The sequence below is a fragment of the Paenibacillus sp. DCT19 genome (assembly GCF_003268635.1).
Lineage (GTDB): Bacteria > Bacillota > Bacilli > Paenibacillales > Paenibacillaceae > Paenibacillus.
In genome coordinates, this window is the sequence record NZ_CP029639.1 from 2,720,192 (window position 1) to 2,777,862 (window position 57,671).

Here is a 57,671-nt window from a genome sequence, read left to right on the forward strand (position 1 = left end):
AATGGCAATATTAATGAGACCATTGCGAAGATCAATCAATTAGTAAGTCAATATCCATATCAAGATAAAACAAGTCAGGGCTCTGCAGTTAAAGCGAAGTATTTTGGTCAAGCTAAAGGCAGTAATCTGATTGTGCTGCAACTGGAATCTTTTCAAAATTTTCCGATTCACGCTTCACTGGATAGTCAAGTGTTAACGCCAGTGCTCAATGAATTAGCAAGTGAAAGCTATTATTTCCCTCATTTCTTCCAACAAATTGGTCAAGGTAATACATCGGACGCTGAGTTTATGTCGAACACATCGATCTATCCTACTGGCGTGGTTCCCATGTCTGCCGGATATAGTGATCGTGATCTACCTAGCTTACCTAAATTGCTTCGCGAGCGTGGGTATCAGTCGGAGACGTTTCATGGTAATGATGTGACGTTCTGGAACCGGAACAAGATGTATCCTGCGATTGGATTCGATCGGTATTTCGACAAGCCAAGCTTCAAGAATGATCGATTTAATGATTTTGGTCCATCGGATGAGGAGTTGTATCGTGTTGGTGTTGAGAAAATGACTGCTCACCAAGCTGCGAACGAACCGTTCTACGCGCAGTTTATTACAGCATCCAGCCACTCACCTTTTAAAGTCCCAGCTGATCGGGCACGAATTACTGTCCCTGAGACAATTACGAACACATTGCTGCATGATTATTTGCAAGCTATCAATTATACCGATTATGCGGTTGGGCAACTCATTAATGAATTAAAGGCAAGTGGACTGTGGGACAACACAACGTTAGTCATTTATGGTGATCACTTCGGTCTGCCAGCAAATGATGAGATCACGAAACAGATTCAAGACAATCTTCATGTGCCGTATGATGGGAATGTGAGTCGTTTCAACATCCCACTAATCATCCACACACCTCAGCAGTCTAAAGGGCAAGTGGTTGAACAGCCTGGAGGTCAGTTGGACATCATGCCAACGGTGCTGAATTTGATGGGCGTATCGTTGCAGGAAGAGCAGTTTACAGCTTTTGGTCACGATCTGCTGAATATGGACCATAATGCATTTGGCATTCGCTATTATTTGCCGACTGGCTCATTTGTTAATAATGGAATCATGTTTATACCTGGTGCTGGCTTCGATGATGGGAAGGCATTTTCAATTAAAACGTATGAACCCGTCACCGATCTGGAGCCATATCGCGCCGACTATGAGCATGTGCTGAGCTTGATGAAGCTGTCAGATGAGTATGTGAAGCTATTGCCTAAACGGGCACCCTAATATGTAGTGTTCTGTATTATGTAGAAACGTCACCAGCATTCAGGCTGGTGACGTTTTTATTATTTTCATTCATCCGAATAAAGGATAAGGAAGAGCTTTATTTTGAAACTGTAATTATTAATGTTACAATGGTAAGAGCATTAATTTGGTGATACTTGGTTTAGATCTAATTAGAGACTTATATAGACACAATGAGAGGAATGAATAGATATGAAATTAAGTGTGCTTGAACATGGACATATCAACGAAGGACGTACGGTGCAGGATACGCTTCAAGAGACAGTTACGCTTGCGAAGCATGCGGATGAACTTGGCTTTTCGCGTTTCTGGATGTCAGAACACCATGGTGGCGGTGCGCTCTCCTTTTCAAGTCCTGAAGTCATGATTGCACATATCGCTGCTCATACCGAGCGGATTCGGGTAGGATCAGGTGGTGTAATGCTCCCACATTATAGTGCATACAAGGTTGCAGAGAACTTCCGTTTGTTAGAGGCATTGCATCCTGGTCGTATTGATCTCGGGATTGGTAGAGCACCTGGAGGCATGCCGATTGCAAGTCGAGCTCTCAATGAGGGGAAGTCCTCCAACGTGCAATTTTTCCCGCAACAGATCGCAGATCTGGGAGGTTACTTTCATGAGCAATTATCAGAGGATCATCGCTTCGCTTCCCTAGTGGCTGCTCCATCTGTGCCGACAGTGCCAGAGGTATGGTTACTTGGTTCTAGCTCTGAAGGGGCAAGAATTGCAGCCGCGCAAGGAACGGCGTATGCGTTTGCTCAATTCTTTGGCACACCAGGTGGGGAAGAAGCAATGAAGCATTATCGTCGACATTTCAAACCGTCGATCCTTAATGATCGACCTCATTCTATGATTGCTGTCTCTGCGTTCTGTGCGGAGACTGAAGAGGAAGCGGCTGAGCTTGCTCGAAGCAATGAGCTTTTCTTCTTGCGCTTAGGTCGTGGGCTGGAACAGAGCTCATTCCCATCATTAGAGACGGTTCACAACTATCCTTATACTGCAATGGAAATGGAGCAGATTCGCCAGCGTCGTTCATTCTCAATCGTAGGTACACCGGATCAGGTGAAAGAGAAAATTACAGCAATGGCTGAGGTGCATGAAGCCGATGAAGTGATCATCGCCTCAGCCATTCATTCATTTGACGCACGTCTTCGCTCATTCGGCTTGATTGCAGAAGCCTTCGGCTTAAAGAAGGATTAAGCGAATTCGTCGGGAATGTAATAGTAGTTGAGAATAGATAGGTAAGTATGTGTTCTAAAAGTTCGTTCATTAGAATTAAGGAGATGGGGTAAGGCTAGATAATTTCGGTTGAATCCCATCTCTGATCATGAGATATCGTCAGGTGTTCAGCTTAATCCTAATGGGCTTTGGTAGTGACCTCGATAAGAGAGGAAGGATTCACATTCGTAGATGCGTTATAAGTGATATTCATGGCTGTTACGACGAATTCAATGCTCTGCTCCACCATGTGAGCTATGATTCGGTTCAGGATGAATTAATTTTGCTTGGAGACTATGTGGATCGAGGGCTCAAGAGCAGACAGGTCGTTGATCAGATCATAGAGCTACAGCAACGTCATTCTATCATTGCGCTGAAGGGAAATCATGATGCGATGATGGTTAAAGCGTTGACCAATGATAACAAGGAATACGATAGCCACTGGATTCGCAATGGTGGTTTACAGACACTTGGTAGTTATGTAAACTATGCAACAGCATGGGACGAAAATGAATTTGACTGGAATGCCTTTGATGAAGCCAAAGTGTGGGTACGCAACCACTATAGCCATCATCTTCAGTTTCTGGATCAACTTCCGTTGGTATATGAAATTCCGGGTTATGTGTTTGTACATGCAGGGATTAATCCAGACGTACCGGATTGGCGTAAGCAGCCAGAGAGTGACTTTATGTGGATTCGGGAACCGTTCTATTCCAGACCTACGGCAATTGAGGAAACGGTGGTCTTCGGGCATACGCCTGTGAAATATTTGCATGATGAGATGGGCATTTGGTTCACCTCAACGGGTGATAAGATTGGCATCGACGGTGGATGCGCCTATGGTGCTCAACTGAACATGCTCACAATTAGTGAGGATGGCAGTCTACAGACGTTCTTTGTGAAAAATAGAGAGAATGCAGAGGACGTGGAACTTTAACGTATGAGCATTGCTTATCTAGGTTTCATATGCTAATTTATAAGTTTATGTTATGTCACTATACATACGATAACAAAGCTGAGGGGAATGAACTACATTTTGGCTATTTATAATCTGGATCAATTGCAGCATCATATTTTACTCTGTAACGGTGGTACCTGTATGCGTAACGAGGGGAGGAAGTTACCCAGGCTGTGCGAGATGAGATCAAGAACCAAGGGGCAAGTGAATTTATTCATACGACACGAACACGTTGCAATGGACGCTGTGATGATGCATGTGTGACGATTGTGTACCCACAAGGGGATTGGTATGGCAAAATGACACCGGATTCAGGAAGAGCTCTCGTTCAGGCACTCTGTGAAGGTGAGCGTTTGGAAAGCCATCTCATTGCTAATGTTGCGACAACAACGGCAAAATAAAATACAGGCCTATGGTCTATAGTGCTAGGACTAGAAAGATTGTCCTGAGAATCATTTGCAATGAATTCGCTGTAAGGGGATTGGAATTAAGCCCTTTTAACGCTATAATCAGTAAGGGTATGAATTATAAACGACATTTATTTTTCTAAATCAGAATTGACGGAGGGCTATCAATATGGAAAAAGCGTTAATCTTCGGACACAAAAATCCTGACACAGACACGATCTGTTCAGCAATTGCTTATGCAGATCTCAAAGCAAAATTAGGTCATGAGGTTGAAGCGGTTCGTCTTGGAGACGTGAACGGTGAAACTCAGTTTGCACTGGATCATTTCAAGGTGGAAGCACCACGTTTGATCAAAACGGCAGCAAATGAAGTAAACAAAGTCATCCTGGTTGACCACAACGAGCGTCAGCAAAGTGTTAGTGATATCGAAGAAGTAACAGTGGTAGAAGTTATTGACCATCACCGTATTGCGAACTTTGAGACAAGCCAGCCACTGTATTTCCGCGCAGAGCCTGTGGGCTGTACTGCAACGATTTTAAATAAAATGTACAAAGAGAACGGTGTAGAGATCAGCGCACCGATTGCTGGACTTATGCTGTCTGCTATTATCTCTGACTCCCTGTTGTTCAAATCGCCAACTTGCACGGAGCAAGATGTAGCGGCTGCACGTGAACTGGCTGCTATTGCGGGTGTAGATGCAGACAGCTACGGATTGGACATGCTCAAAGCAGGTGCTGATCTGAGTCAAAAAACGATTGCTGAATTGATTTCTTTGGATGCCAAAGAATTCGTAATGGGTCAAGCAAAAGTTGAAATCGCACAAGTCAATGCTGTTGACGTTAACGATGTACTTGTGAAAAAAGCTGAATTGCAAGCTGCAATTGACGCAATCATCTCCAGTAAAGGTCTCGACCTCTTCGTATTTGTTGTAACAGATATCCTCAACAACGATTCTGTTGCTCTGGCATACGGGGCTTCTACTAATGCAGTGGAAAAAGCGTACAATGTAACGTTGGCTGATAGCCAAGCTCTTCTGAAGGGTGTAGTATCTCGTAAATCACAGATTGTTCCGGTTCTGACAGAAGCATTCAACAGTCTGTAATAACCGTCTGGTATAGGGTACATGATGATCATGTACATCAATCAAGCCTGTTCTGATCTGTCATAGGTCAGAACAGGCTTTTAGAGGTTGTTCAAAAAGTCCGCTTTTGATTACGAAGGAGGCAGTTCGTTTGATTAAAAATGAAAAGATCAAAGCATCGGAAGTCCATGTAACCGGGATAAACGGTGAGGATCTCGGAATCATGTCTACGCGTGAGGCGCTTGCCTTGGCGAAACAGTATAAGGTGGATCTGGTCTGCACCTCTCTCATGACCAGTCCACCACCGTGCAAACTAATTGGGGCTGGAGCAGCCAAAGCAGAGGCGCAGCAAGAGAAGAAGAAATCAAGCAAATCTCCGGATAAACGTAAGGTGAAGGAGATCCGTTTAACTCTGCAAATGGAAGATCATGATCGGGATACCAAGCAAGCACAGGCAGAGCGTATCTTGAAAAAAGGGGATTCCGTGAAGCTGGTCATTCAGGTTCACGGAAGCAAAGAGGGTGCGGCCGGCAAGGAATGGGCGGAGCAGCTAAGCCAAGCCTTGGCCGAATTCGGCAGCAAAACAACAGGGGTACAGGTGAGTGGTAAACAAGTTGTAGTTCAGTTAGATCCAAAGTAATAACTCCCCAATAAGTGTATGCCGACTAGTCGATGATTCACGTTCAGGATGACGAAAGGGTAGCACGACTTGGCATATCGTTAACTCAGTGAAACTACAATACTATTTTGTGGATTCACTGAGTTTTTGGTTTTGTTTTATTATATAGACGCAGGAGTCAACCACATGAAAAGTATCAGGTTCTCAAATAACGACTACCACCTACACGTACGTATAACTGTCCCGGTAACACAGGCGTCGATGCAGAACCTGAATTCACATTATTGCTATTTGCAAACCGTGACAGATAATAAAAATCAGGATAAATGACCGTATCCATCAGATACGCAGAGGTGCGGCTACCTGGAACGCGGAATTGATTCAAGGTGCGTATAATTTGTTCCCCATGAGCAATACCAATACCGTGACCATAATACCAATCCTCCCGAAGTTTAATCGTATTCTCCCCTTGCCACTCCGGCGTTTCGGGAGACACATCCGGATTTTTGAAATAGAGTACATCCCCAGGGAGGGCGTCGTCACTGCCGTTTTTCTCTGTTAAGCGGAGATCGCTATCGTAATGCCAGTCGAAGAGGAGCAGGTTGCGGAATAGTGAATTGAAGGCATCTTCACGGATGCTTCCAAGCACACCACCATATAATACGATGACGGTTGCAGTTGCACATTCGAAGGCGTACAAGGATCCGTTTCTCCAAATGTCGCGAATTCCCTCTGCGGGTGTAACGTTAGGTCTTAATTCAAATCCACCTTGGGCATTCAGATTCCAGTAAACGGGATTACATCTGGATTGTTCGAACGAGGCGAAGCTAACACCACTGGCATTAAGCCCCTCAGCCGCTTCGACAAGCGAAGAACGCAGTTTCCATTCAAATTGAAGATGCTCCATGGACTGGTACGTATACACTTTCGAACTGTTTTGAAGTTGTTGTAGCCAGTGCCATTCAAAGGGAGTCCAGTCTGCGCGATTTAATTGAACAGGTTGATTTGCAACAATAATCATAATCGATACCTCCATATCGTTCGGATGTAAAGGCTTTATTTAGATGAAAACTCGTAAAAATACATGAGAATGTGATATAGCCTATAGGCGTGTAGTTAGCGGTTCACTTGCTTGATGGGGCTAGAACATTAAAGATGTCGATACATGCCAAAATTTCGTACGTAAAATCGTTAACAATGATAGAATTTGGGGTAACACTCTATAGATGAAGTTATGTATCGAAATAAGCTTTCATTACGAATTGGTTGGATAATTGAAAAGGAGGATAAGCGGTGTCGAATCCAATTACACAGAACCGTTTGCTGTTCGAACAACTATATACTCATGCGCCGATCGGCATTGCTGTTGCTTCACATGTGAATGGTCGTTGGCTCCAGCTCAATCCCGCCTTTTGTGAGATGTTGGGATACCCTGAAGACGAGTTAATTGATACACCAATCATACATATGATTTATGAGCCTGATCTGGATATGGATAGCTTCCGGTCTGAATTCTACGATATGACCAATGGCGTCACCATGATGTATGAAACGGAGTTCCGCCTCAAACGCAAAAATAATACACTTCTATGGGCATGCGTAAGGGCATGTATCGTCAAGGATGAGATAACGGAAGAACCATTATATTTGCTCGTACAAGCAGCTGATATTTCGAAGCAAAAGGAAGCGGAGGAGCGCTTGATCATCCAGCGCCAAAAGTTGGAGGAAAGCAGCCAAATCTCTCGTATGCTCACAGAATCAACCTTGGATATGATCGCCATTCATCATGCCGATGTTGAGCGTACTTTCAAATATATATCGCCCGCCTGCGAAAGCATGCTTGGTTATACACCGGAGGAATTAATAGGTCAATCCGGCTTATCTGTGATCTATCCAGAGGATATTCCTCTGGTCAAGGCATATGTGTCAGGACAAGTGCAAGGTCTTGCTCCGGATCGAATCAGTTATCGTCTCCGGCATAAGGATGGATCGCCAGTGTGGGCGGATACGTTAACTCAGTATGTATATGATAAGCAGGGTAATCTTCAGGAGATGATTGCCGTAACGAGAGATATGACCGCCAGCAAGCAAGAGGAGCTTCGTCAGCAGGAATATCAGTCACTATTCGACTTTAATCCATTGGGGGTAACGTCACTTGCTCCAGATGGGAAGCTGCTTAAAGCGAATTCGGGACAGGAGCAGCTTACTGGACATACCAAAGAGGAGCTGCTAGGTGGCTCGTTTGAACATCTCATTGATCCGGTAGATCTGGAGAAGACCCGTTACTATTTTGAAGAGAGTGTGAAGGGGAAAGCTCAGAGCTATGAGATTGGACTAATTCACAAAGACGGTCAGCGCATTGAAACGAGTGTAATTAATGTTCCGATTATTCTTGAAGGACAAGTCGTAGGTGTATTTGGAATCACGAGTGATATTACGGAATCTAAACGATATGTAGAAGAAATTGAAAATTTAAGTTATGAACGTGCACTCATATTAAATGCAATGTCCGAAGGGGTGATTGGGCTTGATCAGGAGGGACATATCATCTTCGCAAATCCGGCTGCAACAGAGATGATGGACTTCTGCCCGAGTGCTACCAATGGCATGCCGTTTGAGGAGATTATATTGCAAATGCAAAGCGAAGGTATCCCTTATCCAACAAACGAAACGCCAATAGTGAAAGCTGTTCGTGAAGGACGGAGCCTGCCAAGGTCAGAGTCCGTTTTCTGGAGACAGGATGGTTCAAGCTTCCTTGCAGAATTTCAACTTAAGCCCATTATGGATCAGGGGAAAACGCGAGGAGCAGTATTGGTCTTTCGTGATATGACAAGTGTGAATGAGATTATTCGGGCGAAGGAAGTGGCTGAGCATGCGGATAAAGCCAAGTCTGAATTTCTTGCGATTATGAGTCATGAGCTGCGCACACCACTGAATGGCATTATGGGAATGGCACATTTATTAAAGGAAACAGAACTTGATGAGGAACAACATGGATTTGCCGAGATCATCATTGATAGCGGGGAATCTTTGTTGCATATCCTCAATGAGATTCTGGATTTCAGCAAAATTGAAGCTGGCAAAATGGATCTTGCGCATGAGGCGGTCGATCTGAGAGAGATGACGGCGGGTGTAATGGAACTGTTTGCACTGCGTGCATCCGAGAAAAATATTGAATTATATTGTGACATATCGGATCAGATCCCTGAGCGAATAAGAGGGGACGAGACACGTATTCGCCAAGTGCTCATCAACCTCGTTGGTAATGCGGTCAAATTCACGGATAAGGGCAACATTCAAATCCACATGAATGTGAATCCAGCAGAATGTGAGAATGAGGATCGGCTTACACTGGCATTTACGGTGAAAGATACAGGAATTGGTATACCGCTTGAGAAGCAGCATCAGCTATTTCAATCGTTCTCGCAGCTTGATCCTTCCATTAATCGCAAATATGGAGGCACAGGTCTAGGGCTGGCAATCAGCAAAAAGCTGGTGGAGCTTATGGGCGGTGCGATTGGCGTACAGAGTGATGCGGGTGAGGGAGCAGAATTCTATTTCACTTTGTCGCTAGAGCGCTGGAATGACGAATCTGGAGAGCTTATAGAGCAATCCGACGAAGTGAGTGAACAAACCGATCAGTCACGTCAGGCTGCGGGGATTAAAATTTTAGTGGCAGAGGATCAACAACTGAACAGTCACCTTATGGAGGAGATGCTGCGTAAGCATGGCGGTGTATGTGACATTGTAGAGAATGGTGAAGAGGCTGTGAAGGCTCTGGAACGTGAGCATTACGATCTTATCTTTATGGATATCAAAATGCCCATCATGGATGGCATCGAGGCAACCTGCAAAATTAGGCAAACCCATCCGGAAATTCCGGTCATTGCTGCCATCACGGCATTTGTTGGTGCTACAGATCGTGAAGCATGTTTGAAGTGTGGCATGCAGGATTTTATTAGCAAACCATTCAGTTCTCAGGAGATACGTCGTGTCATGAATACATGGGTTCCCTTTATTCGAGCTCATCAAAAAACGTTAGATAACCAATGACGAAGCAACCTAGTTAAGTAACCTATGAATTGAAACAACCTGCCCCTTAGCTTAGAGGCAGGTTGCTTTTCATTTTTTGTAGTGGAGAACTATCCATCTGAGAAGGGCTTAAAAAACTTAAGACCATCCTCCAATTAACCCAGAGAGGGTTACACACTCATCATCTTCCAATTCTGCAATTAGCGTAAGTTCCTCTTGGTCAGTTGGGTCAACTGAGAACAATTCACGGCGTCCATCTTCATGCACAATAATAACCAGTTGGTTGCCGCTTTTTGTATCAAACTGGTACTTAACTCCGATACCAGGTAAAGGACATTCCCGGATATTCATGTAATACTGTCACCTCTTTAGCTTTTCCGTAATAAGTTTAACCGTTCACACAGTACGGATGTATTCTACTATCCCTCACAACGTTTGGCAAGTCACGATTCAAATTAACGGCATTTTATTATCCTTACGCTATATATTTTAGCCATTTCGGCGCTGTCTGACACGTCTACGACGCAATAATAACCAGATCAGCAATACAGCGATTAAAATAAGGGCAATAACAGCTGCGATAATGATATTTCGAATGTTCGGAATCTGTACAGTCAAATCCAGTGTATTCCGATTGAGTGGGGAAACGTGCCACGTTAGTGTTTTACCGCCATCTTCCACAACATCTGCGTTGGAATCCTTTGCTTTGATTGGGAGAGTTAGCTTGAAGTCGAAATTAATATCCTTTAATAACAGGTTTTTAAGAAAGCTCGGTACTTTGTTAATCTGATCTTTGATGGTTCCATCTGGCATAGATTCCATGACATCCGCTTCTGCAGTAAGGTGAAGTGTTGATGAGAACAAACCAGGTGTTGTGGATTGCTCCACCTTAATGCCTTCAGGTAAGCTTGACATATCAAAGTCAGTTGTACTGCTTTTCTCATAGTGAGTGGTGGCAGTAAGCTGCTGCGTGTCTCCCTGCTTGGTCACCTCTGCTTGGAAATTGTTCTTTTTTAACGTGTCAGCCAGCAAACCCATAAGGTTATCCTGTCCAATTTTGCCCAGTGCAGCATCGGTTACACTTAGATTCAGATCGAGATCGGATGACCCATCCAGATTGACGGTTACATGGGCTTCTCCGTTTGCGCAAGCAGTTAATACGGTTAACATTAATGTTAGTAAGATGGCAATAAATAAGTGACGTAAAGGCATACGAATCGACATCTGGTTCAACCTTTCAATGTAAAATCTTATTTCTATTTCATAGATTTATAGTATACACCGGATGTATAACAGATGAAACGTTGGGCATGGATTGCATTTTGTGATATGGTATGATTTGATCTGCATGCAAGGGGTGTCATTAAATCATTACATAAGGTTCAGCGTCGTGGGTGAGATGTGGATGCAGATACCTAGAACGTGGAATAATGAATAACATATCATCCTGAATATAGATCCATTGATTAAAATTAAAGATTTCGTATTTTTGTCAATGTTCGGTCAATTCAAAAGGCGTTTCACCGTGTAAACTGGTAGTAGTGTGTAGAATATTCGGAAGCAGGGGGGTTACATTCATGACTTACATCATTATTTTGGTTGCAATTATGGTCGTGGGAATGGTCGGAATGGGCTGGTTTTATATGGTTGTGGACAAAGACAAAAATTAGTCTGAATTATTGAATAGCATATGTAAGTAATACAAGCTTATAAGCCTGCTTCGCGATAATGCGGGGGACGGCTTATTTGCGTTTGGTCATGTATCTGTGCCTACCTTACACGGTTGTGTAACAAACGTGACCTTACATGTTCTTCAATTTGACCAATGGATAAATATTTTTCGTAAAGATGGGATTTTTAGGCTGCTCTTTTGTATAATAGGGTTAGTTTAACACGGGAATCTCCCGAATTTACCGAATAGGAAAGGGTGTACATAATGAAATTTAGTGAATATTCGTATACACGTCCCGATCTGGAACACATCAAAACATCATTTCAACAATTGTTGAGTCAGTTCGAAGCTTCAGCAACAGTTGAAGAGCAAAGTGGATATATGGATCAGATTAATGCTTTGCGCAGCGATTTTGAGACACAAGCACAGCTCGTGTACATTCGTCATTCTATTGATACAAACGATAGTTTCTACAAGGCAGAGCAGGAGTTCCTTGATGAGAGCTACCCTGTCATTCAAGAATATATTACAGATTATTACCGCGCGCTGGTGAATTCCAAATTCCGTGCTGAATTAGAGCAAAAATGGGGAGCACAGCTGTTCCAGCTTGCAGAACTCTCTTTGAAAACATTCAGTCCTGAGATTATTGGCGATCTGCAGAAAGAGAACCGACTTTCTACAGAATATAATCAACTGATTGCTTCAGCCAAAATTCCGTTTGAAGGTGAAGAGCGCACATTGCCACAGCTTCATCCATTCGAACTGTCTACAGACCGCTCCATGCGTGAGCGTGCTTCAGAAGCCAGATATACATTCATGGCTGAGCATGAAGCTGAATTTGACCGAATTTACGATGAATTGGTGAAAGTGCGTACTCAAATTGCCAAAAAGCTGGGATATCCAACGTATGTTGAGCTTGGTTATGATCGCATGAACCGTACGGATTATAATGCGGAGATGGTGGCTAATTTCCGTGCTCAAGTTCGCGATTATATCGTGCCAGTAGCATCTAAACTTAGAGAGCGCCAGCGTAACCGGATTGATGTGGATACGTTCTATTACTACGATCAAGGCTTTAGCTTCAAGACAGGTAATCCAACGCCTAAGGGCGATGCGGACTGGATTATTGAGAACGGCAAAAAAATGTACGCTGAACTATCCCCTGAGACAGATGCGTTCTTCCAGATGATGACTGAGAACGAGCTCATGGATCTGGTTAGCAAAAAAGGCAAGCAGGGCGGAGGCTATTGCACCTACTTGAACGATTACAAAGTACCGTTTATTTTCTCTAACTTCAACGGAACATCAGGTGACATTGATGTCTTGACTCACGAAGCAGGTCATGCGTTCCAGGTGTATGAGAGCCGTCACTTTGAGGTGCCGGAATACAACTGGCCTACCTATGAATCCGCAGAGATTCATTCCATGAGCATGGAGTTCTTCACTTGGCCGTGGATGGAGCTGTTCTTCAAGGAAGATACGGATAAATACAAGTTCGATCACCTTTCTTCCGGACTGCTCTTTATCCCTTATGGCGTAGCAGTTGATGAGTTCCAACACTTTGTCTATGCTAATCCTGAAGCAACTCCGACAGAGCGCAAGCAAGCTTGGCGCAACATTGAGAAGACATATTTGCCGCATATTAATTACAAAGATAATGCGTATTTGGAGCAGGGCGGATTCTGGCATAAACAGGGTCATATTTTCTCGTCACCGTTCTATTACATTGACTATACGTTGGCGCAAATCTGTGCATTCCAGTTCTGGAAACGCAGTAATCAGGATATGAAGTCTGCCTGGGCTGATTATTTGACGCTGTGCAAAGCGGGAGGAAGCCTGTCCTTTACTGGCTTGGTTGAGCTTGCGGGTCTTAATTCTCCGTTTGAAGACGGCTGTGTCTCTTCTGTAATTGGGGATATTGAAGCTTGGCTGGATGGCGTAGACGACAAAGCCCTCTAAGAAAATTCGAAGAGTAGGTTAAATGAGGTGAAATGGTACGAAGATTAATCCAAACTTGATCGGTATCGCATTCTGAGGCTAGAGCTAGAAGGACAGGTTGGGATGTCTGTAGCTTACGAATACTCTTAGAATGCGAGGGTTATATCATGTTGTACTTAGTTCATGATCCAACGGTATTGAAACGTGTTAAGGATCTTGTAGGTGAACGGCAGGGGCATGTCGTCATGGGTGGAGTGCTTGATGGGCTTCAAGCCGGACGTGTCTATGTCGATCATCCAGATATCCTAAACAGTGTGTTTATCTGGGCGAGACATGAAATGTTTTATTGGATAGGTGATTCAAACGACTCCTTATTTCATAGACATGTGAAACAGCTGTTATCGGAGGAGCTTCTACCCGAAGCCCTGAGGGTTGGTGAAGAGATGTTGAATCTTGAAGTGCTTCCGACTCATGGAGGCAGTTGGGATTCGATCTTACAGGTGACCTTTGCAGGGAAATTAGGCGAGGGTTATCGAGTTCCGTTCACCTTTAATCAGATGAAATTTCATCATTGGTTGCAGCAACAGACTTGTTTTAATATTCCTCCGCAATATCAAGTTAGCGTGATCGATGCTACGTTGCTGGAAGAGGACACGAGTGGTGTAATCCAAGAAGAGATTTTGAAATTCTGGTACACGGTCGAGGACTTTATCCGATATGGGCTAGGAACCTGTGTCATGCTGGAAGGAGAAGTCGTAGGTACGTGTTTGTCAGTATTTGTGAGTGACGAGCATCATGAGATTGGCATTCATACGTACGACGTAGTGCATCGAGGTCAAGGTCTGGCAACAGCGCTGGCGACTTCTTATATACAGTTATGTATTGATCGTGGCTGTATACCTCATTGGACAACCGAAGACTTTCGTAAGGATTCGATTGCGATTGCTCACAAGCTGGGCTTTGAGCAGGGAGAGGCATACCGTATGTACTACGCGCCTATTCAAGAGCTGCTGAGAACCTGAACTGAATCATCTGAATTTGAGTAAAGGCAATGTATTAAAAACGATAACTAAGAAAGAGTTAACCCTTGGTGGTTAGCTCTTTTTTTATAACTTCATTGCAGATAATCTGTAATGTAACATTTGTTAGTCTTATTGTGATTAATTTCACTATATCTGAAAACGGATTCAGTTACAATGAGGTTAGTTACAAATCAGGGTAACAGGAGGCTGGTTCAAATGGCAACACATGCTTATTATGTTCCGCCCGTGAACTTGATGGGGAGAGGCTGCATACAAGAAGCAAGTAAAATAATTCGAGACATGGGGATTCGCAAAGCACTGGTCGTCAGTGACCGTCCGTTAATTGCTTCAGGCGTTACGGAACAGGTGCTGTCTATATTAAGAAAATCTGGGCTAGACTATATCGTATATGATGATGTTCAGCCTAATCCGACATGTCAGAACGTACATGATGGGCTTCACGTGTATCAAGAACATGGATGTGATGCAATTATTTCGATTGGCGGTGGTTCACCACAGGATGCTGCGAAGGCTATTGGCATTGTAGCGACGAATGGTGGTCATATCCGTGATTATGAAGGGCTTCATCAATCGCAGCATAAGTCAGTACCACTCGTCGCGTTTAACACAACGGCTGGTACGTCAAGTGAGGTGACAATTAACTACGTGATTACAGATGAGGAACGTAAGGTGAAAATGGTGATGGTGGACAAAAACAGTCTCGTTTCCCTGTCGGTGAATGATCCGGAACTGATGTTAAGTAAGCCTTCTAGCCTGACTGCGGCAACCGGGATGGATGCATTGACCCATGCTGTGGAAGCGATGGTTACACCAGGAGGATTTACGGTCACAAGTGCCACAGCAGCAGCGGCAGTTGAATTGATCTTCGAATATTTGCCGAGAGCTGTAAGAGACGGCGGTGACCTGGAAGCGCGGGAACATATGACGTATGCATGTTTTCTTGGTGGGATCGCCTTTAACAATGCTGGTTTAGGGTACGTCCACGCGATGGCGCATCAATTAGGTGGCGTATACGATCTTCCGCACGGTGTGTGTAACGCGATGTTACTCCCATATGTGGAAGAAATGAATGCCAAACATGTGCCAGGCAAATTCCGTCATATCGCCAAAGCGATTGGCATGGATGTGAAAGGTAAGAGTGATGAGCAGTGCTCTGAATATGTCATTGAGGCGATTCGCCAGCTTTCCAAAGAGGTCGGTATTCCAGAAAAGCTGTCCGAATTAGGTGTTGAAGATTTGGATATCGAACTACTCGCTGATAACGCGATGAAGGACGCCTGTGCACCTGGGAACCCCTATCAACCTTCCAAGGACGAAGTGATGGAGCTGTTCCGTAAAATTATATAATAAAATGTGCACACAAGCCGGGAATACAAGTTCTCGGCTTATTTGTGGTTAAATTGTATTTTTAATTACTTTATTTTCCATATTATATTTCCTTACAAAACAAAAGGAGTTTGATTCCTTCTTAGCGAATACAATTCCTAAGTAATAACAAAGTGTATTGGAAGGAGTGAATGCCCGGATAGAGAAGTAGTTGAGCTTTTAGGAAAAATGACTCAGTACGTTTCGTGTTTCTTGTTTGTGTTTAATGTTTAGTCAGGCAAGAGACTCATATTCTACGCAACAATAACGATTGCCACCCTGCAAAAACACCTCAGCTTAGCTAGTTAGATGACTCTTCACTTTTTATTTTTTCATTTTAATTTCGTTTCTGACATGGCAGGGATGCCAGCTTATTTACAATGTGGGTTCTTCACCACTTTCGTATACGTAATGAACATGAACGCGGTTTATACAGCATGCTCCTGATCATGACAACAGTGTCCACTCATCCACAGAATAAGACATGGGCGACTGAATGAAAGAGAGAATGAATGCAAGTGGAGGAGGCTGTAATAATGGCGAAAAAAGAAGTTGTAGCAATGCTGCTAGCCGGAGGGCAAGGCAAACGATTGAAGGGACTTACCAAATCACTGGCTAAACCAGCCGTTTATTTCGGTGGTACGTATCGAATCATTGATTTTCCTCTTAGTAACTGCTCTAACTCTGGTATTGACACCGTTGGTGTGCTGACCCAATATGAACCTCTTGTGTTGCACTCCTACATTGGAATTGGAAGCGATTGGGATTTGGATCGCAAAAATGGTGGAGTGTATGTACTGCCCCCACATGAACGTGAGGATGGAAGCAACTGGTATCGTGGAACAGCCGACGCCATCTATCGGAATCTCAACTTTATCGAACAATTTGACCCTGAACATGTACTCGTTCTATCAGGGGATCATATTTATAAAATGAATTATGAGAAAATGCTTCAGTATCATAAGGAAAAGGACGCGGATTGCACGATTTCAGTCATTGATGTACCACTGGAAGAGGCAAGTCGGTTCGGGATACTGAACACTCATGATGACTACCGTATCTACGAATTCGAGGAAAAACCTTCTCAGCCTAAGAGTACACTCGCATCTATGGGCATCTATCTCTTCAAGTGGGATGTGCTGAAACGTTTCCTGATCCATGACGAACAACAGGCATCCACCTCTTATGATTTTGGCAAAGACATCATCCCCTTATTGCTTGAACATGAAAAATCACTTTATGCATATCCATTTGAAGGCTATTGGAAAGACGTTGGTACAATTCGCAGTTTGTGGGAATCCAATATGGATCTGCTGAACGATGAGTCACCATTTAATCTGAATGATCCAGACTGGCGTATCTATACGCGCAATCCGAATCAGCCTGCACAGTATATTTCTCCAACGGCGAAGGTGCGCAATTGCATTATTAGTGAAGGCACGGTTGTGCACGGTGAGGTGAACCATTCGGTATTATTTTATGGCGTCGAGGTCGGTCAGCACAGTGAAGTCATTGACTCTGTTGTGATGCCAAAAGTGAAGATTGGGCACAATGTGCGCATTCATCGCGCTATTATATCGGAAGGACTCGTCATCCCTGATGGTGCACACATTGCCCCTTTACCTGGAGACGAAAGTGATATTGTACTTATTGATCAAGAAGAATTGGAGCGCCAGCTCCGCGAGGGAATGACAAGCAAAGCCTAATCTAAGGGTAAAGGACGGTGCATGCGATGAAACCATTGATCGGAGTTATTAACCTTGACCATGAGCTTGAAGAATTGAAGGAATTGACGTACTTTCGCTGCGGAGCTGCGGTGCCCTATGCCGGACGTTACCGTCTAATTGATTTTGTTCTATCCAACATGATGAATGCAGGCATTGAAAGTATTGGTGTATTTGTAAGGCGTAAATATCGTTCACTCTTAGATCATCTGGGGGATGGAAAGCCATGGGATCTGGATCGTAAACATGGAGGTATGTTTATTTTGCCACCGGATTGGAATGATCCAACGGATACCTCACAGGGCGATTTACAGCATTTTCACAATAACCTGGATTTCTTCCACCGGGGTGCGGGACAATATGTTGTTCATGCCGGTAGCCGTCATGTGACCAAGGCGGATCTTCAGGATGTGTATAGGTACCATATAAGCACAGGAGCGGACGTTACGCTGGTCTGCAAAAAAGTAGATCAATTGTTACCTGAGCATAATGCATGTGTCAAAGTTGAACATGACGGGTACGGTAATGTGGTGGACATTCACCAAAGTGCCGATCATCCGAATATATATACAGAAATTTTCATCATGGAAAAAGAACTGTTCTTGCGCCAAGTACAGCGCTGCATCGATCACGGCGAGAGTCATTTTTTCCGTGATGTGATTCAGAAAAATCCGGATGGTTTGAAGATTGCCGCATATGCGTATGACGGATATCATGCAGTAATCAATTCAATCGACAGCTATTATCGGAACAGTCTGGATCTGTTGAACACAGGGCTATATGAACAGCTATTCAAAGAGGAACCTGTTCAGACGAAAATCAAATATGAAGCACCCGCCAAATATCTCGATACAGCCGATGTGAAACATTCCTTACTTGCGAATGGGTGCATCGTAGGTGGAGAAGTAGAGGATAGCATTCTATTTCGTGGAGTGCACGTAGCCAAAGGTGCCAAAATTAAAGGTTCCATTATTATGCAGAAGTGTTACATTGGTGAGGGAGCTGTACTGGAGAATGTGATCCTCGATAAAGATGTGAGGCTGACGGGTGGGCAAACGTTAATTGGTGATCCTTCGAACCCATATATTTTGGCAAAAAGCACTATTATTTAATCTGATGGCATAACCGATATCATCTATAAATACATCTATTTCAGTTTAGATCTCCTTGATTAATCAGGAGTAGATGTAGATCCAAGTTGCAATTCGCTGAACTTCGTCTTTTAACTAGCTATAGCTACCATCATCCTCATTCGATGAGAGATGAAATTGTTTCTATAAATATATAAAATAAAAATCCTGTAGGATGGATTTAGGTTCATACATTAGCGGAAATTAAATTTTGCTCTATTTCTGAAGATTCTTGTTTATATGCAAACGTAGTGAAGGGGACGAAATCAATTCTGAAGAAGCGAAGCGTTCGCCTTTGTCTCCAAATTTCAACCTATTAAATAGGTTAAACAAGAAATTTGGGAGACAACAGCGATCGAAAGAATGATTCGTCACCGTAACGACCACTTTGCAGAATGCTAGTCACTTCAGTGTATGAACCGTCACCACTCTACAGGATTTCACCGGGAGGAACCTACTTTTGTTTGACAACAAAGAAACGTTCAAGAGCATATTTCAACGGAATCTGGTCAGCAAATTGGGCAAACCGCTTGAAGAAGCAACGCAGGAAGATGTCTATCACGTACTTGGAAGTATGATTCGCGAATACGCGGGCAAGATTGGGCGACCTCGAATCAAGGATTTAAGCAGCGGCAGGATAAACAGGTCTATTACTTCTCGCTCGAATTCCTGATTGGACGTCTGCTCGGCAATAATCTACTCAATGTCAATGAATTGGAACTCGTTCGTGACAGCTTGGCTGATCTAGGTTTCTCGTTAGAGGAAGTGGAGGAACAAGAAGCGGACGCTGGACTTGGTAACGGTGGATTAGGACGACTCGCAGCCTGTTTTCTGGATTCATTAGCATCCCTCGGTTACGCAGGTCATGGCTGTGGTATTCGTTATAAATATGGTCTGTTTGAACAAAAGATCATCAACGGCAACCAGGTAGAGCTGCCGGATAATTGGCTGGAGAAGGGCAATGAGTGGGAAGTCCGCCGTCCAGACAAGAAGGTCGAAGTAAAGTTCTGGGGGCGCGTAGAAACGCACGAAGAGAATGGACGGTATCAGTTCGTAACGAAGGATGCCGAATCCGTCGTGGCGGTTCCCTACGATGTGCCAATCATTGGTTATGGTCACCCCCATGTAAATACACTTCGACTTTGGAGTGCCGAGCCGAAGCGGGAAAGTTCATTGGATACGCCTTCGAACTATTACGGATATCTTGATTACAGTCGTTCGGTTGAGTCCATCTCGGAGTTTCTGTATCCTGACGATTCTCAGTATGAAGGCAAGCTGCTTCGCTTGAAGCAACAGTATTTCATGTGTTCGTCCGGGGTGCAGAGCGCCTTGCGGACGTTTAATAAGCTTGGTCTGTCCTATGACCGGTTGCCGGATAAGGTTGCTTTCCATATTAACGATACGCATCCAACCCTCGTCATTCCTGAATTAATGCGCATCTTAATGGACGATCAGGGGTATGGATGGGATGAAGCGTGGGATATCACAACCCGCACGGTCTCGTATACGAACCATACTACACTTAGTGAGGCGCTTGAAAAATGGCCAGTCTCCATGATTAGCAAGCTATTGCCACGGATCTACATGATTATTGAAGAGATTAACAAGCGCTTCTGTAGCATGCTTTTGGATCGATATCCTGGAGATCAGGAACGTATAACACATCTAGCCGTTATTGCACATGATCAGGTTAGAATGGCACATCTCGCTATCGTGGGCAGCCACAGCGTTAATGGTGTAGCAGCACTGCACACCGAAATTCTCAAAGAACGTGAGATGGCTCCGTTCTATGCACTTTATCCAGAGCGCTTCAACAACAAAACCAATGGAATAACGCATCGTCGCTGGTTAATGCATGCCAATCCTAAACTATCCAATCTCATAACAGAGACGATCGGCAATGCTTGGATAACCGAGCCTGGCAAGTTAAATGAGCTGACAACAGTTTCGCAAGATGCATCGTTCCAAGACCAATTCCGTACCATTAAACGAGGCAATAAGGAACGACTTGCTGCTTATATTTTGGATCATACCGGAACACCGGTGAATCCCGATTCTATTTTTGATGTACAGGTGAAACGATTGCACGGCTACAAGCGGCAATTGCTGAATATTCTGCATGTCATGCATTTATACAATAAACTCAAGAATGATCCGACGTTTGATATCGTACCGCGGACATTCATCTTTGGCGCCAAGGCTGCACCAAGCTATTATTTTGCCAAAAAGATCATTAAGCTCATTAACAATGTAGCCAGCACGATCAATCAGGATAAAGCGGTCAATGATCGTCTGAAAGTATTTTTCCTTGAGAACTACTCTGTCTCATTGGCTGAGAAGATCATTCCGGCTGCAGATGTCAGTGAACAGATATCGACGGCGGGTAAGGAAGCTTCGGGTACGGGCAATATGAAATTCATGATGAACGGAGCCTTGACCATCGGAACGATGGACGGAGCCAATGTTGAGATGGCAGAGCAGGTTGGGGAGGATAACATGTTTATCTTCGGTCTACGTGCTGACGAGGTGTTAAACTACGTTCATTCCGGTTCCTATCGTCCTGGTGAGGAAGTTAGTCAGGATGGCCGAATCCGTGAAGTGGTAGAGCAACTCATTCATCCGGGAGCATTTTGCCATCGGGAAGGGGAATTTTGGGATATCTACGATTCACTGGTTGCCCATGGCGATGAATATTTTGTACTGCGAGATTTTGCCGCGTATGCTGAGGCACATGCTGCAATCGACGTGGCATACCGTGATATACCGGATTGGACTCGCAAGGCTGTGCTGAATACAGCACAATCAGGCATATTCTCAAGTGATCGTACCATTAGCGAATATGCGACAGATATCTGGGGTATTGAACCGGTATCTGGATATTGGAAAGGGTAAACATGTAAAGAATCCCCTCGGTCAAACGAGGGGATTTTGTCTGTTATATAGATGCCCTTTGAGTTGTCTTCAGGATGTAATGTCATTTGCATACTTGAAGAAATGAGTTTTATACGATAAGTAGGAATGAACCAAATGTCCGCACAGAAAATCAAAAAAAATCGTGTCAGCTCAGTCATAATGATGGAGAAATCGTTTATTTCATATCTGCAGCATAGCTTAGAAAGGAAAGGATGTACCATGGATCATTACACACGTATCCAACTTGGGATTACATACTTAGAGGAACATCTACAGGAAGAATTTAATGTGAAACAGACGGCCGCATGCGCCGGCTTCTCTGCGTTTCATTTCCAACGTTTGTTCCAGGCTATTACAGGCTTCACCGTGTTGGAGTATGTACGCAGACGTAGGCTTAGTGAGGCGGCTCAACATGTAAGGAATACGAGCGAAGGTATACTCGACATCGCTTTGAACTGGGGGTACCAATCACAGGAAGCATTTACACGGGCATTTGCAACGTACTGGGGCGTGACACCTGCCAAATTCCGCAAGTTGGAGGATGAGTCCTATTCCTTGAAGCTCCAGCAGATGATTGATTTCAACGATTATCGAATTCAACTTGGAGGAGATTTTTATATGAACACACCACGCATCATAACTCTTGATCCAATTCACATTATCGGGTATGAGTACAAGACGAATTTGAATGACAATCAGCATTATGGAGAAATTCCTGGCTTCTATCATCAGTTTGGAACAGAGCAGAAATTCATGGACATTCCAGACCGTTCACGCCCGGATTTAGCGTATGGCATTGCTTGCAACTTTCAGGAGGATAGTCAATTTTCTTTTATAGTAGGTGAGGAGAGCGCTAGTGTAACGCCATTGTTGAAGCCCGGTTATGTGGAGTTTGAAATTCCAGGCGGTGTGTATGCAGAGTTCAAGGTCGATGGTTCTGGTCAGGATATTCGCAAAATGATTTATGGTAGCTGGTTGCCGCAATCTAATTATGAGCGAGGGGAAGGAGCAGACTTTGAAGTGACCGATGTATGGAAGTCGACCCCTGAGCAGTTGGACATGAAGATCTATATTCCGCTAAAATAAACAGAACCGCTTCGCGGTAATAAAGGCCGGAGGGCTTCAGGAATATGAGCGGAGATTCATGGATTAACGCCAAACAGTGTAGAATCATTATGGCTGTACTCACCGTAATCTATGTGCTGTTTATGGGCAATTTACTTTTTTTCAAAGGCAGAACGGTAGGTTTAAGCTATCAATATAACTGGATTCCCTTTGATACGATCAGACCACTTCTTTTGGAGAGAGACAAGTACAGCACGGAGGCTTGGGTAAAAAATTTATTTGGCAATATTGTATTATTTATTCCCTTAGGCGTTTGCATTCCGGTGTTGTTTCGCAAATGTCGATCCTTCCTGAAGCTTACATTAGCCGTGATCCTTATTTTATTCGCGGTAGAGTTAACGCAGTTAGTGACCCGGGTTGGGACATTTGATGTCGATGACATTATACTGAATACATTCGGCGCATGGATTGGATATATAGGTTTGCGACTTTTGGTGTATGTTGGGAGACTCGGTCAAACGCCCAGTCGGAATAGTTCAGAGTTTAAGTAAATCACATGTTGAATAGCAGGATCGGGATAGAGTGTGTTTACCGCAAGGTTGTCACTTAAACCGATCCTTTTTGCTTGTAATTGAATAGCGGGTGTTTATCAAGGGGACATTTCGGATAAAACATATTAACGGGTTATTGGATAACAAGACCATGGAAATGAGGTGGCTGACATCGTTTGGTGGAAAGAGAGTGTAGTATATCAGATCTATCCGATCAGCTTCATGGACTCGGACGGAGACGGTCATGGGGATCTGCGTGGAATCTATGATAAGCTCGATTATCTCACGGATCTTGGAATTGATGTGATCTGGATCTGTCCGATCTATGAATCACCGGGTCATGATAATGGATATGACATTAGCGATTATTACGCGATTATGCGTAAATATGGCACGATGGAAGACTTTGATCGATTGCTGGAAGAGGCACATAAGCGTGGTCTTAAAATCATGATGGATCTCGTGCTGAATCATACTTCGGATGAACATCCGTGGTTTGCAGAATCACGTTCAATGAAAGACAATCCGAAACGGGACTATTATATCTGGCGATCCGGTAAACATGGTCAACTTCCGAACAACTGGGAATCTTATTTTGGGGGTTCAGTGTGGAAGCTTGATCCGGAGACGAATGAGTATTATTTACATTTGTATTCTGAACATCAGCCTGATCTCAACTGGGATAATCCACAAATGGCGGAAGAGATGTATGAAATGGTTCATTGGTGGTTGGAAAAAGGGGTCGATGGCTTCCGTTTCGATGCAGTTGCTCATATTGCGAAGGCAGAGGGTCTGCCCAGTGCGCATAATCCTGATAATCTACCTGTTGTGCCTGCATATCAGCTATTCTCGAACCTGCAACAGGTTCATTCCATCTTAAACAAGCTGAACGATATGATTCTGAAACCATATGGACCGATGACAGTAGGCGAAACATCGGGTCTTGGTCCTGAGCAGGCTCTTGCTTATGTGGGAACGGATCGTAATGAGCTTAATATGGTGTTTCAATTTGAGCACATGTTTGTAGACGCTCAATCCTCAGGGATCGGGAAGTGGGATTACCGAGCGTGGAAGTTACCCGAGCTGAAAGAAATTATGAGTCAATGGCAGACCGTCCTGCATGGACGCGGGTGGAATGCGAACTACATGGGAAACCATGATCAGCCTCGGCCGGTATCCCGTTTTGGAGATGATGGTAAATATAGAGTGCGCTCAGCCCAGATGCTGGCGACATGGATGTTGACTCTTGAAGGTACACCCTACATTTATCAAGGCGAAGAGATTGGCATGACCAACATTGCTTTCCCGGACATTGAACAATATCGAGATATTGAAACGATGAACTATTACAGACATCATATCGGCCAGGGCAGATCGAAACAGGATGTCATGGAAGCGATATGGCGGAAAAGTCGGGATAATGCACGAACACCCATGCAGTGGGATGATAGTGAGCAGGCTGGATTCACGAAGGGCGAACCTTGGATTCAGGTGAATGATAACTTCACAGAGATTAATGTCGCTGCAGCTGAAAGTGATCCACATTCTATTCTACATTATTATCGGAAGCTGATTGCGCTACGCAAAAAAAATAAAGTGCTAATCTATGGCGCGTATGAACTACTCCTTGCCGATGATCCTGATATTTATGCATACACACGGACATTAGATGACGAGAAAGTGCTAGTGATCCTAAACTTTAGTTCACATGAAACTGAGATGCATTGGCCGGAGGGATGGGCAGCAGAACAGGCTAAACTCATGATCTGTAATGTGAACAAACGTTACTCGACAGATGAAGGCACTATTCTATTGCAGCCTTATGAGGCGAGGGTTTATCGGATGCAATGAATTGTTTTAATTTTGATTTGTATGTTGGCTATGGACTATACTTATAAGCGTAACTTGTGAAATCATGGATGTGAAGCAAACTACATGGGTGTGTATATTAATTTGTCAGGAGGCTGCCGAGATGCTACAGATTACTTATCATGGACATTCCAGTGTTCAACTAGGCACAGAGGAGAAATCACTGATCATTGATCCTTTTCTACGTGGCAATGAGCTGGCCGTTACCAAACCGGAAGACATTAAGACAGATGCTGTATTATTGACTCATGCTCATATGGATCATATTTTGGACGCTGAACCGATCGCTAAAGCGAATAACGCCAAAGTGGTTGCGATTGTGGAGCTGGCTACATACATGTCTTGGAAAGGGTTGGATACGCTGGGCATGAACATGGGCGGAACCGTGGATCTTGATTTTGCACAGGCGAAAATGATCCAAGCCTTCCATACATCGGGAATTGTGCTGGAAGAGGAACAACGCATTATGTACGCAGGATTGCCTGCGGGATACATTATTAACATTGGTGGTAAAACGATATTGCATGCAGGGGATACAAGCTTATTTGGCGATATGAAAATGATTGGAGATCGTCATAAAATTGATGTTGCCTTCCTACCAATTGGTGGACATTTCACTATGGGGCCAGAAGATGCACTTCAAGCCGCAGAATGGTTTAATGCTAAACTGATCATCCCTGTGCATTACGATACATTCCCAGTGATCCGTCAGGATGCGGAGAAGTTCGTGCAGCAGCTAGCTTCCAAAGGATTGGAAGGTCGCGTAATGGCACCAGGTGACTCCTTTACGTTATAGAAATACGTATAGATGAGTCGCGCTATACAGGTATAGATTGCAAATATGTCTAACTCAATTCTTGATGTTGGAAGAAGCTGTAGTCTGAATAAAGGCTTGGAATATAAAAAGAAGGCGAGTAACACGTTAGGGAAAATGACGTGAGGCTCGCCTTCTTTTTGCTGTGAAATTTGACGGAACGTTCGTAGTACGAAGATATTGTTGGCATATCGTTATAAGCCATAACGAAGTAATTGCTCTTTTCAATTCAAGTCACGGATATCATAGCGTTTTCGAACGTTAGTTTCAAAATAAATGTTACATAGTCAACATTTATGGGGAATGTGTAGAAAGGGTATATAGCTGTTTTCACCAAACTTCATCTCATGTCACTCAGGTTAGCAAATCGACGTTGTAAACACGAACTTATAGAGGTTGTTCGAAAAATCCACTTTTGATTACGAAGGATGCCTCATGGCATCTCAGCGTCGAATATGGAATTCAGCCGAAATGTCCGTTGCTCACGTAGTTTTCCCTACGCTCCGCTACTCCATTCCTATCTTCATCCCATCTTCTCGGTACTGAAAATCGTCCTTTTTAAACACGAACTTATAAGAAAATTATAGTTTCAACTTGTATATACAGGTTTACTTATGTAATATATACATGAAGTTAACTGATGAGATAGACCAATACGTATTAAACTTTTGGAGGCGTTAACATGAGTTCAACCGACACAACTTCCTCATCGTGGTGGAAAACGTCCACGGTGTATCAGGTATATCCCAAGAGCTTCAATGATACGACGGGAACAGGCACAGGGGATATTCGAGGCCTGACAGAAAAACTGGACTATTTGCAGCATTTGGGTATCGATATCGTATGGTTACAGCCAGTATATGTTTCTCCTCAACATGACAATGGGTATGATGTGGCTGATTATTACAAGATTAATCCTGACTACGGCACGATGGAGGACTTCGACGAACTGTTGAAGGGGCTCAAGGCACGAGATATGAAATTAATGATTGATATTGTGGTGAATCATTCATCCACGGATCATGAGTGGTTCCAGCAGTCGAGGTCTTCCAAGGATAACCCGTACCGGGATTATTATATTTGGAAAGATCCAGCTCCAGATGGCGGTGTGCCGAACAACTGGCAGTCTAAATTTGGTGGGCCGGCATGGCAATACGATGAGCATACAGGTCAGTACTTTCTCACCTTGTTTGACAAAACACAGGCTGATCTGAATTGGGAAAATGAGCAGGTACGCAAAGCTGTCCGCGATATGATTAAATTTTGGGCAGACAAAGGCGTAGACGGATTCCGGATGGATGTCATTAATCTGATCTCTAAGGATCAGCGGTTCCCGAATGATGACGGCAGTGTATCTCCGGGAGATGGTCGTAAGTTTTACACGGATGGACCACGCGTACACGAATACATCACCGAGATGTATGAAGAAGTATTTGGTCCGTACAATATGGTCACGGTGGGGAAATGTCTTCCACAACGTTAGAGCACTGCATCCAATATTCCAACCCGAATTCGCGGGAATTCTCAATGACCTTCAATTTTCACCACTTGAAAGTGGATTATCCGAATGGTCAGAAATGGGAACTGATGCCATATGATTTTGAAGCCATGAAGCAGCTGTTCAGTGATTGGCAGACTGGTATGCAAGCAGGTGGCGGCTGGAACGCCTTGTTCCTCAATAACCATGATCAGCCTCGGGCATTGTCCCGTTTCGCGGATGATGGTGATTATCGTGCCGAAAGTGCGAAAATGCTGGCAACCACGATTCATGGTATGCAGGGGACTCCATATGTGTATCAAGGAGAAGAAATTGGGATGCCGAATCCCGTATGGAACGATGTAAGTGAGTTCCGTGATATTGAATCGACCAACATGTATCGATTGCTACAGGAGGAACGCGGCAAATCTGCTGAGGAAGCTTTTGAGATTGTGAAGCAGCGCTCACGTGATAACTCAAGAACGCCGATGCAATGGGATGCCAGTGAGAATGCAGGATTCACAACAGGTACACCATGGATTAAGGTCGATGAGCGGTATCCTTCCATTCATGTGGCTGAACAGCTTGCTGATCCGGATTCAATCTACTACCACTATCGCAAACTGATTGCTCTGCGTAAGCAAGTACCTGTGCTGATCGACGGATTGTATGAACGTCTCGATGATGCACATCCAGAAGTATTCGCATATGCACGCACGAATGGAAGCGATACGCTGATTGTGGTATCTAACTTCAGTCAGCGAAGTACGAACTTTACATTCTCTGATGCGATCTGGAAAGAGCATATTGCCGGCAAGTCACATGAATTGTTAATCGGCAATACGGAAGAGATGCCTGATCTGCAGCAGGAACTACCATTAAGCCCTTATACATCCTATATGTGGCTAGTTCCACAAAAGAATTAGTAATCATTGTTCCAATAGTCCAAATTGGAAAACCGGGCTTTTTGAACATGAGCATATACACATTAACTAAGTGGGAAGTGACATTATGGCAATAGATAAAAAACAGGTAGAGGAGATAGTACGCGCAGTTGGCGGCAAAGAGAATATTGAAGCTGCAACGCATTGTGTTACACGTCTCCGGTTTGCCTTGGTGGATGAGAGCAAAGTTGATGCGGCAGCTTTGGACCAGAATGATTTGGTTAAAGGTCAATTCTCATCCCAAGGTCAATTTCAGGTCGTTATCGGGCCAGGGCTTGTGGATAAAGTATATGATGAGATGATCCAGATTACGGGTGGTGACCGTTCTTCCAAGGATGATGTGAAGGCGGCAGCGGGTAAGAAACAAAACCCGATTCAACGTGCGATCAAAACACTTTCGGATATTTTCATTCCGATTCTACCAGCGATCATTACAGCAGGTCTACTGCTCGGGATCAACAACATCCTGACAGGGCCAGGGATATTCTTTGATAAACAATCATTAGTGGATGTGTATCCGGCATGGAAGGACTTAGCTTCGATTATTAACACGATTGCAAGCACAGCCTTCACGTTCTTACCTGCACTAATTGGTTGGGCAGCTGTTAAACGATTCGGCGGCAGTCCGCTGCTCGGGATTGTGCTCGGGCTGATCCTTGTACATCCTGATCTGCTGAGTGCCTATGGTTACGCTGATGCAGTGAATGATGGTACTGTACCTACCTGGAATTTGTTTGGTTGGCATATTGAGAAGATCGGTTATCAAGGGCAGGTTCTGCCGGTATTGGTATCTGCTTATCTGCTCGCCAAGTTGGAAATTTTCTTAAACAAAAGGGTGCATGATTCCGTCAAATTGCTTGTTGTGGCACCTGTAACACTGCTTATTACTGGATTTCTGGCATTTACAATCATTGGACCGGTTACATTTGCGATTGCAAATGCCATTACATCGGGTCTAATTTATATCTATGAATCGTATGCAGCATTAGGTGGACTAATCTATGGTGGATTATATGCGTTGCTTGTTATTACGGGGATGCATCATACCTTCCTCGCTGTAGACGTACAATTAATTGGTAGCCAGGGCGGCACATTCCTGTGGCCGATGCTGGCGCTATCCAACATCGCTCAAGGTTCTGCTGCACTTGCGATGATGCTTGTACTGCGTGAACAGAAGATGCGCGGACTTGCGGCAACATCCTCCGTATCCGCCTTCTTGGGGGTAACGGAGCCAGCAATCTTTGGTGTTAACATCCGTTATCGTTATCCGTTTATCTTTGGTATGATCGGTTCGGCTATTGGCGGTGTGTTACTTACCATGAATAACGTTCAGGCTACCTCAATCGGGGTAGGTGGCGTACCCGGATTCTTATCCATTTTCCCGAACAAATGGGGCGTTTTCTTCATCGGTATGGCTATCGTACTCATCGTACCGTTCCTGTTAACCGTTATTTTCGGAAGAGCCAAAATGAGAAAGCAAGATCGTGAAACGGACAATGGTTCTGTGACAGCAGATCATGCATCCACGTCAACTTCTGCTTCCAAGGATAACCGCACTTCGGCAAGTCAAAAGAAAGCTTCTAGCGATGCCTCTGCGGTGACTCCCAATGCGCAAGCTTCAATTAATATTCTTGAAGTGATGGCTCCGTTAACGGGTAAAGCTGTATCGTTGGAGCGAGTTCCTGATCCTGCCTTTGCAGAGAAACAAATGGGAGAAGGGATTGCCATTGAACCTTCTGGCAACAAGGTCGTTGCTCCGTTTGATGCACAGGTTGCCCATGTCATTAAGAGCAAACATGCTGTCATTTTGGAGCATGCGAGCGGTGTTCAGATCCTCATTCACGTCGGTATTAATACCGTGTCAATGAAAGGTGAAGGCTTCAACGTGCATGTGCAAGCTGGGGAACATGTGCGAGCTGGGCAAACCTTGCTTGAATTCGATCGTCAGGCGATTGAAGCAGCAGGTCATCCACTCATAACGCCGATTATCGTTCCTGACGGTCAGGACATGGTAGACCGAGTTGAAGTGACAACAGGAGATGTTACATTGAATCGTAACGGCGTGTTGAAGGTACATCTGAAAGGGTAACTTGATGTTAGAGTAGAAGGGAAGCTCATATGATGGGCTTCCTTTTTATTTGGATTTAACTCTTAGCAAATAAAATATTTTAATAAAAATTTAAAGGTTATATTACGTTAAATTAGTATCGTTGATCCAAATTTCCTTTATAATCGTCTTAGTTCAGGTAATGTGAGAGGGATGAAGGAGGGGAGCCATGACACGCATTGCGGTAATGATCATTCATGGACTTGGTAGGCAAAAAGAAGACTATGCGGATCAGCTTATCTTACGATTGCAGCATGAATTCGATCAGGTCATGGTCATGCCGGGAGCAGCCAAGCAGTATCTCGATATTGAGCCTGTATATTGGGCTGATGTATTTGAAGAGAGGGAAGAAGAACTGTTCCAGCAGCTTGTAGTTTCAACTCAACTGAATTACCAGGTGCTGCGCCGATTCGTCATCCATTATCTCGCTGATGCTGTTGCTTATCAACCTGTGGAACAGCAAGGACACCATTATGATGCTGTACACCGTACACTAAGCGAAGCCATGCACAGCCTTTCTCATCGTAACGGACCAGAGACACCTCTTTGCGTGCTGGCTCATAGTTTGGGGGCGGTCATTGCGAGTAATTTCTTTTATGATCTTCAATATCCCTCCAGTCGAACGCCTTATATAACAGATGTTACATCGGCTTTGGAGCGGGGAGATACCTTAACTAGCTTTTATTCGTTTGGAACGACACTGCCACTATGGAGTTTACGTTATCATGATTTTAGTCAACCCATTCAGGTTCCTGCGAAACTGGCTCAACAGTTTTTTCCGGGAATTGAAGGAGAGTGGGTTAACTTTTATGGTAAGGATGATATACTTGGTTATCCCTTGCGTCCGATCGATCCGGCCTATGAAGTGGCCGTGAAGGAAGATATCGAAATTAACTCAGGTAACTGGATACAGAGCTGGAATCCGCTCAGCCATGGTGGTTATTTTGATAATAAAACCATGAATCATAGAATAGCCCAGGGACTGGCTCGAATGTGGACCTGGGTGAATCGTGAGTCACCATAAGACTTAGAATTGAAGGAGACATTATTTTGGAATGCAGAACAGGTTGTGCCGCATGTTGTATTGCCATATCGATATCTTCACCGATCCCTGGAATGAAGAATGGCAAGCCGGCGGGTGTACGTTGCGTACAACTCACGGAAGATAATCGATGCAGTATTTTTGGACATCCAGACCGTCCTGATGTGTGTAGTGGATTACAGGCTTCATTAGATATGTGCGGCAGAACAGATCAAGAAGCTTTTCGTATCCTTAGCTGGCTCGAACAGGAAACGAGTCCGAACCCTCAAAACTAAGGGATACACATTATAGCCTATAGCTCGTATCTGAATAACTCATAACTGATCCGAATCCATGTAGCTTTTTAAGAAAAAATTGAATCATCAAGAGTACCTCTGGTCAGATGCCGGGGTACTCTTTGGTGTGAGATGAATGGTCTCATTTAATTGGATGATCGTGAACATGACTCTGATTGCCTTATTTTTGTCTCAGTAATCGAGTGAGGATGATCTTTAGAACAGAAGAGACGATGAAGAAAATAAACAAAATCCGGAACAACTGATATCCCGATACGACCGAGAGATTGGCGTTTACCTCATGAGCCATAATACTCATCTGATCCATACCTCCGGGTGCCATACTAAGTAGGGAAGTAGCGGCCGATAGGGAGTACACATGCATGAGGATATAACCTAGCCCAAGAGAGCCAGCAATGAGAAGTACACTACTTAACAGAGCAAGTGTGACCGTTTGAGTTTTGCGCTGTAGCTGCTCTGGTCGAAGCATCAAACCGACATGACTTCCAATCATCAACTGCGATAGATTGAGGACTGAAGAGGGCAGTGCAGGTGTATGCCACGACGTGGTCAATTGAATCACACACATCACAATCATCGGCCCAAGCATAAACGCAGTGGGGAAACGTAGTTTACGTGCGACCCAAGCCCCCATGACACATAGCGGAGCATAGATCCATATTTCCGGGAATAACGCTGTCCATAAGGCACTTGTCCCCTGCACAGGATCTGTTCCTGCAACACTCGCTCCACCAACCCATGGACTGAACAGCAGAAAAGGAACACAGAACACAATCATAATCAACCGAGTCACCTGCAAAAAGGTAACCAGAGTCAGATTAATGGATTTCATCTCCTCAGCTAAAGAAACCATCTGGGACAATCCACCGGGTATACTCCCAACAAGCAAAGACGGAAAGTCAAACGGAGTAAGCTTCGAAGCGAGATAGGCCGTTAATGTACAGAATCCGATGAGCAGTAGAGTCATGAGCAGCATCATAGGAAGCTGATGCAGTATTCCTTGTAATGCATCTTCAGTAAGGGTTAGGCCGATCGAATAACCAACAATCAGAATTCCGTAATCGCGTACGCTTGAAGGCCACATTAACGGGAGCTTAAGCACCTGTGCACCAAGAAGCATAAACACCATTGGCCCTAGTAGCCAGGGGATTGGCGTGTGGATCGCAGTGAACACGATACCTCCCAGTACGGAGACGCTTAAACTGAGCAAAAAACGAAAAACAACGGAGGGACTATGCTTATGCATCAATCCCATCCGTTCCATTTCCTTATATTTGTTGGCACAAGCCCTATACGTAAGTCGGTATATAGGTTTAAGTTGCAAAGTTGTTTCATGTAAGATCACTCCTGATGATAGGCGCTTATTTTGCTTCAAGGAATCTCCGACTCTTCAACTAATCTCATTCTACCTTACTAGCATATCAATGAGTTGTCACTTGTGCAGCAGGTTTGGCTTCCCTAAACATCACATAGTACATCAGGGACGAAATAACATACAGGCTGCCTGTGATACTGAACGTGATCGCATAACCCCAGTACGTTCCATAGGTAGTCACCAGATAAGATTGTACAGGACCCATGGTAGCCCAACCGATCATGAAGGCCGTCTGCATTAATGAGTTCGCAATCCCACGTCGCTTATCAGAGATTTTATCAACCAGAATAGCGGAGTGAATCGGATTAGCCGCATTCATCAGTGCCTGCCTAAACAGGAAGCTGATGGAGGCGATCACCAGCAGATTCGTGAATCCGGTAAGCAATAGGAACGGCAAGGACATGATCTGGAAAATGACGACAGCTCGAACGCTCCCCACCTTTGCAGCAAGCGTTGGCCCTATAAGCATCGAGACAATGGTCATGATCTGACCTAAGGAGATGAGTAGACTCATCCCGCTGAGAGAAACAGAAAAGCGATTCGTAAAGTATAGATTCAGATAGGGTACGACAAGACCAGAACCGAATCCAATCAATAATTGAGTGATAACAAACTGACCGATCAGTCGGGAATCCTTCTTCTTGAGCTGGACATCAGACTCACGTACTACCCCAGAGGATACTGAGATAACTCCTTCAACGCTTTGCTTCAATTGAGCAGTTGCAGGAACTGATTGGTTTCCTTGGGATGTAGCTGAATGATCATTGATAAACAATAAAGGAATAAATGCGGCTAGCGTAGCCACGCCTCCAATAATTAACACCGTTTGTAAACCTGTGACCACAGCGAATCCTGCTGAATGAAGCAGATCAGCAAATACGCCGCCTCCCAGACTTCCTAGCACCTGAGATGCAAGAACAAGTGAGGAGTAATAACTGAACATTTTCAAGCGCTGACTCTTCTTCACATTTTCAGCCAGGAAAGGGATCGCGAGCACTTGGAATACCCCGGCAAAAAGTCCAGAGAACACGGCAAACCAGATTAATCCACTGGCAGAATAGTCGAACGAGCGACCAATTAAGAACACTCCGCTGAACAATGCTCCGACGATGAGCAACCGTTTACGGCTGAAGCGATCACCGCCGAGTCCTATAGGCACGAACATAATCGCGGTTGCTAGCGATTGGATACTGACGATCTGACCATTCATGGTGTCGTTGTAGCCAAGACCTTGAATGTACAGATTATACAGGACAGAGAACATGCCATTACCGATCTGATACAGAATACTAGCTAGAAAAAAAAGTTGGATATTGCGGGACCAACCCCGAATTTCCGAAACGATCTGTCTTAGAACTTTCAAGTGGTTTCCCCCAGTCGATGCTGTGCAGTGTTACCAGTTTAACAGGAATGGGGAAATTTCGGAACAATTGACCACTGTTTATTTTTTGCTCTATGACAAAACGCGTGCAAGCATGAATCCATCGTACCCTTTGCTGCCTACCGTTTGCAGCGCAGTTGCTTCAAGTTTAGGATGGTTTGCAACCATATCTAGGAAGGTGCGCACACCCTTGACTCTCTCATCTGTGCTGTTTGGATTGACCACTTCACCATCTCGGACAATATTGTCGCCAATGATAAGACTTCCAGGACGTGCTAAGCGTAGAGCCCATCGGAGATAATCAGGATTGCTTGGTTTGTCAGCATCAATGAAGATGAAGTCGAAGGGTTCACGGTACTCTTCTTGTATGTCCGGGAGAGTGGTGAGGGCTGCTCCGACGCGTAGATCGACTTTATCCATAAGCCCTGCATGGCTCAGATTATGACGAGCAATCTCCGCATGATGTGGATCGGCTTCAAGAGTCACAATTCTACCTTGCTCAGGTAAGGCACGCGCCATCCAGATCGTACTGTAACCGCCCAGTGTTCCAATTTCGAGGACGCGAGTTGCTCCATGAATCTGAAGCAGGAGTTGCAGAAATTTACCCTGATTCGGTGTGACATCATGAGCAGGTAATCCCTCAGCGGCATTGTGATGTAAGGCTTGCTCCAGTAATGGATCGGCGGGAATCAATCGTTCGTTCAGATATTGGTCTACTTGAGTCCAGGTGTGTTGTAAGGATGAAGAATTCAAATTGTTCATTAAGCATGTTCCTTTCCGGATAGAGGTTTTGGGATTTCTTAATTCCACTATACGGCTTGCAGGATTATAAATAAAAATATATATTATATTAAAGTATAAATTTTAGTTATGTTTAGAAAGGGGTTCATATGAATCTACACGGACTAAGGTTATTTCATGCTATTGTGCGATATGGTGGGGTGACACGAGCTGCGGAAGAACTTAATATTAGTCAGCCGGCCGTTTCATCACAGGTGAAAAAGTTTGAACGAGAGCTGAACATTCAGTTATTTGTCTCGGAGGGCAGAAGACTTGTTCTTACGGATGCGGGTGCACAGCTTATCAGTTATGCAGAGCGCTTATTTATGCTGGAACAAGAAGTAGAGCATTTTGTGGAGGATTTTCGGGCAGGTAAGAAAGGGATGATCCGGATTACAGCTACATATCTCCCGGCTAATTTTCTGCTTCCAGCATGGATTGCTCGATTCAAGCAGGTGCATGAAGAAGTTGAGGTCGTGGTGAATACAACGAATACACGGATGGCATTTGATCATTTGCTTCGATATGAAGCAGAAATTGCGGTATACGGTGGAAGTGGGATCACACATAACGGGGTTGACTGGGACGAGCTGTTTGAGGATGAAATGTGGTTTGTCGTTCATCCAAAGCATCCATTTGCAGGACAGGAGGTAGAGTTAAGAGATATGATGGCAGAGCCATTCATTATGCGTGAAGAGGGAAGTGTAACCAGAGATCGGCTCGTATCACTCTGTACAACCAATAATTTGCCTGCGCCTCGGATCGCTCTTCAATTCAATGGGCTGAATGAAACAATTAGTGCAGTAAAAGCAGGATATGGAGCCAATTTTATCTCTTCGCTGGTTGTGAAGCAGGATGTTCGCGAAGGCAGACTGGCACGGGTATTCGTCCAGCATGAGCAATTGAAGAATACACTCGCGGTATGTACACGAGCAGGGGAAGTATTGTCACCCGCTGCTCGAAAATTGGTTGAACTAATGAAGCAGGAAGCTTCCAACATGCAATCTAGTTGACTGACTTCTTAACTACCGCTTGCTGTATCTCGTACATTGCTGAATTGAGTCCGAGCATACAAGGTGATGCCTCCAACGAGCAGAACAGGAATCCAGACAGAGACAAGTGGCCAGTGTTGGAACAGAAGTGCGGCAGCAATGATACCAACCAAATAAATGAGAACCGCACCAGCACGTAGGTATACATCACCAGATAGTGATTTAAATAACGATTTGGCAGAGGTGTGTCTCATTCTGTACATAATGCTTACGGTATCTTCCACAACAGCGGCGAGATTATTCGTTAGAACGGTTGTGGATATGCCAGCAATGCCGATCCGGCGAGCTGCTGTAGTTTGCATTCCCATCGCCGCTGCTAAGACGAGAATCAATAGATACGTGAGTTGTTCTGCATAGGGACTGATCATGGCGACAGCAAAAAAGAGCAGTAAGCTGCTCTCAACAACAAATACAGTTGTAATTCGCTTCGTCCAGCCACTTTCGCTTCGTCCCCATCCAATCATGCGAGCTGCTATTGCATTTCCGATGATAAATCCGATAAGTGCGATTAACGAACGGAGTACAACAAACTCCTGAGCGCGAGCAATAGCAATACCCAGCAGAACGATGTTGCCCGTCATATTTGCGGTTAGTACATGACCTAAGGCTAAGTAGCCAATGAGATCGACCATACCAGCAGCCATGCAAAGAAGGAGCAATGCGTACTTTTGGAGGGTTACTTGATGGTGCATGTGACTTTCATCCTTTCACGAAAAAGCTACCCCTCTAGTATACAGTAACATTTACACGAATGAATACCGTAGTTAAGATTCGATCATGACCGTGTGCCGAGCCAATCAAACATATGGCTGATCGCGGTCTGTTGAACTGCACCGTGAAAATGATGATTTTCTCCTCCATAAGCATGAAACGTAACATCCGCACCTTTGCGTTTTAATTCGTTATACATACGTGTACCATGACTGTACTTCACCTGTGTATCGGCGGTTCCATGCATGATCAGGACGGGGCAGTGAAGCTCCGTAACTTTGAAGAGTGGCGAACGGGCAGTGTACGCTTCAGGAGCGCGCTGCGGAGAATGGCCGAGAATCCTTTTCAATGTTCTTCTCAGATCGGTACGTTCCAGATAGGTTTGAGCCACATCAGCAACACCGCTCCATAATACGAGTTTGTGAACACCATGAGGCTGTTTATTGTAAGTCGCTGCTGCGTGCACAGCATTGATCGCCCCTCTAGAGAAACCCATGACAGAGATCCGTGACGGATCGGCAAAAGGCAACCCATGCACCAACTGATAAGCGGACACAACATCTTGCAGATCACTACCGCCATACTCATCACGTCCTTCCCCACCTTCATTGCCGCGATATGCAGGGGCGAACACGATATATCCGTAGTTAACAAATTGTTCGATCCAAGACGTATTAACCCCGCCATAGTTACCAAGTCCACCTCGGCAGTAGATCAGCACTGGCCATAATGCTTTTTGTTCGGAATGCATTGGTTTCAATAGACCTTTGGAATAACGGCTAGCCAGTGCCGTAAGTTTTACAGGTTGGAGCGTGGAGGATAAGGTTGGCGAGGCTGGTAGACTATCAACATCTGCTGGTACAGAGAAGGAAGACAACGAACAGCCATCTGGAAGACCGAGATATGCTTTGACACGATAAGAATCAGAAGAATAAGTAACGTGATAGAGCAGCAGAATCGCTCCCTTTCTTCGAGAGTGTCCTTCTATGAAATAGTGGATTGGGCTTAGCATATGTCAAAATAAAGATCTCATCCGTCTTCTTCCTTAGGACGCCATCGATAGAAATTCGTTTATTGGCTCCAGATGATTTATAATGAATACAAAGACATGCGGATGAACCCATGTTATCTTCACATTTCATAAATTTACTCTAGTGTCCACGGAGAAAGGAAGAACATAATGATGAACGCACCACATCCAATTGATCAATTCAAGAAATTTAAATATGAGATTACGCGATTTATGATGATTTATAAATTTGCACTTGATCAGATGGAAACGAAGATTGAAGTGCTTAAGGAAGAATTCCAGTCTTTGCATGATTACAGCCCTATTGAACATACCAAATCAAGATTGAAATCGCCTGAAAGTATTATGAATAAGATGTTCCGCAAAAATCATGAATTAACCTTCGAAAGTATTAAGAAAAACATTAAGGATATTGCAGGAGTTCGCATCACCTGCTCGTTTATTTCCGATATTTATCGCATTAAGGATATGCTCTGTAATCAAAGTGATCTACGTGTTCTAGAAGTGAAGGATTATATTCAAAATCCGAAACCTAACGGTTACCAGAGCCTGCACTTGTTGGTGGATGTGCCTGTGTACATGTCCAATGGGGAAGAGCGAGCTTGCGTGGAAATTCAGATTCGTACGATTGCTATGGATTTCTGGGCCAGTCTGGAGCATAAGATCTTCTACAAATACAACAAGGATGTTCCAGAGCATCTGACAAGAGAGCTGAAGAGTGCTGCGGATTCTGCGAATGCGCTTGATCAACAGATGGAGAGATTGCACCGCGAGATCCAGGAGATCAAGGATGCGGAGAATGACCGGACTGAAGAAGAGCTGCGCCGTATTATAATCAACAATCAGCAATTTACGTTGCCTAATAATTTGCTCAAGTTACTTGGAAACGGAGAGCAGTAACGTTATGCGTGCAAAATCGACATCGGCTTCATTAACCAACAATTCAACCTCGCGTATACGCATGGCACTAATTCTAGGGACATTATCGGCCTTCGGGCCGTTGTCTCTGGATATGTATCTGCCCGCACTGCCAACGCTGGCAGCAGATTTTCAATCTTCAACGTCTTATGCACAGCTGAGTCTAACTGCTTGTATGGTTGGACTTGCTCTAGGACAACTGCTCGCTGGACCATTGAGTGACATCCGAGGACGTCGCACTCCGTTGATTGCTGGATTGTTACTCTACACGATCGCCTCTATTCTTTGTTTGGTTAGCCCAACGATGGGTTCTTTTGTTGTATTACGTTTCATTCAGGGTGTTGCAGGAGCGGCAGGTATCGTGATTTCTCGTGCAGTCGTCCGAGATGTTTATGACGGACCGGAATTAACGCGATTTTTCTCACTGCTGATGTTAATTAACGGAGTAGCGCCAATTGCTGCGCCAATTATAGGTGGTCTATTACTAGAATACACGTCATGGCGAGGCGTATTTATTTTATTAAGTCTAATCGGGGTACTGACATTATTAGCTGTCATTTTTGGCTTGGGAGAAACCCTGCCAGCAGATCGAAGATCCAGTGGTGGATTGAAGCAGACACTGATCACGTTCCGCCAAATTGCGAGTAATCGTTTATTTATGGGTTATGCTCTGACTCAAGGATTAGTAGGTGCAGGTATGTTTGCGTACATATCAGGTTCACCATTTGTATTGCAGAAAATATATGGGATATCGCCACAGATGTTTAGTCTCTGCTTCGCGATTAATGGCCTCGGAATTATATTAGCTAGTCAGATTGCAGGAAGGCTTGCTGGAAAGGTATCCGAGACTCATTTGCTAATTGCTGGCTTAATCGTTGCGGGATTGGGAGGAACTTCTCTATTTATCGCAATTCTAGCGGAAGGCAACCTGATCTCAATACTCATTCCATTATTCCTAGTGGTATCGAGTGTGGGTCTTGTTAATACAGCTTCATTTGCACTAGCGATGGCTAATCAATCCAAGTCTGCGGGAAGTGCCTCCGCACTGATTGGTGTAATGACCTTTATGTTTGGAGGAATTGTGGCTCCACTTGTTGGACTAGGTGGTGAGGGAACGGCGGTCCCTATGGGGATTGTTATTCTCTGTGCTGATCTTGGGGCAGTGCTTATCTACCTCTTGATGGTTAGAAAAACAAGTAAACAGCAAGTGGCACACTGAGACATTAAGAGAAGCAACGCCCCATTCGGAGAGATCATCTCACCGGATGGGGCGTTTGTTGTTCTATGTTCTAGCGCGGATCTATAACTCCGAAGGGCGAGTCTTGAGACACGTCCTAGCAGAGGGAGAACAAAATTTGTGTGTTCAGCAAAATACCTGGGGTCTGGAATGGATAGAAGTAACCAACCACGAATCCGAACAAATTAATGGCAGGCCACATCAGATAGACATCATTGTATGTGAATACAAGAGACCAGCGATTGTAACAGAACGGGTTCAGCACGCGCTCTTCATTGTTCCGAGGTGCCGATACGCCTGATTGTGCAAATTGCACAGCTTGTGTCAGGCTTTGTGGCTGCTGCTGGATAAAGAGTGGAAGCAGGCCGGGACTGCTTTTAATTAAATTGTATAAGAAAACCATCTCTGCTGGAGGCTGACCCACTGGCCGAGGATACGCGCTCAGTAAAGTGGGGAGGTTACCTTGTGCAAGTTGGGCAGGAACGCCTGGCGCTGTACCAGGTATTCCTCCCGGAAAGTAAGGGGGCTGACCACCTGTGCCTCCACCTGGAATAAAAGGAGGCAAGCCGCCGGGAGCGCCGGGAATGCCCGGAATGCCCGGAATGCCCGGGATCGGTTGACCTGGGATGCCAGCTGGCGTACCTCCTGGGAAAATAGGTGGCAATTGAAATGAGCGATCTTCCGCACTGGTGGAATATGTGTTATATGGGTAACTCATCATCGAACATCCTTCCTGTCTGCTTAGTCTGAAATCAGCATATGAAGGCATCTGCCCATAGGTGATGAAGGATGTTAAATTTAACTTGATGTCACGCTTTAAAGGGACGACTGTGATATCAACGCTGTTGACTTCTTTTATGATAACGATTATCATTGTCGATGGATCGCGTAAAAAGTATACGTATGTATAATATGTGCTGATGTTTGGGGAAGATCGGATGCGTCCATAGTATTGCGGTTTTAGAGAGGTACATATCGAAAGGGGATAATTACGTGTTTAACAAGAACAAAAAAATGATCGTGCTACTCATCACAGTGATGATCATGTCCGTCTGGTTAGCAGCTTGCGGAGCGAAGTCTACCGACCAACAGCCTTCTACGGCAGGAGAAAATACAGCAGCAGAGTCTAAGACTCAAACAGAAGCACCGACAGAACGAACCATGACAGACGCTATGGGGCATGAAGTCAAGATTCCTGCTAATCCGGAGCGTATTATCGCTTCTTATCTAGAGGATCATTTAGTTACGCTTGGTGTTAAGCCAGTAGCTCAGTGGTCTGTAACTAAAGGGGTACAACAATACTTGCAAAAGGATCTAGAAGGGATTCCACCTATCGCATCGGATCTTCCCTTTGAAGCTGTAGTCAGCTTCAGTCCAGATCTAATTATCATTGGTACCGAGGACATGGTTGAAGGTGAGAAATATGAGCAATACAACAAAATTGCACCTACCTTTGTGCTGGGTGAAGAGGTTTATAAAGACTGGCGCAAGACGTTACTAAAAATCGGTGAAATTCTGAACAAGAGTGACGAGGCACAACAAGTGCTGGACAATTACGATCTCAAGGTAAACGAGGTTAAGGAGAAAATAAACACGGTTACAGGTGGAACCAAATCGGCTGCTGCCATTTGGTTAGTCAACGGGAAGTTCTTTATGGTTAGTGACAATGTATCCAGTGGAGAAGTTATGTACAATGAGCTTGGTTTGGCTAAACCTGAGGTCGTGAAGGAAATATCAGCTACAGCAACAGGCAACTGGTCAGCTATTTCCCTGGAGAAGCTTGCAACTATGGATGTTGATTATCTGTTCTTCGTTAACAGTGATGTGGGCACAGGGGCAGAGGCTTTGAAAGATCCGGTATGGCAGAACATACCTGCAGTGAAGAACGGTAACCTGTTCAAATTCACTCGTGAAAGTAGCTGGTTGTACAGCGGAGTTCAGGCCAACACGCAAATTATGGAAGACATCCAGAACAGCATTGTTAAATAAAAAATAAATTACGCTACGGCTATGTCAGTAGTCGAATCGAACTCTTTGGTGCAATGATGCCAAAGAGTTTTTGTTATTCCTGTACGGCGCGTTATATAATAACGGAGCAGTACATATGAGTTTTGTTTTAAATAAACGATGGAAATAGAGGAGAGGCGTTGACAGCATGTATACATTAGATCCACAGCAATTAACGGCTAAAGATAATTATAAATTCATGAGTGGCTCGGTAGTGCCACGGCCAATCGCATTTGTCACGACGTTATCGCAGGAGGGAATTGTGAATGCTGCACCGTTTAGCTTTTTCAACGTAGTCAGTTCAGATCCCCGTTGTTGTCGATTTCAATTGGTCGCAAGGCTGGTGAGATGAAGGATACTGCTCGCAATATTTTGTCAGGTAAAGAACTGGTTGTACATATCTGTGATGAGTCAATTGTAAGCGACATGAATGAAACGGCAGCAATGTTAGAGCCACATGAAAGTGAACTTGACCGCACCAACCTCACAACTGTGCCAAGTACAGTGGTTGCTGTACCGGGTATACAAGAGGCACTTATTCGAATGGAATGTACATTGCATCAGCATATTCCCATTTCCAACGATGAGGGTGCACCTGTCAGCGATCTCATGTTAGTACGGATTGTACAATATCATTTCAGTGAAAATGTGTATGATCCTGCCACGAAGTACCTTTTGATGGATAAACTGAAACCAGTCAGTCGACTGGCAGGCAATGACTATGCCAAGCTTGGGAACGATTTACAGTAATTCGACCTGTGTGAGTGGGAAATACCTTTAAGAGGAAATTGCTATAAGTGATATTAATCTGGCGGGCATCATGTGCAAATGTACATGGTTGTCCGTTTTTTCGTTGTTTGCCAAACATAAAGAGATTTCGGTCTGAATAGACTTGTACTATATTCTGTCAAGGTTTCCAATCTGATATTAGAGGAGCATGGGTATGGGGTATCGCAGCCTAACTGTGCTTGTGAGCCGTTATCCCCGGTTCATTATATGGTGCTGGCTTATTATTATTGGGATGTCTGTCACTTGGGCAATGAAATTACCCAGTGTTGTTGACGATCATGGATTGAAGTTGATGCACGGGGATGCTCATCAGGTTGAGCTAATGCTTCATGAGCAATTCAATATCCCTGTTGATCCGGTCGTGGTTGTTTTTGAGAAGAAAAAGGAAGCACCACGAGCTGAGTTCCAAGTATGGATTCAGGCTCATCTAGAACAAGCACAGCAAGTCCCCGGTGTCCATGCGATCATCTCTCCGCTTGAACTACGCGGAGCACACATGCTACGTGAAGATATAGCTTACGCGTTGCTAGAGCTGAATGCTACAACCGATCAGAAGAGTGACGTAATTCAACAATTGCACTCCGTGTTAACGGAAGATAATACAGGGACTGTTCAATTGACTGGCAAGCCTGTCGTACAGCAGGACGTAAACCGTTTGAGCTTTCGTGACCTGGAGCACGCTGAGGTGGTTGGTGTGCCACTGGCTCTAATCATTCTGTGGTTCGCCTTCAGGGGATGGAATGTCGCTCTGATCGCAGTCATGATGGGAATATCCAGCGTGGTGATTGCCATGGGAGTAACGACGCTCATAGGTCATCAGGTGGAATTGTCTAACTTTATTATCAATGTCATTCCGATGGTCGGTATGGCGCTAAGCATTGATTTTGCCCTCATTATCCTAAGCAGATATCGAGAAGAGCTAGGTAAGGTTCGAGACATGAACTCCGAAGTATATCGGAAAGTTCTTCAACGAACCATGCAAACGGCAGGTAGAGCAGTGTTATTTTCTGCTGCCTGTGTGTTTCTAGGCTTATTGGGTCTGCTCTGGATTCGATTACCTATGTTCATGAGTGTTTCACTTGGAGCAATAACCGTCTTAATCATCGCGGTGCTTCTTAATATAACGCTACTACCTGCGATTCTCTCGTTATATGCTAATCTTATTTTCAAACATATCAAAATCTCGTCATCCCAACTTTCGGATCAAGGTAGCAGCATGTGGCGTCGATGGTCAGGTGCTGTCATGAAGCGACCCATTCGGATGGTCATAATCGGAACAGTGGCTTTGTTATTATGTGTTTTACCCGTGTCTAAACTAGACATTGCCGTTCCTGATGCAACATCCCTACCTATTCAGACCGAATCACGTCAAGCGATGGAGAAGGTGCAGAGCGTATTTGGTCAGGGAGAGGTTTCATCCGTCGATCTTGTCATTGGTGGCACGGATAAGCCATTAAATAAAGCCCATTGGAACACTGCTTATTATAAATTTCAGGAGCTTCGACAAGATCCGGATGTCGTTGATATTGATTCACCTTGGAGGCAGATGAACCCTGGTGTGGTGAATTCAGTTTCAACCTTGGAAAAGCTGGGTTATGTCTCGGATCGTGCGATTCGGATGAAGGTAACTGTGAAGGGAGAACCCGGTTCAGATCAGGCAGCCGTCTGGATTGAACGGATGTATCGTCATGATGCTGTAAATGGTGTGAAGCAGGGTGTGCCCATCCATTATGGTGGAGAAGCTGTTGATCAGTATGAAATTATGAAAGAGCTTATTACTAAGCTGCCCAAAGTGATTGTTTTTGTCGTGGTATCCAACTACATGGTCATGCTGGTTGCGTTCCGATCATTAATTATTCCCATCAAAGCGATTGTAATGAATATACTAAGCCTGATCGCTTCCTTCGGCATTCTGGTCATGATATTTAACCAAGGACACTGGGGTATGGAGCCTTCGCCCATTGCTATTATGATTCCTGTTTTTATTGCTGGCTTAGTATTTGGCATATCCATGGACTATGGTGTATTTATGCTGACACGTATTCAGGAGGCATACAGGCGAACAGGAGACAGCGATTTGGCTGTGCAGGAAGGCCTTTCCTCAACAGGACGACTTATTACGTCAGCAGCAGCCATTTTACTTGCAGTGACCATTCCGTTTGCTTTTGGTGATGTAGCGGGGGTGAAGCAACTTGGAATCGGGATCACGGCTGCAGTTCTGATTGATGTCACGATTATTCGTCTATTGCTTGTTCCTGCATTAATGAAACTGATGGGCAGATGGAATTGGTGGTTTCCTGGCCAAACGAACAAGTTATAAATAGCATGAATTGGCGATAAAGGAACAATAATGTTCAACTCCCAAGCTATCATTGTGATTTATAATGTAAGCAAGAACGATTAGCTGAGTGTGGGAGGTAGTATTCGGAGATGTCTACGATTGAATCCTATTTGAGAGAGCGAACAAGCCAGCAGGGACGTTCAACATATCAGCCGGGTGATTCGCTGGAGCAGTGGAGTAGTCAGCTTAGATTACGGATAAAAGAAAGACTTGGTGGGTTTCCAGATATCGCATCTGCATTAAACCCAGTACAACTGGAGCATACCGTATGCGACGGATATACTCGTGAACGAGTTGAGATCACAACGTATGAGGGGCTACGTATGCCTGTATACCTATTGATTCCTACCGACAGTAAGACTTCCTCTGAAAACAGTATTCGACCTGCAGTCATTGCTTGCCACGGTCATGGGTATGGCAGCCGAGAAGTGACTGGAATGGAGCCGGACGGCACTCCGCGTGTAGGTGATCCGGGATTACACAAGGATTTTGCAGTATCTCTCGTGAAGCGAGGGTATATCGTTGCCGTTCCAGAATTGCTCGGTTTTGGCGACCGTAGACTGGAGGAAGATCGCGACGCAGCACCTGGCGTAAGCTCCTGTACGAAGATCGCTGCTCATCTGTTGATGGTTGGGGAGACGCTGGCTGGGCATCGGGTCTATGAGATGATACGTGTGTTTGATTATTTATCGGAGAGAGCTGATGTTGCTTCAGATAGGATTGGAATGATGGGTATTTCGGGTGGTGGGCTTGTGACGGCATTTACGGCTGCACTGGATGAAAGATGCCGTGCGGCGGTTGTGAGCGGGTATGCCAGCACGTTTCAGGGCAGTATATTAGATCGCAATCATTGTTTGGATAATTACATTCCGGGAATTTTGCTGGAGTCAGAATTACCAGACATCATCGGATTAATGGTACCCAGACCATTATTTATTGAAGCGGGCAGTGATGATCGGGTATTTCCACTATCTACAGCGAGAGAAGCTTATGCTCGGTTAACCGAGATCTATGAGCGACAAGGAGTAGCAGACGTGCTGGATGCAGATTTCTTTGCAGGTGGACATGAGATCAGTGGTGCGAAGGCCTATGACTGGCTAGAGAGAGTGTTGTAAGAGGTGCTTCGGAGATTGTGTTAGCTTGAGATGAAGATGAAATCTAATATGCCTGGGAGGAGATATGCAATGAACAGATGGGTGAGGTCGGTAAGAGTTCTGTTGAGTGCAACTTTGTTTGCTGGGGTGTTAGCTAGTGGGTTCGGATCAAGCGAGAGAACAGCTGCGCATGCGGCAGGTAATGAATACAAATTCGACTTTGGTGCTGGTTCGGTTGAGAGCGGTTACATTGGCGTATCTGCCTCGGATGCATATACATCTGCAAGAGGCTATGGCTTCAATACCCCGTCACAGATGCGCAACGTGTCAGCATCAGGTACAGGCGTTGCCAAGGATGCTGTACAGTTTCTCACATACGGTACCAAGAGCACCAATACATTCAATGTGGATCTGAACAATGGTCTCTATGAGGTGAGGGTGACCCTAGGCAATACAGCAAGAGCAAGTGTCGCTGCGGAAGGAGTCTATCAAATTATAAACATGACGGGCAATGGAGCTACAGACCGGTTTCAAATACCGGTGACCGACGGTCAGCTTAATTTGCTCGTAACGGAAGGCAAGGAAGGCACTGCGTTTACGCTGAGTGCGCTTGAAATACGGGAAATCTCAGATCAGGCGGTAACGAAGCGCACCATCTATATTGGTGGCGATTCAACGGTAGCGAACTATTATCCCTTGAGCAGTAGCGTCCAGGGGGGATGGGGGCAGTTATTGCCTTCCTATGTCAATAACGATACGTTTCAGGTGCGTAACATGGCTTCTGGAGGACAAATTGCACGCGGATTCCGTGACGATGGACAGATGGAAGCGATTCTGAAGTACATCAAGCCAGGGGATTACTTCATCCTGCAGCTGGGGATCAATGATACCAATGCGAAGAACAATACCACGGAGGCTCAATTTAAGGAGATCATGCGAGATATGGTGGTGCAAGCCAAGAACAAGGGAGCCACGGTTATTTTATCTACTCCGCAGGGAAGAGCAACGGACTTTAATTCCGCTAACGTGCATAGTGCAGAGAATCGGTGGTATAACCAAGCTACACGAGCACTGGCTCAGGAAGAGAACGTAACACTCGTTGAACTAAACAAGCTGAGTTCAGCTTACTTCACCTCCATTGGTCCTCAAGCAACGCTGGCGCTCTATATGACTGGAGACAGCCTGCATCCTAATCGCCAAGGGGCATCAGAGCTAGCACGTATTGTAGTAAATGATCTGAAAAGACAAGGATTGAATGGCTTCTAGGTTAAGTTAAAGTCTCAGATGGACACTCCCATTGAAATTAATGAATCATATAAAAGAAACGGCGCTTTTTTCTACATCATGTAGTGAACAAGCGTCGTTTCTTTTTTAATTGGCACTTCCAGTTCGAGCGATCTAATCGTGCCTGTTTCCTGTGACCGACACGAACACCATACTTTGGCTTTCTGCGTATATTCTTGTTAAGCTAAGGGGCAGTTATGCGAAACTTTTAAGTGCGTGTTCAAAAGGGCGGTTTTCAGTACCAAGAAGATGGGATGAAGATAGAAATGGAGTAGCGGAGCGTAGGCAAAACTACGTGAGCAACGGACATTTCGGCTGAATCCCATATCGGGCGCTGATCATGCCGTTAGGCATGCTTCGTAATCAAAAGCGAACTTTTTGAACAACCTCTTTAAGGAATGTAAACATCTAAATAACGTAAGGAACGAGGAGGCAGACAATTCATGGAAGGAACGAATGTATGGGATGCAGAGTGGGAGGTTAACGAAGAGCAGGCGCGGACACTGATCGGCAGACAATTCCCTCAGCTGTCATCGAAACGAGTGAAGCGATTGGGCTGGGGCTGGGACAATACGGTTTTTCTCATCGGTGAAGAGTATGTGTTCCGGTTTCCAAGAAGAACGATTGCAGTTGGCTCGATTCGTATGGAAGGGAAGCTGTTACCGAAGCTGGAGACATATATGACCATCCCCTATCCGAAACCGTTGTTTTATGGTGAAGCAAGTGACGAATACCCGGCACCGTTTCTTGGTTATGCCTACATGCCAGGAGATTTCCCAATCGGTTTGACGGAAGAACGCCGGGCTTTATCGGCAGATACACTGGCGAAATTTTTGCGGAGATTGCATGAGTTTCCGGTGCAGGCGGCGCTGAAGTGCGGAGTTCCGCAAGATCATCGAAACTTGACGGATATAGCATCGCGCAAAGTGAAAATGGAGGGCTTTCTATCGAAGCTGATTGAACACTTGTCGCCGGAGGAGTCTGATGTGATTGAAGCCTATATTAGCAGGCTGCAAAAGGACCGTGTCGAGGCGGTGAATACACTGCTACATGGCGATCTTCATTTCAAAAATATGCTCGTGAATGAGAACGGGATCGTTTCCGGTATCATTGATTGGGGCGATCTGAGCGTAGGTCATCCGGCTTGCGATTTGAGCGTTGCTTATAGCTTTTTACCACCTTACGCTCGCGGCGTGTTTTTCGAAACGTACGGAGGAGCGGACGAGGAAACGAAGCTGCTGGCGCGGCTGATCGCGGTATACATCCCCATTCTGATCTTAATGCAAGCGATCGATGACGGGAATGAAGCGATTGCGGTAGAGGCGAAATCCAACATCATGCGGGCACTGTCGGATTAGATTAAGAAATGAAGAAGATACGCACTACTAGTATTAAAGCAAATACACTACATAAAAAGACCTGCATCATCGCAGGTCTTTATTTCATGTTATGAGGTTACTCCATCATGTCCTTCTCTTCATGGTTAACCTTCTTACCTTTCAGTAATGGTTCGAGTTCATCTTGAATGCTCTGTTCCCAGAGAGGTACATCTGTACGGTAGGCAGCACGCCCGTTGAGATGCCCTGCAACAGGAGCAGTGATGAATACAAACAGGATACCTAATAATACGCGTGCACTGATGTAGTTATCGAAGATCCAGAAGAAGAAAAAGGCTCCGCTTAACACACACAGGACTCCAAGAGTCATACTTTTGGTTGCGGCATGCGCTCGTAAATAGACATCCGGTAAGCGAATGAGGCCAAATGCACTGAAGGCACTCAGTAACCCCCAGCAGAACGAGTAGACCAATGATAGTTTCAGCGGCTCCATTAACGATCTCCATCATTTTTGAACACCGCCCCCCGTTCGATATAACGTGCAAAGGCTACCGTACTTAAAAATGCGAGAATGCCAATCAATAAAATAATATCCAAATAGGCTTGTGTCTTAAGCATCATGGATAATACAGCTACAATGGCAATGACATTAATGCCTATCGTATCTAGGGCTGTGATCCGGTCTGCCATTGAGGGTCCTCGAAGGACACGATACAGACAGCCGAGAATAGCTAGCGATAGAATAAGCAACGAAATAAACAGCAGTGAGGACAACATTAACGTGTCACCTCCATGATTGCTTTTTCAAACGTGTTCTTGATATCATCTCTGAGCTTTTGTTCATCCTTAATATCCAGAGCATGGATAAACAGTTTACGTTGATTTCCTGAGATTTCGAGTGGCAAGGAACCTGGTGTTAGCGAGATCAGCAGACAGAGCAGGGTGACTTCCCAATCGGAAGATAGTTCTGTTCGATAGGTGAAGATACCTGGCCGAATATCAAGCTTAGGTTTAATGATCTGACGGATGACCTCAATACTGGCTCGCACCAGTTCTTTAAGCAGCAGTATAAGCAACTTGATGATCGCCCAGACGCGTACAACATACAACCGTTGCGGGAAGAAACGTCGCATGCCGCCAATGAGCAGCAAACCAAGTAAATAACCAGTAATAAAACCAACACCGTTCCATGCATTGTTCAGAAACATCCATACAAAAGCGATAATAAGATTGAGTATTATCTGAAAGGCCATACGCATCTACTCCTTCAATACGGCATCGATATACAGATTCGGATGCAGTAGAATGTCGCCTGCGCGCGAGGTTAATTGGAACATGCCTTCAGCCCCCACACCCATCACGATGATAAAAATAAACAGGATACCCGCAGGAATCAGCAAACCATTCACCGGATAAGGTCGGCGTACAACGCCTGCTGGTGGCTCACCCCAGAACGCCTGGATAAAGATACGTAGGACAGAGTAGAGCATTAACAAGCTGGAAAGTACCGCTATTCCTGTTAGTCCGTACAAGCCGGTCTGCAAGCCGCCTTCGAACAGCAGCAATTTACCTGGGAAGCCACTGAATGGCGGTATACCCGCTAATGCAAGTGCGCTAATGAAGAACATCCAGCCAAGCATTGGATAGCGTTTAATGAGGCCGCCCATATTGTCGAGTCTGGATGTGCCTGCGACTGCAATCAATGCGCCGCCTAACAGGAAGAGCAATGTTTTGATCAGCATATCATGCAACATGTAGAAGAGCAGACCTTCAAGTGCCGTACGACTGGCCGATGCCATGCCGAAGGCGACAAATCCGACACCTGCGATAACGTTGTAGATCAAAATTTTGTTCACGTCACGATAGGAGATTGCCCCAATAACACCCAGGATCATCGTGGCTCCGGCCATCCAACCGATTAAGGCATGGAAGAAATCCGGATCATGATAGAAGATGAGCGTGAACGTACGCACAATCGCATACAGACCTACTTTGGTTAACAATCCAGCGAACAGTGCTGTAACGACTGCTGGCGGAGCCGCATAGGAACCGGATAACCAGAAGAATAGGAACAATCCGGCCTTAATACTAAATACAATCAAGAACAACACTGCAATAAGTGTTACGACACCACTCTGACCGACCTCCGCAATTCGAACCGACAAATCAGCCATGTTTAATGTGCCAGTGATGGAATATAAGAAGCCGATGGAGGCAACAAAGAGTGCAGAAGAAACAATATTAATCAGGACATATTTGATCGTTTCCTGTAATTGTCGCTCCGTTCCTCCAAGAACAATTAAGGCATAGGAGGAGATCAGCATCAATTCAAAACTTACGAATAAGTTGAAGATATCCCCCGTAAGGAATGATCCGTTTACTCCAGCAATCAGAAAGTGAAAGAACGGATAGAAGTGATGCTCTTCCCGTTCCTTGTTGACACTGCGAAAAGCGTAGAGAAGGCAGGCTAACGCTATGATGGATGCGGCAACAACCAGTAGTGCTGATACCATATCGGCAACAAGCACTATACCATAAGGGGTGCCCAGCCTCCCATATTCAACGTTTGGATACCCGATTGGGCAACTTGAACGATTAACACCGTTGAAGCTGCCGCGGTGAGCAAAAGTCCAACAACACTGACGAACCGCTGAATGCTAACCTTGCGGAAAAAAAGGATAGCGATAACGCCTGTAATCAAGGGCAGCAGAATAGGTAGAACAACGAGATTATTCATATGGCCGCCCCCTTACTTCTTCCATATCGTCGGTTTTCAGTTTCAGATATGAACGGTAGGACAGAACAAAGAAAAAGGCAGTTAAACCAAAATTAATAACGATTGATGTCAAAATAAGCGCCTGAGGCAGCGGGTCAACATAACGTTCCGCCTGCTCTCCGAGTAAAGGTGGAGCTCCGGTCTTGAGGCGAGACATCGTAATTAACAACAGATGCACGCCATGTGTAAGAATCGACATGCCAAGTACAATCCGGAGCAGGCTCCGCGATAAGATTAAGAAGACGGCGACCGCAAACAGAATGCCAACGGCTACACACATCAATATTTCCATATCAGCGATCCTCCCGATCTGTAGAATAATAGTCATGGTGACGCCAAGGACAGCTAGATACACGCCTATATCGAACAGCATTGCCGTAGCAAGTTCGGTCTCTCCGAGTAAAGGGAGTTCAAAGTAACCAAAGGTTTGGCTGAGGAACGGAGCATCGAACAAAAATGATCCAGCCCCTGTTAATAAAGCAATTGCCAGACCAATCGATGTCAACACACGAAAATCAATAGGCAACGCTTTGCGAATCGTATCTGTACTAAATGCAAGGGCAATGAGTACGAGTGCAGCAGCTGTAACGAGACCGCCGATAAATCCGCCACCTGGATTGTGATGCCCCGCGAAGAACAAGTGCAAGGCGAAGGTCAAAATAATAAATACGACAACCTTGGTCGTGGTTTGCAGCAATACGTCATTACTTTGCAAAGGAACCGTATCCCAGGAAGATGTAGTTCCTTCCCGATTTCCATATTTCTTGGTGTTATCGTCATTATCATCAAGCTCGACCTCATTCTCATCTGTTGTTTCTTTCTTACGGAATTTCAATCGTGCGCCCAGATCTTTCGCTTCTAGATTCAGATTGATCATGGAGTAGATGGATAATGAAGCCACACCGAGCACCATAATTTCAAGTAACGTATCGTAACCACGGAAATCTACGAGTAATACGTTAACGACATTTTTACCACCTGCTGAGTTGTAAGCTTCCTCAAGGAAGAAGGTCGAAATGCTCTCCAATGAGGCTGTTCCGCTCGCCGCTAATGCTACAAACGTCATGACAATCCCGACAGATACTGCCACAACTCCGTTTACAGTGAGATATCGACGGCTTGACTTACCCGCTGAAGCTCAGGCAAATGATAGAAGCAGAGTAGGAACAGAGCTACAGATACGGTCTCTACGATCATTTGAGTCAATGCCAGATCCGGTGCTCGAAACAGAACAAAAAGCAGGGTTACGAGGTATCCGACCGCTCCGGTCATAATAACCGCGGATAGCCTATTCTTGGCAAAAGGAATGGATACAGCCGCAGCAATAAGCGTAATCAGTAATACGGCTTCATAGAACGAGAAGGGCGCATTGCCCTGGAAGTTCCAGGTTATATTTTCACCAGAACGGAAGAACGCATACACAAGAAGTGCAACCGTGAACGAAAAGATATAAACCAGGTAATTGCGCACAGAGCCATTCATATACGCTTCCGTCCATTTACGAGCATAATGCTGCAAGTTATCAAGCACGACATGATACATATTGTTAATCGTTAGACCTTGTGGATAATGCTCATACAGGTTTCTCCATTTAGGCAACAGTTTATATAATGTAACACCCAGTGCAATGACACCGGCGGTCATAATTAGTTCTGGCGTGAGACCATGCCAGAGGGAGAAATGCACATCGAATCGTTCGTTGCCACTCAGCAATTGAGGCAATACTGCAGCCATCGCAGGTTCAATCAGTGTCATTGCGACTAGGTTCGGGAAAAGACCGAACACGATGACCAGAATGCCAAGTGTGACTGGTGGAATGAGCATGCCGATCGGAGCTTCATGCATTTTCTCGGCAGGTAGCTCGCTGCGGGTGCTTCCTAGGAAGGTTTTGAAAGCAATAATCAGTGCATAAATTAACGTGAACACACTCGCCAGCCATGCAAACACGGGTAATAGGATGCTCCAAGAGCCAAGTCCAAAAATTCGCAGATGTGTGATTTCCACCATGGCTTGGAAGAACAATTCCTTGCTCAGGAAGCCGTTGAATGGCGGAATACCGGCCATCGCAAGTGAACCGATAAGAGCAACCGTGAAGGTGATTGGCATAAATGAAGCGAGCCCACCGAGCTTGCGAATGTCACGTGTTCCGGTTTCATGATCGACAATACCAACGACCATAAAGAGTGCCGCTTTGAACGTGGCATGATTAAACAAGTGAAGTAAAGCCGCCGTTGTGGCCACCGTATACATTGCGGAGGATTCACCGTATCCGAAGTACAGAGCGGCTGACCCAACACCGAACAGGGACATAATTAAGCCAAGCTGAGAAATCGTAGAATAGGCTAAGATCGCTTTAAGATCATTCTTCTTAACCGCTAAAAAGGAGCCATAACAGAGAGTTAGTATACCTACCCCAGTGACGAGCCAAAACCACAGTCCTTGCCCGCCAAAAATAGGCGTAAATCGTGCAACAACATAAATACCGGCTTTGACCATCGTTGCGGAATGTAGATACGCACTAACGGGAGTAGGGGCTTCCATCGCATCCGGTAGCCAGATGTGAAACGGGAACTGTGCCGATTTGGTAAACGCACCAATGAGTATGAGTACCAATGCAGGCAGAAATAATGCGTTTTCCTGAATCTGTCCCCAGTCTGCAATGGTGGCGCGAATGCTGAACGTACCTGTCATCAGATACATCAGCATGAATCCGGCAAGCATCGCGAAGCCGCCGAATACAGTGATTAAAAATGATTTTTGCGCACCCGAAGTAGATGCTTTACGTTTGTAATGAAAGGCAATCAGCAGGAACGACGTAATACTGGTCAATTCCCAGAAGCCATACAGCACAATCATATTGTCTGACAACACTACGCCGAGCATGGCACCCATGAACATTAATAGATACAGGTAGAAACGATGCAAGGCTTCCTTCTGATCCATATAATAAATCGAATAGAGTACAACGAGTATGCCGATACCAGTGATTAAAAGTGTCAGCAGAAGACTCAGACCATCCAGATAAAAGTTAAAACCGATATCGAGTGATGGGATCCATGGAATTAATCCAGACACATTGTTACGTTCAGACACGTCAGAGATGAGACTGACAAAATAAACAAATAATGAAACTGGAACGAGTAGAACTGCCCATCCCATATGTACTTTTCGGAAAAAGCGATGTAGCATGGACAGCAACATACCTACAACAAAAGGCAAAATAACAGCAACATGAAGCAGGCTCAACATTACACCCCCAAATTCTAGTTGAAGTTCTTCTGTGTGTGACAAACATGCTAAATGAACATTGTATTACATGCTTGCTCTCTAAATACATAACCCAAGTATGTATATACAGAATCGTGACTATTCTTTGAATGGAAGAAACTCGTACGAAATTTCGCAACATATTGTATGGGTGTGTATAATAAAAAAGCACATCGATTCCGATAAATATGAAAACAAATAGGTGACATCCCGTGTGTCTTTTGCAACATGAACATGTTATAAAAGCAAGATGGTTTCACCGTTTTACTGGAGGCAATGATGTCATTCAAACTTAGAACTGTACTTACAGCAATCTTTGCTACGTTATCTTTGCTTGTATCGTTAACAATCGGTTATATTTTCAGTCAAAAGTCGTTCCTTGCAGTGGAGACGGAAATCGGACACTCGTTAATGGGTACTGCTTCACAAGCATCTGACAAATTAGATCGTTTTATGTGGTCACGTTCAGGTGAACTGGATCTGCTAGGTCGAATGGCTGCGCTGGAGGATCGATTCGAGCCTAGTGAAATTCAGATGTTATTGGATCAGCTTCAGGATAGCTTTCCCTCTTATTCCTGGGTAGGATACATGAATCCTGAAGGAAAAGTTCTTGCTGCAACCGATGGTATTTTGTTAGGGGAAGATTTATCCGAAAGACCTGTGTATCAGGAAGGGATTAAGGGTAAATTCATTGGAGATGTCCATGATGCGGTGTTGCTTGCGAAACTTCTGCCTAACCCCACAGGTGAACCGCTGCAATTTGTCGATATAAGCTTTCCAGTAAAGGATAGTGATGGCAATACCCGTGGTGTTCTCGCTGCACATTTGAGCTGGGCTTGGGCGAAGGAAGTTGAAGACTCCATTCTTGCTCCGTTGCTTTCTGAGGAGAAGGATATTGAATTTTTTATTGTGAGTAAGAAAGAAAACACGGTGCTATTAGGACCGAAAGATTGGTTGGGTAAACCGTTAAAATTAGCTCAAATCCAACAAGCACAAATGAACAAAAGCAGTTGGACAACCGAAAAATGGCCAGATGGAAAAAAATACGTTACTGGATTTGCGTATAGCCAAGGGCATTTGGATTATCCAGGACTCGGATGGACGGTAGTAATCCGCCAGGTTCAATCCACCGCTTTTGCGTCTGTATCAGATATGCTCTGGTTCAACATCTGGTCAGGGCTTGCAGTTACGCTGTTATTTGCACTGATTGGATGGTGGGTTTCCCGTAAAATTGCGGCTCCATTGATGCGCCTTACACGAGTAGCTAATCAGCTTCGTGCTGGAGAAGAAGTACAGATTCCAGAGAATAAGGGGTTTGGAGAGATTGAAGAACTATCTCGTTCCCTTAGGGAAATGGTCGTTTCACTAACTGCTCGTACTAAGTGCGTGCGGACAATCTGTAGCCACTAATGCTTCAACAGGTGAGGGTACTAATGTAACAGCAGAGTCAGAAACGAAGACAGATCAGGATACAACGTCAGCTGGATCTACAACTGCAGAAGAAGAGTTAGTTACATTTCAATCCGATGCAGGAGAAGTTCAGGTACCTAAAGATCCGAAACGAATCGTTGACTTAACCGCGTTCACAACTGGCTATTTTGTTGCTCTAGATGCTCCAATTGTTGGAGCTTTAACCGGTGCAATGAACAACAAGTACATTAAGGATCAACTCACAGCAGCAGGAGTTACTGATCTGGGAGAAGTGCCTACACCAGAGCAACTGGTTAGTTTAAAACCTGATTTATTTATCGTATATACGGGGACAGAGGGAATTGATCAGTTATCACTCATTGCACCTGTAGTACAGATTGAATATGGTAAACGTCCTTTCAGAGAGCTATTGCTCGAACTAGGCAAGCTGACCAACAGAGAAGACAAAGCGCAAGCTTGGATAAGCAATTGGGAAAAGCAGATTAGCGAGTTAAAGCCTAAAGTGGAAGAGGCTGTAGGAAATCGTACCGTGTCCATCCTGAATCCTTATGACAAAGGATTATATGTCTTCGGTCATAATTACGGCCGTGGAGGTGAAGTCATCTATGGCGAGTTTGGGCTCAAGGCACCAACTAAAGCTCAGGCAGAAGCAATCGACAGTGGAACAGGATGGGCATCCATCTCTATGGAAGTATTACCCGAATATGCGGGAGACATCATTTTCACTAGCCCATGGTCTGGTGATACAAGTGATGCTAAGAAAGTTTACGAGCACAAACTATGGAAGAGTCTGCCTGCAGTTAAAGCGAATCACGTATTCCAACTTGATCCTACCTCGGATACATACAATGATCCGGTAACGTTGGAGGGTCAACTGAAGTTTATTACTGACAGCCTATTGTCAGCGAAGTAACCTATATAAAATAAAGATACAAATACAAATAAGACTTCCGTCTAAGTTACGGAGGTCTTATTTGCATAGAAGATGCGCTTCATGATGAGAAGTAGTAATGGATAGAAGTTGAAGGTATTAGATTTCAGTGTTACATCAGAGGTTAAGTCGATGATATTGGATGTTAACGTAACAGTTAGTTGGTGATAGGGCTACCCGTATTCACCTTGTGTATTTTTTCTGTACCCGCACTTAGTGCACTCTCATAATACGCGCATTTATGGTCGATCACTTCCATCGTCTTCTGTAGCTCCGCAATCTGAGCTTCTACGCTAGCTCTGCGCTCTGTAAACATGTCGTATCTTTGCTTCAACGTAGAGTCTCCTTCAGAGCACCAGGCAATGAAGTCTT

General features: G+C 44.7%; 41 protein-coding genes and 7 pseudogenes (2 of these 48 running past the window's edge). 32 read left to right on the top strand and 16 right to left on the bottom strand.

From position 1 onward, the window contains the following. From DMB88_RS12400 to infC, 6 genes and pseudogenes are all read left to right on the top strand, one after another. A protein-coding gene (locus DMB88_RS12400; RefSeq protein WP_128101606.1) for an LTA synthase family protein crosses the window boundary here: on the top strand, positions 1–1,275 show its 3' portion. 663 nt of this gene lie to the left of the window's left edge; 1,275 of the gene's 1,938 nt are visible here — the last part of the coding sequence; the start codon falls outside the window, past its left edge; the stop codon is at positions 1,273–1,275. Between the two features lie 210 nt (positions 1,276–1,485). Next, on the top strand, positions 1,486–2,493 hold the full coding sequence (locus DMB88_RS12405; protein WP_128101607.1) for an LLM class flavin-dependent oxidoreductase: 1,008 nt from the start codon (positions 1,486–1,488) through the stop codon (positions 2,491–2,493). A 142-nt stretch (positions 2,494–2,635) separates the two neighbouring features. Beyond that, a complete protein-coding gene (locus tag DMB88_RS12410) occupies positions 2,636–3,448 on the top strand; it encodes a metallophosphoesterase family protein (protein WP_254438545.1) in 813 nt (270 codons plus the stop codon). Between the two features lie 99 nt (positions 3,449–3,547). Further along, positions 3,548–3,870, top strand: a pseudogene (locus DMB88_RS12415) (ferredoxin). A gap of 175 nt (positions 3,871–4,045) precedes the next feature. After that, entirely contained in the window at positions 4,046–4,978 is a 933-nt protein-coding gene (locus DMB88_RS12420; protein WP_128101609.1) for a manganese-dependent inorganic pyrophosphatase, read from the top strand. Positions 4,979–5,108: 130 nt separating this feature from the next. Next, positions 5,109–5,597 carry a translation initiation factor IF-3 gene (infC, locus tag DMB88_RS12425; protein WP_128101610.1) on the top strand — a complete coding sequence of 163 codons (489 nt, stop codon included), beginning with the start codon at positions 5,109–5,111 and terminating at the stop codon, positions 5,595–5,597. 175 nt (positions 5,598–5,772) lie between these two features. Here the strand turns inward: infC and DMB88_RS12430 are convergent, their stop codons facing one another. Next, positions 5,773–6,597 carry a protein-glutamine gamma-glutamyltransferase gene (locus DMB88_RS12430; RefSeq protein ID WP_128101611.1) on the bottom strand — a complete coding sequence of 275 codons (825 nt, stop codon included), beginning with the start codon at positions 6,595–6,597 and terminating at the stop codon, positions 5,773–5,775. Positions 6,598–6,869: 272 nt separating this feature from the next. Here DMB88_RS12430 and DMB88_RS12435 point away from each other — a divergent pair, with 272 nt between their 5' ends. Next, positions 6,870–9,629, top strand: a complete 2,760-nt coding sequence (locus DMB88_RS12435) for a PAS domain-containing hybrid sensor histidine kinase/response regulator (protein WP_128101612.1) — start codon at positions 6,870–6,872, stop codon at positions 9,627–9,629. Positions 9,630–9,746: 117 nt separating this feature from the next. On the opposite strand, the gene DMB88_RS12440 is transcribed toward DMB88_RS12435, so the two are convergent. Next, positions 9,747–9,959, bottom strand: coding sequence for a cation:proton antiporter regulatory subunit (locus DMB88_RS12440; RefSeq protein ID WP_056701081.1), 213 nt, complete (start codon positions 9,957–9,959; stop codon positions 9,747–9,749). Between the two features lie 138 nt (positions 9,960–10,097). Beyond that, positions 10,098–10,832 (bottom strand): hypothetical protein, encoded by a 735-nt coding sequence (locus tag DMB88_RS12445; protein WP_128101613.1) that lies wholly within the window; start codon positions 10,830–10,832, stop codon positions 10,098–10,100. A gap of 712 nt (positions 10,833–11,544) precedes the next feature. Between DMB88_RS12445 and DMB88_RS12450 the strand changes: the two genes are divergently transcribed. The 14 genes and pseudogenes from DMB88_RS12450 (at position 11,545) to DMB88_RS12515 (ending at position 31,537) form a co-directional block, all read left to right on the top strand. Then, positions 11,545–13,239 (top strand): M3 family oligoendopeptidase, encoded by a 1,695-nt coding sequence (locus DMB88_RS12450; protein WP_128101614.1) that lies wholly within the window; start codon positions 11,545–11,547, stop codon positions 13,237–13,239. Positions 13,240–13,385: 146 nt separating this feature from the next. Beyond that, positions 13,386–14,240, top strand: coding sequence for a GNAT family N-acetyltransferase (locus tag DMB88_RS12455; RefSeq protein ID WP_128101615.1), 855 nt, complete (start codon positions 13,386–13,388; stop codon positions 14,238–14,240). A 216-nt stretch (positions 14,241–14,456) separates the two neighbouring features. Next, on the top strand, positions 14,457–15,608 hold the full coding sequence (locus DMB88_RS12460) for an iron-containing alcohol dehydrogenase (protein WP_128101616.1): 1,152 nt from the start codon (positions 14,457–14,459) through the stop codon (positions 15,606–15,608). 554 nt (positions 15,609–16,162) lie between these two features. Beyond that, entirely contained in the window at positions 16,163–17,332 is a 1,170-nt protein-coding gene (locus DMB88_RS12465; RefSeq protein WP_128101617.1) for a glucose-1-phosphate adenylyltransferase, read from the top strand. Between the two features lie 26 nt (positions 17,333–17,358). Next, entirely contained in the window at positions 17,359–18,462 is a 1,104-nt protein-coding gene (gene glgD, locus DMB88_RS12470; protein ID WP_128101618.1) for a glucose-1-phosphate adenylyltransferase subunit GlgD, read from the top strand. Positions 18,463–18,940: 478 nt separating this feature from the next. Next, positions 18,941–21,372: pseudogene (locus DMB88_RS12475) on the top strand (glycogen/starch/alpha-glucan phosphorylase). A gap of 240 nt (positions 21,373–21,612) precedes the next feature. Continuing rightward, on the top strand, positions 21,613–22,479 hold the full coding sequence (locus DMB88_RS12480; RefSeq protein WP_128101619.1) for an AraC family transcriptional regulator: 867 nt from the start codon (positions 21,613–21,615) through the stop codon (positions 22,477–22,479). Positions 22,480–22,523: 44 nt separating this feature from the next. Then, complete coding sequence (locus DMB88_RS12485) at positions 22,524–23,009, top strand: VanZ family protein (RefSeq protein ID WP_128101620.1); 486 nt, start codon at positions 22,524–22,526, stop codon at positions 23,007–23,009. Between the two features lie 162 nt (positions 23,010–23,171). Further along, positions 23,172–24,860, top strand: coding sequence for a glycoside hydrolase family 13 protein (locus DMB88_RS12490; protein ID WP_128101621.1), 1,689 nt, complete (start codon positions 23,172–23,174; stop codon positions 24,858–24,860). 121 nt (positions 24,861–24,981) lie between these two features. Beyond that, positions 24,982–25,674, top strand: coding sequence for a metal-dependent hydrolase (locus DMB88_RS12495; RefSeq protein ID WP_128101622.1), 693 nt, complete (start codon positions 24,982–24,984; stop codon positions 25,672–25,674). 700 nt (positions 25,675–26,374) lie between these two features. Then, a pseudogene (gene treC / locus DMB88_RS12500) lies at positions 26,375–28,095 on the top strand (alpha,alpha-phosphotrehalase). 85 nt (positions 28,096–28,180) lie between these two features. After that, positions 28,181–30,202, top strand: coding sequence for a PTS system trehalose-specific EIIBC component (gene treP, locus DMB88_RS12505; RefSeq protein WP_128101623.1), 2,022 nt, complete (start codon positions 28,181–28,183; stop codon positions 30,200–30,202). 187 nt (positions 30,203–30,389) lie between these two features. Then, positions 30,390–31,244: a chemotaxis protein gene (locus tag DMB88_RS12510; protein ID WP_128101624.1), complete on the top strand. Its 855-nt coding sequence runs from the start codon at positions 30,390–30,392 to the stop codon at positions 31,242–31,244. A gap of 26 nt (positions 31,245–31,270) precedes the next feature. Next, complete coding sequence (locus tag DMB88_RS12515) at positions 31,271–31,537, top strand: YkgJ family cysteine cluster protein (protein WP_128101625.1); 267 nt, start codon at positions 31,271–31,273, stop codon at positions 31,535–31,537. 181 nt (positions 31,538–31,718) lie between these two features. Here the strand turns inward: DMB88_RS12515 and DMB88_RS12520 are convergent, their stop codons facing one another. From DMB88_RS12520 to DMB88_RS12530, 3 genes are all read right to left on the bottom strand, one after another. Continuing rightward, positions 31,719–32,813: an AbrB family transcriptional regulator gene (locus DMB88_RS12520; RefSeq protein WP_251382371.1), complete on the bottom strand. Its 1,095-nt coding sequence runs from the start codon at positions 32,811–32,813 to the stop codon at positions 31,719–31,721. 166 nt (positions 32,814–32,979) lie between these two features. Continuing rightward, complete coding sequence (locus DMB88_RS12525) at positions 32,980–34,296, bottom strand: MFS transporter (protein WP_128101626.1); 1,317 nt, start codon at positions 34,294–34,296, stop codon at positions 32,980–32,982. Between the two features lie 90 nt (positions 34,297–34,386). Continuing rightward, a complete protein-coding gene (locus DMB88_RS12530) occupies positions 34,387–35,076 on the bottom strand; it encodes an O-methyltransferase (RefSeq protein ID WP_128101627.1) in 690 nt (229 codons plus the stop codon). Between the two features lie 128 nt (positions 35,077–35,204). Here DMB88_RS12530 and DMB88_RS12535 point away from each other — a divergent pair, with 128 nt between their 5' ends. Continuing rightward, on the top strand, positions 35,205–36,107 hold the full coding sequence (locus DMB88_RS12535; protein ID WP_128101628.1) for a LysR family transcriptional regulator: 903 nt from the start codon (positions 35,205–35,207) through the stop codon (positions 36,105–36,107). An 8-nt stretch (positions 36,108–36,115) separates the two neighbouring features. On the opposite strand, the gene DMB88_RS12540 is transcribed toward DMB88_RS12535, so the two are convergent. Further along, complete coding sequence (locus tag DMB88_RS12540; protein ID WP_128101629.1) at positions 36,116–36,838, bottom strand: YoaK family protein; 723 nt, start codon at positions 36,836–36,838, stop codon at positions 36,116–36,118. A gap of 83 nt (positions 36,839–36,921) precedes the next feature. Then, complete coding sequence (locus DMB88_RS12545; protein ID WP_254438546.1) at positions 36,922–37,734, bottom strand: alpha/beta hydrolase family protein; 813 nt, start codon at positions 37,732–37,734, stop codon at positions 36,922–36,924. Between the two features lie 306 nt (positions 37,735–38,040). Between DMB88_RS12545 and DMB88_RS12550 the strand changes: the two genes are divergently transcribed. Next, positions 38,041–38,787, top strand: a complete 747-nt coding sequence (locus tag DMB88_RS12550; RefSeq protein WP_128104422.1) for a GTP pyrophosphokinase — start codon at positions 38,041–38,043, stop codon at positions 38,785–38,787. 4 nt (positions 38,788–38,791) lie between these two features. Continuing rightward, positions 38,792–40,024, top strand: a complete 1,233-nt coding sequence (locus tag DMB88_RS12555) for a multidrug effflux MFS transporter (protein WP_128101631.1) — start codon at positions 38,792–38,794, stop codon at positions 40,022–40,024. Positions 40,025–40,139: 115 nt separating this feature from the next. On the opposite strand, the gene DMB88_RS12560 is transcribed toward DMB88_RS12555, so the two are convergent. Further along, a complete protein-coding gene (locus DMB88_RS12560; RefSeq protein WP_128101632.1) occupies positions 40,140–40,763 on the bottom strand; it encodes a hypothetical protein in 624 nt (207 codons plus the stop codon). Positions 40,764–41,035: 272 nt separating this feature from the next. Between DMB88_RS12560 and DMB88_RS12565 the strand changes: the two genes are divergently transcribed. From DMB88_RS12565 to DMB88_RS12590, 6 genes and pseudogenes are all read left to right on the top strand, one after another. Further along, the gene (locus tag DMB88_RS12565; protein WP_254438547.1) at positions 41,036–42,031 is read left to right on the top strand and encodes an ABC transporter substrate-binding protein; all 996 of its coding nucleotides are present in this window, start codon (positions 41,036–41,038) and stop codon (positions 42,029–42,031) included. 166 nt (positions 42,032–42,197) lie between these two features. Then, positions 42,198–42,813: pseudogene (locus tag DMB88_RS12570) on the top strand (flavin reductase family protein). 179 nt (positions 42,814–42,992) lie between these two features. After that, positions 42,993–45,158 (top strand): MMPL family transporter, encoded by a 2,166-nt coding sequence (locus tag DMB88_RS12575; protein ID WP_164848687.1) that lies wholly within the window; start codon positions 42,993–42,995, stop codon positions 45,156–45,158. A 110-nt stretch (positions 45,159–45,268) separates the two neighbouring features. Next, positions 45,269–46,294, top strand: coding sequence for an alpha/beta hydrolase family protein (locus DMB88_RS12580; protein WP_128101634.1), 1,026 nt, complete (start codon positions 45,269–45,271; stop codon positions 46,292–46,294). A 69-nt stretch (positions 46,295–46,363) separates the two neighbouring features. Continuing rightward, positions 46,364–47,539 carry a rhamnogalacturonan acetylesterase gene (locus DMB88_RS12585; RefSeq protein ID WP_128101635.1) on the top strand — a complete coding sequence of 392 codons (1,176 nt, stop codon included), beginning with the start codon at positions 46,364–46,366 and terminating at the stop codon, positions 47,537–47,539. A gap of 461 nt (positions 47,540–48,000) precedes the next feature. Next, positions 48,001–48,915 carry a phosphotransferase gene (locus DMB88_RS12590; protein WP_128101636.1) on the top strand — a complete coding sequence of 305 codons (915 nt, stop codon included), beginning with the start codon at positions 48,001–48,003 and terminating at the stop codon, positions 48,913–48,915. A gap of 97 nt (positions 48,916–49,012) precedes the next feature. Here the strand turns inward: DMB88_RS12590 and mnhG are convergent. The 6 genes and pseudogenes from mnhG to DMB88_RS12620 all read right to left on the bottom strand — a co-directional run. Then, positions 49,013–49,403, bottom strand: a pseudogene (gene mnhG, locus DMB88_RS12595) (monovalent cation/H(+) antiporter subunit G). Next, on the bottom strand, positions 49,387–49,671 hold the full coding sequence (locus tag DMB88_RS12600; protein WP_056692373.1) for a Na(+)/H(+) antiporter subunit F1: 285 nt from the start codon (positions 49,669–49,671) through the stop codon (positions 49,387–49,389). Before DMB88_RS12600 ends, mnhG begins: the two are co-directional and overlap by 17 nt. After that, positions 49,671–50,147 carry a Na+/H+ antiporter subunit E gene (locus DMB88_RS12605; protein ID WP_128101637.1) on the bottom strand — a complete coding sequence of 159 codons (477 nt, stop codon included), beginning with the start codon at positions 50,145–50,147 and terminating at the stop codon, positions 49,671–49,673. The genes DMB88_RS12600 and DMB88_RS12605 overlap by 1 nt, the downstream gene beginning before the upstream one ends. A gap of 6 nt (positions 50,148–50,153) precedes the next feature. Further along, positions 50,154–51,631: pseudogene (locus DMB88_RS12610) on the bottom strand (Na+/H+ antiporter subunit D). Next, the gene (locus tag DMB88_RS12615) at positions 51,624–51,998 is read right to left on the bottom strand and encodes a Na(+)/H(+) antiporter subunit C (RefSeq protein ID WP_368028367.1); all 375 of its coding nucleotides are present in this window, start codon (positions 51,996–51,998) and stop codon (positions 51,624–51,626) included. The pseudogene DMB88_RS12610 and the gene DMB88_RS12615 overlap by 8 nt, the downstream one beginning before the upstream one ends. Then, positions 51,972–54,916, bottom strand: a pseudogene (locus DMB88_RS12620) (Na+/H+ antiporter subunit A); the annotation flags it as partial. The pseudogene DMB88_RS12620 and the gene DMB88_RS12615, both read right to left, overlap by 27 nt. Before the next feature lie 297 nt (positions 54,917–55,213). Here DMB88_RS12620 and DMB88_RS12625 point away from each other — a divergent pair. Then, positions 55,214–56,347, top strand: a complete 1,134-nt coding sequence (locus DMB88_RS12625) for a cache domain-containing protein (protein WP_254438548.1) — start codon at positions 55,214–55,216, stop codon at positions 56,345–56,347. 232 nt (positions 56,348–56,579) lie between these two features. Continuing rightward, positions 56,580–57,281, top strand: a complete 702-nt coding sequence (locus DMB88_RS12630) for an ABC transporter substrate-binding protein (RefSeq protein ID WP_254438549.1) — start codon at positions 56,580–56,582, stop codon at positions 57,279–57,281. Positions 57,282–57,456: 175 nt separating this feature from the next. Here DMB88_RS12630 and DMB88_RS12635 read toward each other — a convergent pair whose 3' ends face one another. After that, positions 57,457–57,671: the 3' portion of a MerR family transcriptional regulator gene (locus DMB88_RS12635; protein WP_128101639.1), read on the bottom strand. 196 nt of this gene lie beyond the right edge of the window; 215 of the gene's 411 nt are visible here — the last part of the coding sequence; its start codon lies beyond the right edge, outside the window — the gene reads right to left on this strand; it ends in the stop codon at positions 57,457–57,459.

Coding starts and splice junctions, on each gene's coding strand:
- DMB88_RS12590 (WP_128101636.1), top strand. CDS start 48,001: ATGGAAGGAACGAATGTATGGGATGCAGAGTGGGAGGTTAACGAAGAG.
- DMB88_RS12495 (WP_128101622.1), top strand. CDS start 24,982: ATGCTACAGATTACTTATCATGGACATTCCAGTGTTCAACTAGGCACA.
- DMB88_RS12615 (WP_368028367.1), bottom strand. CDS start 51,998: ATGACTATTATTCTACAGATCGGGAGGATCGCTGATATGGAAATATTG.
- DMB88_RS12420 (WP_128101609.1), top strand. CDS start 4,046: ATGGAAAAAGCGTTAATCTTCGGACACAAAAATCCTGACACAGACACG.
- DMB88_RS12560 (WP_128101632.1), bottom strand. CDS start 40,763: ATGATGAGTTACCCATATAACACATATTCCACCAGTGCGGAAGATCGC.
- DMB88_RS12450 (WP_128101614.1), top strand. CDS start 11,545: ATGAAATTTAGTGAATATTCGTATACACGTCCCGATCTGGAACACATC.
- DMB88_RS12625 (WP_254438548.1), top strand. CDS start 55,214: ATGATGTCATTCAAACTTAGAACTGTACTTACAGCAATCTTTGCTACG.
- DMB88_RS12585 (WP_128101635.1), top strand. CDS start 46,364: ATGAACAGATGGGTGAGGTCGGTAAGAGTTCTGTTGAGTGCAACTTTG.
- DMB88_RS12550 (WP_128104422.1), top strand. CDS start 38,041: ATGAACGCACCACATCCAATTGATCAATTCAAGAAATTTAAATATGAG.
- DMB88_RS12510 (WP_128101624.1), top strand. CDS start 30,390: ATGACACGCATTGCGGTAATGATCATTCATGGACTTGGTAGGCAAAAA.
- DMB88_RS12520 (WP_251382371.1), bottom strand. CDS start 32,813: ATGGGATTGATGCATAAGCATAGTCCCTCCGTTGTTTTTCGTTTTTTG.
- DMB88_RS12455 (WP_128101615.1), top strand. CDS start 13,386: ATGTTGTACTTAGTTCATGATCCAACGGTATTGAAACGTGTTAAGGAT.
- treP (WP_128101623.1), top strand. CDS start 28,181: ATGGCAATAGATAAAAAACAGGTAGAGGAGATAGTACGCGCAGTTGGC.
- DMB88_RS12530 (WP_128101627.1), bottom strand. CDS start 35,076: ATGAACAATTTGAATTCTTCATCCTTACAACACACCTGGACTCAAGTA.
- DMB88_RS12535 (WP_128101628.1), top strand. CDS start 35,205: ATGAATCTACACGGACTAAGGTTATTTCATGCTATTGTGCGATATGGT.
- DMB88_RS12575 (WP_164848687.1), top strand. CDS start 42,993: ATGGGGTATCGCAGCCTAACTGTGCTTGTGAGCCGTTATCCCCGGTTC.
- DMB88_RS12540 (WP_128101629.1), bottom strand. CDS start 36,838: ATGCACCATCAAGTAACCCTCCAAAAGTACGCATTGCTCCTTCTTTGC.
- DMB88_RS12555 (WP_128101631.1), top strand. CDS start 38,792: ATGCGTGCAAAATCGACATCGGCTTCATTAACCAACAATTCAACCTCG.
- DMB88_RS12460 (WP_128101616.1), top strand. CDS start 14,457: ATGGCAACACATGCTTATTATGTTCCGCCCGTGAACTTGATGGGGAGA.
- DMB88_RS12485 (WP_128101620.1), top strand. CDS start 22,524: ATGAGCGGAGATTCATGGATTAACGCCAAACAGTGTAGAATCATTATG.
- DMB88_RS12605 (WP_128101637.1), bottom strand. CDS start 50,147: ATGGCCTTTCAGATAATACTCAATCTTATTATCGCTTTTGTATGGATG.
- DMB88_RS12465 (WP_128101617.1), top strand. CDS start 16,163: ATGGCGAAAAAAGAAGTTGTAGCAATGCTGCTAGCCGGAGGGCAAGGC.
- DMB88_RS12630 (WP_254438549.1), top strand. CDS start 56,580: ATGAACAACAAGTACATTAAGGATCAACTCACAGCAGCAGGAGTTACT.
- DMB88_RS12480 (WP_128101619.1), top strand. CDS start 21,613: ATGGATCATTACACACGTATCCAACTTGGGATTACATACTTAGAGGAA.
- DMB88_RS12600 (WP_056692373.1), bottom strand. CDS start 49,671: ATGTTGTCCTCACTGCTGTTTATTTCGTTGCTTATTCTATCGCTAGCT.
- DMB88_RS12445 (WP_128101613.1), bottom strand. CDS start 10,832: ATGTCGATTCGTATGCCTTTACGTCACTTATTTATTGCCATCTTACTA.
- glgD (WP_128101618.1), top strand. CDS start 17,359: ATGAAACCATTGATCGGAGTTATTAACCTTGACCATGAGCTTGAAGAA.
- DMB88_RS12405 (WP_128101607.1), top strand. CDS start 1,486: ATGAAATTAAGTGTGCTTGAACATGGACATATCAACGAAGGACGTACG.
- DMB88_RS12580 (WP_128101634.1), top strand. CDS start 45,269: ATGTCTACGATTGAATCCTATTTGAGAGAGCGAACAAGCCAGCAGGGA.
- DMB88_RS12430 (WP_128101611.1), bottom strand. CDS start 6,597: ATGATTATTGTTGCAAATCAACCTGTTCAATTAAATCGCGCAGACTGG.
- DMB88_RS12440 (WP_056701081.1), bottom strand. CDS start 9,959: ATGAATATCCGGGAATGTCCTTTACCTGGTATCGGAGTTAAGTACCAG.